Raw genomic sequence first — 57,671 nt, forward strand, 5'->3', positions numbered from 1 at the left:
CACCGGCGTTCGTCGTCAGGCTCGTCAGCGCGGTGTTGCCGCCCACCACGCCGCCGAATGTCGTCGCGCCGGTCGTGTTCACCGTCAGATCAAAAGCGCCGTTGACCGTGCTGGCCAGCGTGATGGCTACATTGCCTGTACTGGCGAGAATGATATTCGCCGCAAGCGTCACCGCGTCGTTGTAGGTTTGCGCGCCGGTCGTCGTGACATTGCCGGCCAGGCTCGTCGTGCCGCCAGCGTTCGTCGTCAGGCTCGTCAAGGCGCTCGTGCCGCCCACCACGCCGCCGAACGTCGTCGCGCCGGTCGTGTTCACCGTCAGATCGAAAGCGCCGTTCACCGTACTCGCGAGCGTGATGGCCGCGTTGCCCGTGCTCGCGAGGATCGCGTTACCCGTCAGAGTGACCGCGTCGTTGTAGGTTTGCGCGCCGGTGGTCGTCACATTGCCGGCCAGGCTTGTCGTGCCACCGGCGTTCGTCGTCAGGCTCGTCAAGGCGCTCGTGCCGCCTACCACGCCTCCAAAGGCTGTCGTGCCCGTCGTGTTGACCGTCAAACCGAAAGCGCCATTCACCGTGCTGGCCAGCGTAATGGCCGCGTTGCCCGTGCTCGCCAACACTGTGTTGCCCGCCAGCGTCACGGCGTCGTTGTACGTTTGCGCGCCAGTCGTTGTGACGTTGCCGGCGAGACTCGTCGTGCCACCGGCGCTGGTCGCCAGGCTTGTCAGCGCGGTACCGCCGCCCACCACGCCGCCGAATGTCGTCGCGCCGGTCGTGTTCACCGTCAAACCGAAGGCGCCGTTGACCGTGCTGGCAAAGTCGATCGTGGCATTGCCGGTGCTTGTCAGGATCGCGTTACCCGTCAGCGTCACGGCGTCGTTGTACGTTTGCGCGCCGGACGTCGTGACGTTGCCGGCCAGGCTCGTCGTGCCACCGGCGTTCGTCGTCAGGCTCGCTAGTGCGCTCGTACCACCTACCACGCCGCCGAACGTCGTCGCGCCGGTCGCATTGACGGTCAGCGACCGCGCCGTAGCGTCCGAGTTGACAGCAAGGTTAAAGCTCGCGGCCGCGGCAGAAACCACCGTATCGGCCTTCAATTGCACCGCGGCGTCGTACGTCTGATTGCCTGTGGTCGCCAGCGCCGGACCCAGCAAGATCAGGTCGCCGGCGTCGAGGCCGGCATTCACGCCCAGCGTGGTCAGCGCTGTAAACGAGGCAGGCGCGACCCCGGTGAGGTCGATTTGATTCGCGAAGCCGAGTGCGAAACCGCCAAACTGGATCGCGGTGAGTGTGTTGGCAGCCGCGACACCGCTGAGAGGATCGGCACCGTTGATCTTCACGTTGCCCGCCGCCACGGTCACGGCGATGTTGTCGGCGGCATCGCTGGAGATCGAAAGCAGGCCGGCCGCAACCTGCGCCGTCACGGCCAGCAGGTCGCGCCGCTCGAGCGCATCGAGATGCAGCCGCGTGAACCGCTCCGGGCCGCTCCCGAGGATTCCGTTGCGCTCGCGCGGCCCGAACCTGCGGTGCGCGCTACGACGGCGCGCGGCGTTCCGACCCGATTGAAAATGCGGTAACCATCTCGAAGCGATCGAGCACACGGCACGGGCCCTCAGGCGACATCCGAGGGCTGCGCCGTCAGGGCAGAGACCCGGCGTGCCGACAGGAATTTCAACGGCGCAACGTGGGACGGGCCGGGGAGTTCCGTCTGGCCACCGTGCTCGAATACGGTCCACTCGCGGCAAGCGCCAGGCTAAATAGAGGTCTGCCAGCGGTCAAGAAAGTGGGCAATTTGCGCGCATTTTTCCGGCTAATCCGGCCTTAAGGCCCTTCGATTCGGCAGGAACCATCGTCCCACGAAGCCCAACCCAAAACCCGATCGGTTCGATGGTCGACAAGGTGCATTTGCGAGCTAGCTTTTCGAGAGACGCCCCCCGCCAGACTGACGCGCACCAGTGACGTAGAGTTTCGATGAATTTACCGCGAATGTTGTTTGCAGTGGCTCCTGCCATGAACGTCGCAATCTTGGTCATGCTCGCCCTGATCGGGGTGGCTGAGTTCGCGCTAGGCGTGCTTGCCGGCCGGCTATGGGCGGCCAGCCGCGGCCCACTCGAACCCACCCCTGCTCCGCTGCCGCCGGCGACACTGCCGGCGGTGCGTCCCGAGCGTGCGCCGGTCGCGGCCGTCGCCGCGGCCCCTGCCGCATCCAGCCCCGAGCTGACGGTGCAGGTGGCACAGCATATCCAGGACATCGGCAGCTTGATGCAGTCGGACATCACCCGGCACGCGGAAAGCGTCCAGGAGTTCAGCAACCGTTTGGAACAAAGCTCGCGCGGCAGTGCGGCCGATTCGCACGACCCGGCCTTGATCGAGGCGGTAAAAGAAATGGTCGCGGCCAACTCTGCGCTTCAGCAGCGGCTGCGCGACGCCGAGGAAAAGCTCTCAAAGCAGGCCGAACAACTCAAAGTCAACGAGACGGCTGCACGGACCGATGGTCTGACGGCAATTGCCAACCGCCGCGCGTTCGAAGAACACCTGGCCAAGTGCCGTCTGCGCTGGACGGAACGCAGCATCCCGACGACCTTGATGATGATCGACGTCGATCACTTCAAGAAGTTCAACGATACGCACGGCCATCTCGCCGGCGATGCCGTGCTCAAACAAGTGGCCAAGACCCTGGCCGGCAGCGTCCGCGATGGCGACTTCGCGGCCCGCTATGGCGGCGAGGAGTTCGCGGTTCTGTTCGGCGCGACGGAGATGATCGACATCGGCATGGCGGCCGATCGGATTCGTCAAGCCATCGAGGCCATGGAGATCGAGTTCGCGGAGAAGCGACTCAAGGTGACGATCAGTTGCGGGCTGGCCGAGACCGCCGGCGATGAATCGACTCAGAACCTGATTTCGCGGGCCGACAAGGCGTTGTACGCTGCCAAACAGAACGGCCGCAATCGCGTCTACTGCGAGCATCGCGACACGACGTATGCCCTGGTCATGCAGACACCGAAAGAAGCGCACTCGGGCGAAGAGGACCCCTCGGAACTCGACCGCCGGCGGATTCAGCGGCGGCTCCGGATCGGGCCCTTGACCGACGGCAATTTGCCGGCTTCGAACGAGTTCTTCCCGGTGATGTGCCGCGATATCACGCCAACGGGGCTGTGTTTCTACCTGGAGCAAGAGCCCCTGTTCACGTCGCTGGTCATCGAGATGAACGAGGGCGAGGAACTGGTGCCCGTGCTGGCCGACCTGGTGGACGTGCGAGCGGCCGACACCTACGGCGGCGGCTACCAGTGCAAGTGCCGCTTCCATCAGCCCACGGCGTGTGCCGACGAAGCCGCCCTGGCGACCGTCTGAGCGGGGCCTGTCGCGGGGGTAGTCGTTTCAACCCCTATCATCGCTACCCGCGGCGCGACTCTTGTCGCACTGCACTCCGCTCGACCAATTGTTCGCCGGGCGTGCGAGCTACGTTTGAGGGTCCGCAGGCGATCCGTCGCGCGCTAGGCGTTGGCGATGTTGCGCCGGACATCCACCAATCCCCGCCTCGCTGGTCATGCACCGTCGCTCGATCAAAACCAAGCTGATTCTCCTGGCAACGATCTCAGGCATCGCCGCGGTGGCCGTAGCGTCGACCAGCTTCGTGCTCAATGACCTCGTCCAGTTGCGCGAAAGCAAATGGGCGCAACTCCGCGCCACGGCCGCCATCCTCGCCGCCAACGCGGCACCGGCGCTCGAAGCTCAAGACACGCAGGCCGCGCATCAATTGCTGCGGTCCCTGGCTTCCCAGCCCTGCATCGAATCCGCGGCGCTGTACGACGAACAACACCGTCTGTGGGTGTCGCTTCCCTTCAACGGCCAGGCGGCGACCGAGTCGGAGCCAACGCTCGACAACGAATCGCTCGGCGAGCGCACGACCAGCACCGGCGATTACGTCATTCACTATCCTGTAGCCGTTCGCGGCGCGCGGCTCGGCACCCTCGGCATTCGCGCCAATTCCCGAGACGTCGCCAAGCATCTGGCCGAATACCTGACCCTGGCGATGATCGTGGCGATTTGTTCGGCGTTGTTGTCGGTGCACCTGGCGATCATCCTGCAGCGCCGGCTGGCCGAGCCGATCGTCCGCCTCGCGGCGTTTGCCCACCAGATCGCCTGCCGGGGCGATTACTCGGTCCGCATCGAGTACGCCGGCAACGACGAGATCGGCGATCTGTATGGAGCCTTCGACAGCCTGCTCGAAAAAGTCGAGGCCTCGGAAACGGCGTTGCTCTTGGCGCAGTCCCAGTTGGCTGATCGCGTCGGCGAGCGCACCAACCAGTTGCTCGAAGAGATGGATCAGCGGCGGCGCGTGCAGACCGAGCTGGTCGCGGCCCAGAACGAAACCGAGGTCGCGCAACGCGTCAAGCAGAACTTTCTGGCCGAAAAGAGCTTTGAAATCCGCACCCCGCTCAACGCCCTGGTCGGCTTCAGCGACTTGCTGAGCCGCGGCGAGGTGCGCGACGAACACGAACGGCAAAACTATACCGACATCGTGGCCACAAGTGCCCGAAACCTGGCCACGCTGTTGAACGACTTGCTCGACTTGTCGGAGGTCGCCGGGGGGCAGCTCCGGGTCGAAAGGCAACCCTGTTCGCCGGCCGAAGTGATCGCCGAGGTCGTTTCGCTGTTGCAACCTGCAGCCCTGGAAGCAGGACTGACGCTCGACTCCGTCTGGCAGGAACACCTGCCCGAATCGATCGTCACCGATCGGGCACGGCTGCGCCAGGCATTGCTGAGCGTGGTGGGCTATTGCCTGCGGCACGCACGGCGCGGGCGCGTCCAGTTGGTGGCCCGTGCGGGCGACATCGAAGGACACTCGCGCCTGCAGGTGCGGCTGACGGCCCCGCTGGAACATCGCTCGGTGGCGCACGATACGGCGGCGCCGCCGGCCCGCGGAACGAAGGGTTCGCAGGCCGTCGACTTGCGTTACAGCTGCGACCTGGGAATGGCGACGGCCTGTCGCATTGCCCGGGCCCTCGGCGGCGACCTGGTCTGCGACGATTCGGGGGGGAACAACCGCGCGTTCGTGCTGACCGTCGACGCCGGAACGATCTCTTCACGGATCGCGCTCGAGTCACCGTCGGGCGACATCGTCGCGGCCGCCCCGCAACCGCCCACGCGCCCAAACCTGCAGGGTGCCCGGATTCTGGTGGCCGACGACGGCGACGCTAACCGGCGTTTGATCCAGGTCTTGCTCACGCGCGCGGGGGCCAAGGTCGCGGTGGCGGCCGATGGGCAACAGGCCGTCGAGCTGGCACTGGCTGAGGCGCACGACCTGATCCTGATGGACATGCAGATGCCCGTGCTCGACGGCTACGATGCGACCGCCAAGCTTCGTCAGGCGGGCATCGCCACGCCGATCGTGGCGCTGACCGCGCATGCCTTGCAAAGCGACGAGGCCAAGTGCCGCGCGGCGGGCTGCTCCGACTATCTCACCAAGCCGATCGAACCCCAGCGGCTGCTGGAACAAGTCGACCGACTGCTTAGCCGGAGTCCCGAGCCCGCGGCTTCTGCACCGCAGGCTTTGCCGACGTGCAGCGTCGAGCTGCCGGCCATGTCGGCCGCCGGGCCGTTGCGGTCGAGCTTGCCGCAAGATGACCAGGAATTCCGGGAGATCGTCGGCGAGTTTGTCGACCGTTTCAACCAACGGCTCGGCGAGATGCGCGATGTGCTGGGGACCGGCGATCTTCATCGACTCGGCGAATTGGCGCATTGGTTGAAGGGCTGCGGAGGCACGGCGGGGTTTGCACAGCTCAGCGACGTGGCGAGCGAATTGCTGTCTGCCTCGCGCGACAGCAACGCCTCGCAAGCCGATCGCGTTTTGAACGAACTGGAAGTCCTGGCAACGCGGATCGAATCGCCGCAAGTGGCGCCGCCGATTGCCGACGCTTCTGACACTCGCGGGGGGGGCACCCTGCCATGAATCGCGACACATCCATTCTTGGACTCAGCCATCAAGAGGTGGCTTCGCGCGCCGAGGATCGCCTGGAAGGGACGATCCGCGCGATCTCGCAGGCTCTGCTGGCCGACCAGGAAGAAAGCGGGAACATCGCGCACGACTGGGCGCCGGCGAGCATGCAGCTGCTGATCATCGATGACGAACCGCTGAATATTCGCGTCCTGCAGCGCTACTTGCAGGAGCTGAGCTACACCAACGTGCGCGGCCTGACCGATTCGACCCAAGCGCTCGATTCCATCCGCGAGCATCGGCCCGACGTCGTGCTCCTCGACCTGCACATGCCCAAGGTCACCGGCGACGAGATCCTGGCCGAGCTCCGGTGCGACGCGGCGTTTCAGTACCTGCCGGTGATCGTGATCACTGCGGCAATCGACCGGCAAACGCGGCTGAAGATTCTTGAACTGGGCGCCACCGACTTCCTGCACAAGCCAATCGACTCGAGCGAACTGGCGCTGCGGGTCCGCAATGCCGGCATGGTCAAGCGCTACCACGACGGCATTCGCGGCTACGCCGAGCGGCTCGAATCGGGGCTGCGGCTTCGCGCGGCCGAACTCGAGGCCTCGCGCCGGGAAATCATCTGCTGCCTGGCCCGGGCCGGCGAATTCCGCGACAACGACACGGGTAACCACGTCCTGCGAGTGGGCCGCTACGCGGGCCTCGTGGCGTCGGCCATGCGGCAGGGTCCGCGGTTCGTCGAGATGATCGAACTCGCGGCCCAATTGCACGACATCGGCAAGATCGGCATTCCCGACGAGATCCTGCGCAGGCCCGGCGCGCTGAGCCCCGATGAAATCGAAACCATGCGGCAACACGTGATCTACGGTCAGAAGATCATCAATCCTTACGAACGCGCGCACAAGGAAGCGTCCGAGACGTCCGAGCCGTCGTTCGAGCGTCAGCTGGCCAACCCGGGACGATCGGAACTGATCCAGATGGCGTCGCGGATTGCGATGACCCACCACGAGAAATGGGACGGAACCGGCTATCCGATGGGGCTGTCCGGCGAGCAAATTCCCCTCGAAGGCCGGATTACGGCCGTGGCCGACGTCTTCGATGCCCTGAGCAGCCGGCGGCCCTACAAACCGCCCATCCCCTTCGAACGCTGCCTGGAAATCATCGCCAGCGAGAGCGGCAAGCACTTCGATCCGCGCGTGGCCGAGGCGTTTCTCTCGCAGCGCGAAGCCGTGCGGGCCATTCAAACCCAGTACTCCGACGGCGACTGACGCGTCCCAGCCCAGTTGGGCCGCGCTGGACTTGGGCCAAATCGGGACGCTAATCTAAGGGCGTTTCCGGCGGCGAGGCGCGGCGGCCTACCGATGTGTCGGTGCCCCCGCTTTGCCGCGCCGCCTCTTTCGTGCCTGGGCAAGCTGGCCATGCTGCGGATTACCGGCACCCCGTCGACGCTCTGCGATCGCGTCTCGCGACGTGAACTGTTGCGCGTCGGCGCCTTGGGCACGCTCGGGGTGTCGCTGGCCGACCTGTTGCGCCAACCCCAGCTCGCGCAGGCAACCAACACCGCCGCACCACGCGCCCGGTCGTGCATCGTGCTGTTCTTGATGGGCGGCCCGCCGCAGCATTCGACCTGGGACCCCAAGCCGCAGGCACCGGCCGAAGTCCGTGGCGAATTCGCACCGATCGCGACCACCGTACCCGGCATGTCGATCGGCGAGCTGCTGCCGCAGACCGCCAAGGTCGCCGAGCGGTTGTGCCTGCTGCGCGCCGTGCGGACCGGCGACAACGCTCATTCGTCGAGCGGCTATTACATGATGACGGGCGTGCCGCATCAGCCGAAGAATTTCGAGAACGCCAATCCGGGCGCACCGAACAACTGGCCCCATCTGGCGGCCATCGTCCGGCGGCTGTCGCCCGCCGACTCGGCCTTTCCGGCCACCGTGCGGCTGCCGCATCACATCTTCAATACCGACGGCTCGGTCTGGCCCGGCCAGGACGCCGGATTCCTGGGCCGGACGCACGACCCCTGGCTGCTGCGCTGCCAGCCGGCCGATGCCGATTTTCGCGTGCCCGAAGTTTCGTTGCCTGCCGAGCTGTCGCTGGCGCGGATGTCCGGGCGCCGGGCCTTGCTCGCGCAGATCGAACAGCTCGACCGTGCGGCGCAAGGCGCGACGTCGCTGCTGCCGACCTACGATGCCGCCACGCGGCAGGCGTTGGATCTGGTCACCTCGCCCGAGTGCCGTGGCGCGTTCCGCCTCGAGGACGAGCCCGCCGAGCGGCGCGAGCGTTACGGTCGCACACAATTCGGGCAGAGCGTGCTGCTGGCCCGGCGGCTGATCGACGCCGGCACGCGGCTCGTGCAAGTCAATTGGTTCCGCAGCCCCGACGAACCGGCCGATGCCCCTTGTTGGGATTCGCACGTCGGCGAGGCCAGACGGCTGCGCACGGCGCTGCTGCCGCCGTTCGATCAGACGTTCTCCGCGCTAATCGAAGACTTGCAGGACACGGGCAAGCTCGACGAGACGCTGATCGTCGTGGCCTCGGAATTCGGCCGCAGCCCCCGGATCAACGCCCAGGGCGGCCGCGATCACTGGGGCAGCGTGTTTTCCGTCGCGCTGGCCGGCGGCGGTATCCGGGGTGGCACGATCTACGGGGCCTCGGACGCCCTCGGCGGCGAGCCGCACACTGGCCTGGTGCGGCCCGAGGACCTGCTCGCGACCATCTTCCATTGCCTGGGGCTCGAACCGGAAACGATTCTGCACGACCCGCTTAACCGGCCGTTTCCGATTGCCCGTGGACAGATCCTGCACGACGTGCTGATCTGAGCACCGGCCGCGCTGCATCGCCCGCGCGGCCGCTACTCGTCCATCGTCTTGGCCGTCGTGTCCGGGGCCCAGGCGATTGCCAGCAACCCCAGCGCGTAAACGAACGAACCCGCCGCACCGACGCGGCCATAGTCGCCGCCCAGCAGGCCGAACAAGCTGCCGGCCGCGAGCACGCCCAGGGCCGTGGCAAACCGGCCCAAGTTCATCGCCAGACCGCTCCCCGCGGCGCGTACCCGAAGCGGAAACAACTCGGGCAAATACAACGGCAGCCAGCCGAAGAACAACGTCGCGACGAAGCCCTGTGCGCAGACGACGTAGAGAAACAGCGGACGCAAAGGCGCCGTCCATTGGAACATCGCCCAAGTCAACGTGGCCGCGCCGACGCTGATCAAGCAATAGGCCTTTCGGCGACCGAACCGCGCCGCCAGCGGTGCGCCGACAAAGCTGCCCACCACGGCTCCCACGGCCCACCAGCCCTGGGTCGTCGACTTGTAATCGGGTCGCTGGGCAGCCTCGCCTACCACATCGGCCCAGGGCATGATCCATTTGCTCGCTGCCCACGCGCCCACCAGGGGAATCGAGGCCAGCACGATGCCGACGATTGTCGCGCGGCGCAACTCGGGGCGGAACAACTCGCTTGCGCGCCCCGTGGCCGGCGTGGCCGAAGCTTGCGCCGCGAGCCACAGCGGCGACTCGGGCAGGGCCACGAGTACCAACAGGCCGAGCATGGCCGGTACGGCCGCCAGGTAAAAGATCCAATGCCAACTTTCGGGAGTCAGCGGCCAGACGCGTGTCAGTTGAGACAACAGCAGCACGCCGATATTGATCCCGGCGCCCAGCACGCCCGATACGAACGGTCGCGAGGCGTTCGACCAACATTCGGCCACCAAGGCCACGCCGTTGGGCCACATCCCGCCGACGCCCAACCCGACAAGAAACCGCAAGGCGAGCATCTCCATCGGTGTGCGCACCCAGGCGCCCAGCCCCGCGAAGAGCGAATAGCAAAGAATGCTCACGCCCATGGCGCGCGTACGGCCGATGCGATCGCCGAGACTGCCCAAGGCAATGCCCCCCACCGCCGCGCCGAGCATCAATGCGGCCGTATACCAGGCAAACCAGAGACCGCCGAGCTGCTCGGTAAATCCGTCGCCCAAGAGCGACCGGGTCACGCTCAACGAGGCCACGGGCATGAGCCCCAGTTCGACGCCATCGAACACCAGGCCTGCAAAGGCCGCCGCCAAGACCGCCAGGCGGGCACCGGCCGACAACGGCATGCTGACCGACGAAGTGCTCACGCCTGCTCCTCGCCCGTCACGGCGTCCTGGAGCAAGACCTCGTAGACCTGCGCGTGACCGCTGACGTCGGACGTAAAGACGACGCGCGACCCGTCCGGCGAAAAGTTCGGGTGGGGGTGCGTGTGTTGCGGCGCATAGACGGCCACGGGCCCGTCGTCGTAGGGGCAGTGGTCCGTATGCCAATGCTCGCCGGCGTTGCTCGCACGGGTCAAACACAACGGGCGGGACTGGCCGCCTCCGGCGCGCGGGTCGAACAACTGCAGCCCCCGGTCGGGCCAATTCGTATCGCACACCATCCACCGCCCGTCGCGCGACACGGCCGCATGCCAGGCGTTGAAGGTGCAGACCGTGCGCACCGCGCCGTGAAGCACGTCGATGCCCAACATGCCGTGCGGCCAATCGACCGTCAGCAGCTCGAGTGCCAGCGGGTTCCACACCTCGTGGACAATCCATTGCTTGTGCGCCGCGTCGCGCTCGTAAATCAGGCGATGATCGGTGCCATCGCGGCGTACGACCCACAGCCGGTTCGTGTACGGACCTGCATAGCGCAGCCAGGTATTGTCGCGCGGGTGAAACTCGGGATGCCCGATCGAATCGCGTTCGACGAGCGTCGTGGCATGGCCCGTCGAGGTGTCGAGCACGAACAGCCGCGCCGTGGCGCCGACCTTGACCGGAATCGCCCAGTAGCGGTCGTCGTGGCTGAGCGAGGTCGTGCCCATCGCGTCGCCGACCATGCCCGGCGGCACCATCGGCACGTCGCCGAAACGGGCGAGGCACTCTTCGCGCTGGTCGTCGCAGCGCACGCGCCAGGCGCCGCAACCGGCCGTGAAGTAGACGTATTGCCCGTCGTGCGCCGGGTGAATCGACCACTCGTTCAGATCGGCGCGGTCGGTCAATTGGACCAGGCGGCCCGTCGCGCGTTCTTCGACGAAGATCTGCGGAGTGCCGGTCCGATGCGAGACGAACACGAGCCATCGCAGCGCGTCGTCGTAGGCGGGCAGATAATAGAACGGATGGTGATGGATGGCCGGAAAGCTCGTGACCCGGCGCACGCGGGCACCGGTCGCAGGATCGCGCTCGAGGCCGCCTTCGGCGGGGTACACGCGCCCCTTGCTCATGCCGACGACCCGTAGCTGGCGGAAGGTGTTCGCACGCCTCACAGCTCCCGGCAGGCAAATCCCAGACGCACCAGTTCGGTACGCAGCGCGGCCACCCCGGCGGGCGACAAGGGGCGCACCGGCCGCCGAAAGTGCGGGCTGGGAAACCGATTCATCAGCCAGCGGGCCACCTTCATGCGCTGATGCGCGCCGCAGCCCGGCTCGCCGAAGTTGTAGATCAGCCGCGCCAGCGGCGCAACGAGCGCTTGCGCCTCTTTGGCTGCGGTCAGGTTGCCGTCGAGCGCCGCGTGGACAATCCGGATCATCAGCTCAGGCGCAAAACCGGCGAAGCCGATCAGGGCCCCGTCACAGCCCTCGATCAGGCTGGGCAGCAAGAACTCGTCGTGGCAGGTGATGATCGACACGTGGGGCGCCGCGGCCTTGAGTTGTTCGTAGTCGTAGAGCCACCGCGCCATGTCGCGGGTGCCCATCTTGATCACCTTCAATTGCGGCAACTTGACCATCTCGCGCATCTCGGCGAGCGAATAGCCGGCCTTGGTCCAGGCCGGGTACTGGTGCAGCACGATGTCGATGCCGGCGCCCACGGCCACGTCGGTGACGAATCCGACGGCCGTCTCCAGGCTACGGCCAAAGCGGAGCCAGTGATGCGGCGGCATCAGCAAGATCGCATCGGCGCCGGCCTCCTTGGCGGCCCGGGCATGGTCGATCGCCTCGAGACTGCCTTCGGCCGAGACCCCGGAGATCACCTGGCAGCGCCGGCCCGTCCGGCGGTTGGCGGCGGCCACGGCATCGGCGCAGATCTGCGTGACCCGCGCGCGCTCGGCCGTGCGCAGCGACATGATCTCGCCGGTGTGGCCGTTGCAAGTCAGGCCTTCGACGCCTGGGACCAGGGCCAGCTCGGTGAAGTAGTCCTTCAGGCCCTGTTCGTCGATCGACTCGTCGGCGTGAAACGCGCACAGCGTTGCCGGAAACACACCCGTCCAGGGCCGCTCGCGCCACGTGCTCATGGATGCCGCACCTTTGCCTAGGGATGACCTTATGCCGCGTCGAGACCGAACAAGCGCCGGGCATTGCCGGCAAGGATCTTCGCCTCGTCGGCCGCCGGCAAGCCCAAGCTCCGCAGACCGTCGAGAATCAGCCGCGGCTCGACCCACGGATGATCGCTGGCAAACAGCAGCCGGTCCGGTCCCGAGAAATCGTAAGCGAACCGCATCGCCAACGGCAGCGGCGAGACGACGTCGAGCCAGACTTGCTTCAGGTATTCGCTGGGCGCCTTGGTCAGGTACTTTGGACCGCGCTTCAGCACCTGCGTTTGATGGTCGAGCCGCCCGATGATGTAGGGCAACGTGCCGCCCAGGTGCGGACAGACGAGCTTCAAGCCGGGAAACTCGTCGAGAATGCCCGCCATGATGATCCGCGTCAGCGCGATCGTGTTGTCGAACATATTGCCCAGCGAACTGGTCATCTCGTAGCCCTTGACCACGTCGGTTGTCAACGGCTTGGCCGGGTGCAACAGGATCGGTAAATCGAGTTCGACGGCCCGGGCAAACAACGGGCGAAACTCCGCCTCGTCGACAAACCGTCCGGCGAGATTCGTGTAGAGCAGGATTCCGCGCAGGCCGAGGTCCTCGCGGCAGCGCCGCAACTCGACGAGCGCCGCGTCCATCGTCAACAACGGCAGCACGCATAGCCCGATGAAGCGCCGCGGATGCCGCCGCACCACGCCTGCGGTGAAGTCATTGAGCAGCCGCGCCACTGCGGGGGCTTCGTCGCCGAACCACTCGGGCCCGGGATCGTTGGGGCTCAACGCGGTCAGTTCGATGCCGGCGGCATCCATGGCCGCGAGCTTGAGGTCGACGTCGAGATACGCCGGCGGAATCTTGCGCAGCCAATCGCCCATCCGCAGATAGCGCACGCCGTCGCGCGTGAAAACCACCGGATCGGCCTGGCGCCGCTCCATCCGCGCCACGAGCTCGGCGCAGAACAAATGGCTTTGACAATCGACGATGCCCGACGGCGGCCGGGCCGCGTCGGCCGGCTCGGCCTGTGGCTCGGCTGCGCTGGCGATGCCCGGCAGCGCCGCCAGCGCCGAAGTGGCCGCCAGAAAATCGCGGCGCGAGGCCCGCGCCGCCAGTTCTTCGAAAGGTCTCATCGCAGGGCAACTTCCCACTTCGGGTGCGACCGTTTGTTGCTCGAGTCTGCCGCCTGTGCTTGTACCGCCGACGGCGAGCAAAGACAATGTTTTGGAAGAGAACTCTGTGCACCTGGGCCGGACGTGTCATGACCTTGCGCTGTTGCTGGATGCTGCTCGTGTTGTTGCTAGCGCGTCAGGCGCCGGCTGCGGCGCCCGACGAGGTGCAGTTCAACCGCGACATCCGGCCGCTGCTGTCGAAAAACTGTTTCGCCTGCCACGGCCCCGACGAACATGCGCGCGAGGCCGAGTTGCGGCTCGATCGCCGCGAGGGACTCTTCGGCCAGGACGGCACAGGCGCGGCGATCGTCGCGGCGGGCGACCCCGCGGCCAGCATCCTGTACCAACGCATCACCGCGACCGACGACGCCGAGCGGATGCCGCCGTCGGGCAAGCACCACCCCCTCGACGCCGATCAGATCGACCGCGTCCGGCGCTGGATCGAACAAGGCGCCGCGTGGCAATCGCACTGGTCGTTCGAGCCGCCGACGCGGCCGCAATTGCCCGAGGTGAGCGACGCCCCGTGGTGCCGCACGCCGATCGATCGCTTCGTCCTGGCGCGCTTGGAGCGCGAGTCGTTGCGACCCTCGCCGCCGACCGACCCGGTGACGCTGCTGCGGCGCTTGTCCTTCGATCTGACCGGGCTGCCCCCGACCCGTGCCGAGGTCGAACAGTTTGTCGCGGCCACGGCGACCGACGGCGAGGCCGCGTATCAAGCCGCCGTCGAGCGGTTGTTGGCCTCGCCGCATTACGGCGAACGCATGGCCGTCGCCTGGCTCGACCTGGTGCGCTATGCCGACTCGTGCGGCTACCACAGCGACGTGCCCGTGCCGATCTCGCCCTATCGCGATTATGTGATCGGTGCCTTCAATGACAATCTGCCCTTCGATCGCTTCACGCGCGAGCAACTGGCCGGCGACCTGGTGCCCGAGCCGACGCTCGCCACGCGCGTCGCGTCGGGCTACAACCGGCTGGCCAAGACGACCGAGGAAGGCGGCGCGCAGGCCGGCGAATACCTGGCCAAGGGCGTGGCCGATCGCGTGCGAACCACGGCCGGCGTGTGGCTCGGGCTGACGTTCGGCTGCGCCGAGTGTCACGACCACAAGTACGATCCCGTAACCACTCGCGACTTCTACAGCCTCGGCGCCTTCTTCGCCGACATCAAAGAGCAAGGCGTCTACAGCGCCGGCGGGCGCGATCCCGAGATGCCGGTGCCCACGCCCGAGCAGGCCGACCGGCTCGCGTCGATCGACGCGCAGCTCGGCGAGCTCGAACAGCAGCTTGCGGCCATTCCGTCCGACGACGACACGCGTCAGGCAGAGCGTAACGAGCTTCAGTCGAAAATCGAACAGACACAAAAAGACCGCAAGCAGCTCGACCGGCAGATCGAGCGCACGATGGTCACCGTCGCGCAGGTGCCGCGCGAGATGCGCATCTTGCCGCGCGGCAATTGGCTCGATTCGAGCGGTCCGGTCGTCGAACCTGCCTTGCCGGCGTTTCTGGCGTCGCAGGCGCACGAGTCGCGGCTGACGCGTCTCGACCTGGCCCAATGGCTCACCGGCTCCGAGAATCCGCTGACGGCCCGCGTGCACGTCAATCGCTTGTGGAAGATGTTCTTCGGCGCCGGCCTGGCGCGCACGCTCGACGACGTCGGCGCCCAGGGCGAAACGCCGTCCCATCCCGAGCTGCTCGATTGGCTGGCGATCGAGTTCCACGAGAGCGGCTGGGACACCAAGCGGCTGGTGCGGTTGCTGGTCACGTCGAGCGTCTATCGCCAGTCGTCGGCCGCTTCGGCCGAGCTGCTGGCGCGCGATCCGCAGAACCGCCTGTTGGCGCGGCAATCGAGCTGGCGGCTCGAGGCCGAGTTCGTGCGCGATCAGGCCCTGCAGACCAGCGGCCTGCTGGTCGATCGGATCGGCGGCCCCAGCGTCAAACCTTACCAGCCCCAGGGCTATTGGGACTTTCTCAACTTCCCGCCGCGCAAATGGCGCGCCGACGAAGGCGAGGGCCAATACCGCCGCGGCCTGTACACCCACTGGCAACGGACTTTCTTGCACCCCAGCCTGCTCGCGTTCGACGCGCCCAGCCGCGAAGAGTGCACCGCGCAGCGCGCCCCGTCGAACACGCCCAAAGCCGCGCTGGCTCTGTTGAACGATCCGACGTTCGTCGAATGCGCACGCGCGTTCGCCGCGCGGGCACTGCGCGAGACGCAGGCCGGCGACGGCGAGCGCATCGCCTGGGCCTGGCGCGAGGCGCTATCGCGCCCGCCGCTGGCCGAAGAAGCCGCCGTGCTCGGCGAGCTGCTCGCGGCCGAGCGCCTGCGTTACGCCGGCGACGAGACTGCCGCGCGTCAATTGCTGGCCGTGGGACAGGCGCCCTTGCCCGACGACCTGCCCCCGGTCGAGCTGGCCGCATGGACCGAAGTGGCCCGGGCCATCTTGAATCTGCACGAAAGCGTGTCGAGGAACTGACGATGGCGCAGCACAAACTTGCTCCGTTCACCGCACTGCAGCGCCGCGCGTTTCTGGGCCGGGCTTCGCTGGGATTGGGCGGACTGGCGCTGGCCGGGCTTTGCGGCGAGTTGCGCGCCGCCGGCGCGGAGCCGCTCGGCGTGCAACCGGCCGTCGCCGGGCTGCCGCACTTTCCGCCGCGCATCAAGCGGGTAATCTTCTTGTGCATGGCCGGCGGGCCGTCGCAACTCGAGTCGTTCGATCCGAAGCCCAAGCTGGCGGCGATGCACGGCCAGGCCATGCCCGAGTCGTTCACCGCCGGCCAGCCGATTGCGCAACTGCAAGGTCAGAAGCTCGTCTGCCAGGCGCCGATGTTCGGCTTCGAGCGGTATGGCGAGTCGGGTCTGGAGATTTCGGCCGAATTGCCCCATATCGGGAGCATTGCCGACCAGATCTGCGTGATCCGCTCGATGCACACCGATCAGATCAATCACGACCCGGCCCATACCGTGATGAACACGGGCACCTCGATCTCGGGCCGGCCCAGTATGGGCGCGTGGATCCAATATGGTCTGGGCAGTCCCGCGGCCGACCTGCCCGGCTTTGTCGTGCTGACGAGCATCAGCAAAGACGGCCGCAACCCGCAGCCGATCGCCACGCGGCAATGGCACAGCGGTTTTCTGCCCAGCCGTTACCAGGGCGTGGCCTTCTCGTCACAAGGCGACGCGGTGCATTACCTCGGCAATCCACCGGGCGTGACGCACGAGCAACAGGGGCGACTGATCGGCGCGGTCAACCGGCTCGACGCGCTGCGCAATGCGGCCGCGCCGAACCCGGAGGTCGATACGCGGATTGCCCAATACGAGCTGGCTTTCCGCATGCAGACCAGCGTCCCGGAGCTGATGGACATCGCCGACGAGCCGCAGCACGTGCTCGACTTGTACGGCGCCTCGGGCGCCGACGGGTCGTTCGCCTACAACTGCCTGTTGGCGCGCCGGTTGGCCGAACGCGGCGTGCGATTCATTCAGCTCTACCACCGCGATTGGGACCACCACAACGACCTCGTGCGGTTCTTCAAGGTCTGCAGCCGCGACTGCGATCGCGGCACGGCCGCACTGGTCCAAGACCTGCAGGCGCGGGGCATGCTCGACGAAACGCTGATCGTCTGGGGAGGCGAATTCGGCCGCACGCCGATGGCCCAATCGAACAAGGGCGACGTCGGCCGCGACCATCACATGCGGGCCTTCAGCATGTTCCTCTGCGGCGGCGGCGTGCGCGGCGGCCTGGCCTACGGCGGTACCGACGAGCTGGGGTACAGCGCCGTTGAGAACCCCGTCCACGTGCATGACCTGCACGCGACGATGCTCCACCTGCTGGGCATCGACCACCTGCGGCTGACCTATTTCTATCAGGGCCGCGATTTCCGCCTGACCGACGTGGCTGGCGAAGTCATTCGACCGATTCTGGCGTAACCGGGCGGCTCGAACCGTACAGCCAGCGCCCGTTCGCGTATCGCCCGGCGAATGGGTACGCTGGGAAGCCGGTTGCCTTCTCGGTCGTTTCGCTTCTCGTGCCGGTTGCTTCATGTCCGCCGCCGCTGATCGACGTTTCAAGATGAAATGGTGGGGTTGGGGCGACGAGCACCATCGGTTCGATCTCTCGCACGCCGCCGCAGGGCTCGAGTACCTCGGCGACCGCCTGGGCATCCGCGAACTCGCGCCCGCCTTTGCGGCCCGGATGGAAGACGTCGCCTTGCCCGACAGCCAGGCCAGTGCCGCACTGTTGGCGGCGCTGGCCGAGATCGTCGGTCCGGAAAACTGCCGGACCGACCATCGCGAGCGGCTGTTGCACTCGGCCGGCAAGGGCTACCACGACCTCGTGCAACTGCGCCGGCTGCGTTTGCCCGAGGCGGTCGATGCCGTCGTCTATCCGCGCAGCGAGGCCGACGTGATGGCCGTGCTCGCGCTGGCCCAGCAACAGCAGGTTGCCGTCGTACCGTTTGGCGGGGGGACCAGCGTGGTCAGCGGACTGGCGCCGCTGCGCGGCGCGCAACGGGCCGTGATCTCGCTCGACCTGGCGCTGTTGAATCGCGTGCTCGACGTCGATCTCGTGTCGCAGACGGCCACGGTCGAGGCGGGCATCTTTGGCCCCGACCTCGAGGCGCAGCTCCGCGCCCGGGGCTTGATGCTGGGGCATTATCCGCAGTCGTTCGAGTACTCGACGCTGGGCGGCTGGCTGGCGACGCGCTCCAGCGGGCAGAACTGCCTGCGCTACGGCGGGATCGAAAAGCTCGTCGAGTGCCTGCGGGCGGTCACGCCGGCCGGTACGGTCGAAACCCTGCGCGTGCCGCGCCGCGGCGACGGGCCCGACGTCACGCAAATGCTCGTCGGCTCCGAAGGCACCTTGGGCGTCATCACGCAGGCCACCGTGCGGCTGCGGCTCGTGCCGGACGAGCGGGACTATTTCATGTTCGCCTTCAAGCGCTTCGATGCGGCGCTCGAAGCGAGCCGCACGCTGCTGCAGTCGGGCATCAGCCCGGCGCTGCTGCGCATCTCCGACGAAGAAGAGACGGCCGGAACGCTGGCCCTGGGCCAATCGACCGCCACGGGCATCAAGGCCTTGCAGCGCCGCCTGGCGAAACAGTACTTGCAGGCAGCCGGATTTTTTCCGCCTAACCTGGCCGTGCTGCTGGTGGGCCTCGAAGGCACGCGCGCTCAAAACCGGGCCGCGGCCAAGCAAGTCAAGCGGCACCTCAAGACGTGCGAGTGCCGCTCGTTGGGGCGCGCACCGGGGCGGCGCTGGCTGCAGACGCGTTTCGAGCTGCCTTATCTGCGCGACGAGCTGCTGGACAATCACCTGTTGATCGACACGCTCGAAACGGCCACCACCTGGTCGCGCGTCGACGGCCTGTACCGCGCCGTGCGCGACGCACTGCAGCGTGCCGCCGACACGGAGGGCGAGCCGCTGGTCGTGTTTTGCCACGCCTCGCACTTGTATGCCGACGGTGCCTCGCTCTACTTCACCCTGTTGGGTCGGCAGAAGGCCGCCGACCCGATCGCCCAATGGCGCAATATCAAGCGCGCCGCCAACGAGGCGATTCGCGCCCAGGGCGCCGTGATCAGCCATCACCACGGGGTCGGCATCGAGCATCGCGACTACACCGGTTGGGGCGAGACCGAGCGGCTGATGCTCCGCCAATTGAAAACGGCCCTCGATCCCGAGGGGATCATGAACCCGGAGAAGCTGCTGTGACGCCCCGGCGCGAGGCGATTTACGGCCGTTTCGCCACTCAATCCTACGACGTGCTCGTCATTGGCGGCGGCATCACCGGCGCGGGCATCGTGCGCGACGCGACGCTGCGCGGCCTGAGCTGCGCCTTGATCGACAAGGGCGACTTTGCCTCGGGCACCAGCTCGAAATCGGGCAAGCTGATTCACGGCGGCCTGCGCTACCTGAAGCATCTGCACGTGCGGCTGGTGTTCGAAGCCTGCCGCGAGCGCTGGTGGCTGCTGACGCGCGTCGCCCCGCACCTGGTGCGGCCCGTGCGGTTCGTGGTGCCGTTCAACAAGCGCAGCCGCACGAAGCGCTGGCAGATGGCGCTGGGCCTGGTGTTGTACGACCTGTTGGCCATGTTTCGCCGTAGCGAGCCGTTTCGTTTCTTGTCGGCAGCCGAATTGGCCGCGACCGAACCGGCGTTGCAATTGGCCGATTGCACCGGCGGCTTGTCGTATTTCGACTGCCAGGCGCTCGACACCCGGCTCGTGATCGACACGCTCAAATCGGCCGCCGCGTCCGGCGCCGACGTCCTCAATTATGCCGAGCTCGTGAGCGTCGAGCACCGCGACGGCCTGTGGCGCGCGACGCTCCGCGACGCGCTCGACGGCCGGGTCCGGACCGTCGCCGCCCGCACCGTGGTCAATGCCTCGGGACCCTGGGCCGATGAAGTCCAGGCTCGGCTCGCATCCGGCGAGCGGTTCAATCTCAAGATCACCTCCGGCGTGCATCTGGTCATTGCCCGTGAGCGCTTGCCGGTGCGCAACACACTGGCGCTGGAGGTCGAGCGCGACGGGCGCATGATCTACGTCGTGCCCTGGGGCGACTATGTCCTGGTCGGCACGACCGACGTTTACTATCCCGGCCCCCAAGACGCGGCGACCGTCGGCCAGGCTGCCGTCGCATACCTGCTCGAGACGCTCCAACGGCATTTCCCCGCGCGGCAGCTCACCCGGGCCGACGTCGCCCACGCGTTCGTCGGGCTCCGCCCCTTGATCGGTAGTGACCAGGGCCAGCGCGAAGAAGATCTGCCACGGGACGATTGCGCGCTGGTCGACGAACAAGGACGTGTCTCGATCACCGGTGGCAAGCTGACGACCTATCGCGCCATGAGCGAGCGCGTGGTCGATCTACTGGTCTGCCGGTTCTTTCGCGACCGCGCCCTGGGCCCTTGCCGGACGCTCGAACCGATCTCGGGCGGCGCCCCGCGCTGTCCCGGTACTGCCTCGCCGCGGTTGCGCGAGCTGTGGTCACGCTGGGGGAGCAATGCCGCGACGATCGAGCACCTGATCGCCACCACACCTGAGTTGGGCAAACGTATCGACCCCTGCGCGCCGTACCTGTGGGCCGAGGCGGAATACGCTCTGCAGCACGAGTTCGTTGAACGACTCGACGACCTGGTCGACCGGCGGTTCGGCGCGTTCGTGCTCGCCCCCGAAGCGCGGCTTCGCGAGGCGATCGGAGCCCGCTTCAACCTCGGGACGTGCGAGCAACAGACCGACGCGCCGGCGGAGGCGACGCCATGAAGCGCGTGTTCATGCTCAATCCGCAGGCCGGTGGCGGCGCTGCGCAGCGGCGGCTGGCAGAGCTCGAAGCCTGGTTCCGCCAGCGCACCGGTACGTTCGATGCCGAATTGTGCCTCGGGCGGGACGATACGATTCGCCGGACGCGCGAGGCCCTCCGGGCCGGGGCCGACCAGATCATCGCCGTCGGCGGCGACGGAACGGTGAATGCCGTGGCCAATGGTTTCTTCGCCGACGGGCAAGCGATCCGGCCCGAGGCCGTGCTGGCCGTGGCCCGCGTGGGTACCGGCAGTGATTTCTTTCGCACGATTTCCGGTACCCGGCCGATCGACTGGCGCGAGATCGTCCTCGAGGGGCTGCCACGGGCAGTCGACATCGGGCTCTCGCGCCGGCTCGACCCGGCGGCCCCCTGCCCCCGCTATTTCGTCAACATCGCCAGCTTCGGCATGAGCGCCGAGATCGTGGCCGACAAAGAGCGCTTGCCGCGGTGGCTGCCGCGTTCGCTCTGCTACCTGGTACCGACGATTACCAACTGCTTCAAAGGTCACACGTGGAACGTGCGGCTCGAACTCGACGGCAAGTTGCTCGAGCGCCGTACGGTGACCCTGATGGCCGGCAAGGGCGTGTATGCCGGCGGCGGGATGCGCTTTGGGGGCCTGGTCGCGCCCGACGACGGCTGGTTCGAGGTGACCGTCTTTGGCCCGATGCCGGTGGCCCGCATGCTGCTCAAGACACCCAAGCTCTACCGGGGCGACTTCGAGGGCGAACCGGCGATCGAGAAGCTGCGCGCGCGGCGCGTCGTGTTGCGCGCCGAGCCGCAATTGCCTTCGGAATGCGACGGCGAGCTGTTCGGCACGGCCGATTGGGAACTTGAGCTGTTGCCCCGGGCGCTGCGCGTCAGTTGGCCGTCGTAGCGCGGCCGCGCCGCACGTTGCAGACTATTTGCCGCCCATCCATTCGACGGTCACGCTCCACTTTTCGGTCGACTGCTCATCGAAGCGAATTTCGACTTGACCGTGCTTCGGAGTTCGCCCCGGAAGTCGAAGTAGCGCAACTTCGTCCATCGCTGTGGTGCGAAACAGCGTCAAGAAGTAATCGAAGCCCGGCACGTCGGGAAATTCAAACGCACCGTCGGCATTGGTTTGCGTCGTCGCCAGAATGCTCGACGCGGGCGGCAAATGTGAACCGGTCAGCGATAAGCGGCGCTGCGCCAGCGGTTTGCCTGCGGCGTCGAGCAATCGCCCGCGCAGCGTGTGTGCCCGCAGAAGGACGAAATCGACCTCGGCCTCCTCGCCCGGCAGCACGACCGTGGCCTGCCAGATCTTCGGCACGTTGCTCGGATCGCTGGCCATGCCCAGGTCGCCGTGGCGGCACAGGTTCTGTTCGTAATATCCGGGTGCGTGCACGCTGACGACCGCGGCGAGATGCCAATGGTCCGAAAAGATCCGCATGCCCGGCGCAAACTTGATCCGATAACGCCCCTCGGCGTCGGTCTGGGCTGAGCCGGTCGTGAACAAGGTGCCGAGTCCCGATTGCACGACCACCGTGGCGCCCTCGAACGGCCGGCCATCGGCGTGCGTCACACGGCCGGCAACCGCCCAGGGCCCCGTAACGCTCGGCGGAGCTTCAGCCCGCAGCAGGACGGTCGACGTGGCCAGGGTGATCGTCGCGGCGCAAGCCGCGAGCCGTCGTTGCGTCAGCATATCCCTGCTCCGCAAAGTGGTTGGTGTGCGCAGAATCTCTGGGGGTCGGCCCCCTGCCCCGTGTTCGACGCGCGGCTGCGGAAAAAAGTTCCCCAAGCACCGCCGCCTGGGTGTTGGTGATAGCACGGCCGAACCCGAAACATCAATGTCGGCCGGGGCCGACCTTGACCCCGCGGCTGCGGTTTCGGTACCGTTCGCCGCCCTTCCCCCCGGGAAGCGTTGCTGCCGTTCGGCAGCGCGATTCCCGCCCCGAGTTGCCGGCCGCTCATTCGAGCCTTTGCGCGGAGATTTCCATGTTGCACCTCTCGCCGCACACCGCCCACCTGCAGACCCCCGCCCACGCCGACCTGGTTGCCACGGGCGTACCCTTTTTCGACATCGGCCGCCAACATGCGGCCCTCCGCGGCGAAATCCTGGCGGCCCTCACGCGCGTTTACGATTCCAGCCAGTTCGTCCTGGGGCCGGACATCGCCCGGCTCGAAACCGCACTGGCTGGCTATTGTCACGCGCGGCATGCCATTGCCTGCGCCTCGGGCAGCGACGCGTTGTTGTTGGCCCTGATGCACTACCAGGTTGGCCCGGGCGACGAGGTGTTGCTCCCGAGCTTCACATTCTTCGCCACGGCGGGCGCCGTGTCGCGGCTCGGCGCGCGGCCGATCTTCGTCGACATCGAACCCACGGGATTCAACCTCGACCCGGCCCAACTCGAAGCCAGCATCTCGCCGCGCACCAAGGCGATCATCCCCGTGCACCTGTACGGTCAATGCGCCGACATGTCCGCGATCCTGGCGATTGCCGGGCGTCACGGCGTGCCGGTGATCGAAGATGCCTGCCAGGCCATCGGCGCCGAGATTGGCAGCCGCCGGGCCGGTTCGCTCGGCGCGATCAACTGCTTCAGTTTCTACCCTTCGAAGAACCTCGGTGGCCTGGGCGACGGCGGTTTCATGACCACCGACGACGACGAAATTGCCGCGCGGCTGCGGATGCTCCGCGTGCACGGCGAAAAGGTCCGGTATCACCATTCTCTGGTGGGCATCAACAGCCGGCTCGACACGTTCCAGGCCGCCGCGCTGGAAGTCAAATTGCCGCACCTCGATCGTTGGATCGAAGCCCGTCGCGAGAACGCCCGTCGCTATCAGGCGCTGTTCGCAGACTGCGGACTCGATGCGAAACTGGGACTGCCCGTCGAGTTGCCTGGCCACCGGCACACCTGGAACCAATACGTCGTCCGCGTGCCGCAAGGCCGGCGCGACGCCCTGCGTGAACATCTCGCGAAAGCCAAGATTGGTACACAGATCTACTACCCGGTGCCGCTCGATCAGCAGGAGTGCTTCTGCGAGCTGGGATACCTGGCCGGCGCCCTGCCCGAGACCGCCCGAGCCGCACAAGAAACCCTGGCGTTGCCGATCTTTCCCGAGCTGCGCGTCGACGAGCAGGAATTCGTCGTGCAGCAGATTGCCGCCTTCTACGGCATTGAGCTACGCACGGGCCGGGCGGCCCTGCGCGGGCCGAAGTTTCTCAAACTGCCGCAGACCGACGACGGCGTTCGCCGCGCCTCGTAACGCGTAGGCTGCGCCCACCGCCGCGCCAAAACGCGCGGCGCGTCTAGCCCTGCTTGGTCTGTTTGATGGCGTCGGCGCGCCGTGCGGGACGGCACACGGCCATCAGTCCCAGGGCCACGAACAACAGGATGACCGTGTATTGCGCGACGAAACTGCGTGGGCTTGCTTCGCCACCCGCGGCCTCGTCTTGAGCCCAGGCTGCCGAAGTGGCCAGCAGGCACACGGCCAACGTCGCGGCAAACACACACCCCTGTCGAATACGGTTCATTGGTTGCATCACCCTCGCACGGGAATCGGGCCCGCCTGGTCGCTGGCCGGTTTGCTCGTGATTTGATTGTAACCGGTCGCTGGACCGCTTGCCGCAATCGCCGACGGGTTGCGACGACCGCTCGGGGGGGACTATCATCTTCGCTTCGCTCGGGCCCGGTGCCCCCGGATTGTTCACTCCCCGAGCCGAGGAGCCGCTGCTCGCATGGCCACCCCTGCGCTGTTCGCACTGGGCGTCGTATGCGCCGTGTTCTTGCTGCTGGCGTTCACCCGGCTGTCGCCCGATGTGGTGATGATCGGCGGCGTGCTCGCGCTGGTCGTGGCGCGCATCCTGTCGATCGACGAGGCCCTGGCCGGCCTGGCCAACGAGGGGATCGCAACCATCGCGGCGTTGTACATCGTCGTCACAGGTGTGCGCGAGACGGGCGCCATCTCCTGGGTGGCCGCCGTGCTGTTTGGGCGTCCCCGTTCGGCGCGCGAGGCCATTGCCCGGATGAGTGTGCCCGTGGCCGCGATCAGCGCGTTCATGAACAACACTCCGCTCGTGGCGATGATGATTCCGGCGGTCAACGACTGGGCCAAGCAATGCCGGTTCTCGCCCTCGAAGGTGATGATCCCGTTGAGCTATGCCACGATTCTCGGCGGCACCTGCACGCTGATCGGCACCAGCACCAACCTGGTTGTCAGCGGCATGGTCAAAGAAACCGTGAGCGTGGCCACCAAGGCCGGCACGAGTCTGCCCGAGGGTTTGCGCGTCTTGCAGATGTTTGACGTCGCCTGGATCGGCGTACCCGCCGCGATCGCCGGGGTGACCTACCTGGTGGTGTTTGGCCCCTGGCTGTTGCCCGACCGCCGCGGGGCACGGGGCGAGTTTGCCAATCCGCGCGAATACACCGTCGAAATGCTCGTACCTCCGGATAGCCCCTTGGTGGGCCGGTCGATCGAACAAGCGGGGCTGCGCCACTTGCCGGGCACGTTTCTGATCGAGATCGACCGCGAAGGCGACCTGTTGCCGGCCGTCGAGCCGCAAACGCGGCTCCGGGCCAACGACCGGCTGGTCTTTGCCGGCGTGGTCGAGTCGGTGATTGATTTGCAGCGCGTCCGCGGCCTCACGCCGGCCACGAACCAGTTGTTCAAGCTCGACGCGCCGCGTGCCGAACGCTGCCTGGTCGAGGCCGTGGTGTCGAACACCTGTCCCAACATCGGCCAGACGATTCGCGACGGCAAATTCCGCTCGAATTACAAGGCGGTCGTCGTGGCCGTGGCCCGCAGCGGTGAGCGGATCAACAAGAAGATCGGCGACATCGTGCTCGAGCCCGGCGACACCCTGTTGCTGGAAACCTCGGCGACCTGGGTCGACGATCACCGGAACAACCGCGACTTTTTCCTCGTCAGCCGGCTGGAAGACTCGTCGCCACCCCGGCACGAACGGGCCATCGTGTCGATCGTGATCTTGGTGGCCATGATCTTGATGACGATGGTCTTCAAGGTTCCGATGTTCCTGGCCGCGTTGTTGGCGGCCGCGGCGATGCTGGTCACGCGCTGTTGCGCGCTGGGCGCGGCCCGGCGTTCGATCGACTGGGAAGTGCTGCTGGCGATTGCCGCCTCATTCGCGCTGAGCAAGGGTCTCGAAAAGACCGGCGCGGCCAAGCTCGTGGCCGAATCGATGATCGACCTGGCTCAGGGGAATGCCTGGGCGACCCTGGCGGTGGTCTACCTGGTGACGTTAGTCGTCACCGAAATCATCACCAACAACGCCGCAGCGGCGCTGATGTTTCCGCTGGCCATGGCGGTCGCCGTCGAGCTGCAGGTCAATTCGCTGTCGTTCGTGTTCGCCGTGATGATGGCCGCCTCGGCCGGGTTTGCCACGCCGATCGGCTATCAAACGAACCTGATGGTCTACGGCCCGGGCGGCTACCGGTTTAGCGACTACGCCAAGATCGGCGTCCCGCTCGATATCTTGATCGGCGTGGTCACCGTGGCCTTGGCCCCGTTCATTTGGCCCTTCTAGCACCCTCCGCGAAAGCCACCCAGTGATGAATGCCGCCGATGCCCAGCCGGTCCGTCTGACCACCGTTCATTGGCTGATCTTGATCATCGCCTCGATCGGTTTCGCGTTCGACATCTACGAATTGCTGATGCTGCCGCTGATCGCCAGCTCGGCCTTGAGCGAACTGCTCGGCGTGCCGCTGGGCGACAAGTCCATCACCACCTGGATTGGCAACCTGGCCTGGGGCAGCGCCATGGTCGGCGGTGCCATCGGTCTCGTCGGCGGTTGGCTGACCGATCGCCTGGGCCGCCGCCGCGTGCTCACCTGGAGCATCTTGATCTATGCCACGAGCGCCTTCGCCTCGGGCTTCGCGCAATCGGTCGAGTCCTTGTTCGTCTTGCGGTGCCTCACGTTTGCTGGGGTGTGCGTCGAGTTCGTCGCGGCAATCGCCTGGCTGGCCGAGCTGTTCCCCAATCCCCGGCAGCGCGAAACGATCCTGGGTTTTACCCAGGCCTTTTCGTCGCTCGGCGGACTGCTGGCGGCGGGTATCTACGGGTTGATCGTCGTCAACTCCGATCGGTTACCGGCCATCTATGGTGCGCATGCTCCATGGCGCTACATGTTGATGTCGGGCCTGCTGCCGGCGCTGCCGCTGATCGTCATCCGCCCCTTCCTGCCCGAATCGCCGGCCTGGCAGGCGAAGCGCGCCGCCGGTCAGTTGCGGCGGCCGAGTTTTGCGGAGCTGTTCGCGCCCGGGCTGCGCCGCACGACGATCGTCACGACGATTCTCTTCGCCTGCTGCTATGGCGCGGCCTTCGGCGCCATCCAGTTGGGTCCCACCCAGATCCTGCCGGGCCTGCCCGAGATGACGGCGGCGCGCACCGCGCAGGACGAGGCGAAAAAACAAGTCGCCGGCATGCAGGCGATGATCGATCAGGCGTCCGCGGACGACCCGGCCGGCAAGGCACAGATGGTCGACGCGCTCAAGCAGCTGCGCAAGCAAGTCGGCGCCAAGGGCAAACCGATCGAAGCGGCGCGTAGCCGGCTGCAAACCTTTCAGGAAATGGGCGGGCTCGTCGGGCGATTCGTGCTCGCCGTGGCTGCGCTCATCATCGTCAGCCGGCGCAGCCTGTTGCAGTTGTTCCTCGTGCCAGGCCTGATTTTGCTCCCCTTGGTGTTCGTGTATCCGGCCACGCGCAGTTTGCCTCAATTCGAATGGGGCCTGGCCGCAGTCGCGCTCTGCACGGTCGCGCAGTTCAGCTTCTGGGGCAACTATCTGCCGCGCGTATTTCCGCTCCATCTGCGCGGCACCGGCGAAAGCTTCGCGGCCAACGTCGGCGGGCGGATGATCGGTACCTCGGCCTCGCTCATCACGACCCGCCTGGCCCAGGTCATGCCGGGCGACAGCCAGTTCACCAAAGTGGCCTACGCCGCCGCGGCCGTGGGGACGTTTGTGTACGCCTTGGCCCTGGTCGTGAGCTTTTTCCTGCCCGAGCCGCACGAAAAAGACCTGGCCGACTAGCGTCGAGGCCCCAATTCGAGTGGTTTGGCCGGGGCAGCAGGGAACTCTATCGCCCCGCCGTAGGTCGCTTTCTTGACGCGGCAATCGCCGCGGGAGTAGGTTCGAGGGGCGTGGGACCACGGCCAGGACCAGAGGGCTGCGCGCGATGAAGTCGCTCGAATCCAGTCGCCGCCCGGCGGAACGTGCCCCGGGCGCGATTCGACGTCGCGTTGGCGCCGAGCCTGTCGCTACGGCCGAAGCGCCCGCTCGCGCCTTGCCGCGCTACGTGCCAAGTTGGTCGGTGAGTCTGGTACTGCACGGCGCGGCCATCCTGACGCTGGGGCTCGTCGTCCTCCCCACCCCGCACGCGGACAGTGTCGTGCGGTGGATTGCGCTGGCCACGGGTCGTCCCGAGTCGTCGCCGGTCGAATCGTTGATCGAGTTGCCGCCGGCTTCTGGAAAGCAGGGCGCGCCGCCCGCCTCGTCAGACACGGTGCAAGCGCTGACTGCGCCGGCCGACGGCACGCGGGTCGAAGTCGCATTGGCCGAACACGCGGCGATGAACCTGCCGCCCGACGCGCTGCCCGCAGCGGCGAACCTGGCTCAACCGCTGCCCAAGCGCGCTGCGGCGGCCGCGCGTCAAGCGGGCACCGCGGCGCGTCCCGTGTCGGTGCCGGCCCAGTCCCCGGCGGGCCAGTCCGGCGGACCGCAACCGGCCGAAGTGCGCCAGTTCTACGACGCCATCGTCGATCGCTTCATTCAATATGATCTGGGCGAACTGAACGGCCAGGCCGGCATGCAGGCCCGGGCCGCGTTTCATGCCCTGGGTCCTGACGCGGTGCCTTCGCTGATCTCGGGGCTCAACTACTCGGCCTCGATCCAAGCTAGTTGCCCGGTGGTGGTGTTGCGCAGCAAGTTGCGCTCGCTGTTGGCGGCAACGATGGATAGCGAGCAGATCGACCGGGCAATCCAAGAATTGTGTAAGGGCGTATCGCCCGCTGCGCCGCATGCGGCGCTGGTCGCCGAGCTGCGCGAAGAGCTGCTCCGGTTCCGGCAATCGGAACTGGCGGCGCAGGCCATGACGACCGTTCAACGGCTGGCCCGCGAAAACCGCAAGACCGTCCAAGCGGCCCTGACAGATCCCGAGCCGATGGTTCGCTGGGCGGCCACGCGCGTGGTCGCCGAGCGCGGGCTGCGGCTGATCGACGAGCTACTGACGCTGCTGGACGACGTGCATCCCGACGTGCAGCAAGAAGCCCGCGGCGCACTGGTGCGTTTGGCCCGGGGGAAGGATTTCGGGCCCGCGCCGAAGGCAACCGACGAACAACATGCCGCGGCGGTGGCGCAATGGCGCGAGTGGGCGGCAAAGTTCCACCCCGAGAGCCACGACGAGGAAGACGACCACCTGCCCGACGATCCGGCCCAGGCGGCCGAGCAGCGAGCGGCCTCGCAACTGTCGCTGGCCGAGCGGCTCGAAGAGCGCGGTCTCAAGGCCCAGGCCAAGCGCCGCTACACGGAGCTGGTCGCCAACTATCCCGATACGCAGGCCGCCGCCGAGGGTCGCCGCCGCCTGGCGGAGAATTGAATGCTTGTGAGCGCAGCTTCGTGAGCACTGGGTCGTGAGCACTGGGCAACTCGAGCCTCATTCCCGCTGGTCGTGCGGGATGGCCGTCGCCGGGCTCATCTTCGCGGCCGCCATCGTCTTGGCGCTGCTCGCGCCGCGGAGCCCCGCTAAGGTTGCCGTCGTTCGCGGCAGCGTCACCGGCCAGGCCGGCCCCATCGCCGGGGCGCGCGTGCGCTTTGCCGGTGACGGGCATCTGGTGCTGACCGATGCGGCCGGGCAGTTTTCGCTGCCCCGGGTCGACGCGCGGCAGATGGTGACCGCCGCCTTGCCCGGTTACGTCATCGCCGGCGCGATCGTCTCCGCGCAGCCTTCAACGGCGCAATCGGTCCTCGGCCCCCTGGTCGTTCGGCCGGTGCCCGACCTCGATCACGCCGATTACGCGTGGGTCGATCCGCGGCCCTCGGCAGAGCAGCAGCAGAATTGCGGCAACTGCCATCGCGGCATTTACGACGACTGGTCGAAGAGTGGACACGCCCGCGCCGCGACGAACCATCACTTCAAGAACGTGTACGACGGCACCGACGCGACCGGCCAAGCGAACCGGGGCTGGAACCTGCTGGCCGAGCATCCCGAGGGGGCGGGCGTGTGCACGGCGTGCCACGCGCCGGGGGTGGCCGCCGGCACGACGGCCTACGACGATCTGCGTGCGGCGCGAAGCGTCGATGCCTTGGGCGTGCATTGCGACTTTTGCCACAAGGTAGCCGCCGCGCCCGAGGTCCCGCTCGGCCGTACGCACGGAAGATACGGACTTGAACTGCGCCGGCCGGCCGAGGGGCAACTCTTCTTTGGCCCCTGGGACGATGTCGCACGCGGCGAAGATGTTTACACGCCGCTGTTCACAGAGAGTCGTTACTGCGCCAGCTGCCATGAGGGCGTCGTGTTCGGCACGCAGGTCTACGGCACGTACAGCGAGTACCTGGACAGCCCCGCTGCGCGAGCCGGCAAGCAATGCCAGGACTGCCACATGGCGCCGACCGGCCAGGTCACGAACATCGCGCCGGGTAAAGGGGGACTCGCGCGCGATCCGCGCACGATCTCGGATCACCGATTCCCGGCAGCTACCGCAGCGCGATTACGAGCGGCGCTGGGCGTCGAAATCGCCTGGCAGGTCGGCGAAACGCGCGCACAGCTCGAGATCACGCTCGCGGCTCGCGACGTCGGCCACTCGGTGCCGACCGGGTTCATCGATCGCAACCTGGTGCTCGTCGTCGCAGCGCTCGACGAGCACGGCCAGCCGCTCGATCGTGAACAGGGAGCCGAGTTGCCCGAGTTGGCAGGGGCTGAGATTCAAGGTCGATGCGGCGTCGTCTTGGCCAAACAACTCCGCGGCCCGCAGGGCGAACAACCAGTCCCCTTCTGGCAGCCGCAAGAACTCGTCGCCGACACGCGGCTGCACCCCGCACAGCCACAGACCCACCGCTGGTCGTTCACGGGCGTCGCGGCACGACTCCATGTGCAGCTCGTCTATCGCCGCTTCTGGCCGGCGACGGCCGCCGAAAAGGCGTGGAACGACAATGAAGAACTCGTATTCGACGAGTCGTTTGTCATCGCCGCCACCGGCCGCCGGACGTTAGGCACAACGCTCGAGGCACCGGCCCCTTAGTCGTGCAGCGAGAAATACTCGGCCGAGCCGACCAGCGCCAGGCCTAGCTCGTCGATCTTCTTCTGCCCGGTCTTCAGCATGCTGGTCCAGTAGGTCGCCCCCAGAACATCGACGTGCCGGTCGAGCAGATCGCTGTACAACAGGTCGACGACCCGAGTCCAGGCTTCATCGGTGCCCTGGAAGGTGCTGATCGCCGCGCTGCGCGACAGGCCGCCATTGAGTGCAGCGACCCAGGCGTTCTTGCCGAACGGATCGGCCGCCCGGCCCAAGACGTCGAGATACAAGGCATCGACGAAGTCGCTGTTCGACACATAGGCCGTGCTGTATTCGGTCGAATTGAGCAGGCTATTGGCCAGGTTGACCGTTGAACCGCCTGCGGCCAGTTGCGTCACGGCCGCCGACAACTCGTTGGCGTTGGGCAAGCGATTGAGCAGGTCCTGGTAGACGGCCTTGGCCTGCACGGTGCGGTGTTCGCCCGAAGTCCAGAAGGCGTTGATGACCGTCGTCATCGACATGCCCTGCGCTAGCTGTCCGAGCCAGGCATTGATCTCGGTCTGGCTGCCGGCGCGGTTGAGCAACTCGGTGTACAACGACGCGATCACCGAGGCATTGCTTTGCTGCGCGGCCAGGGCCGTCATATAGCGCGGCTGCGCCTTGCTCCAATACTCGTCCGAGCTAAGCAGGGCCACGTTGAAGCTGTTGACTGATGCCTGTCCCTTCTGAATCTGGCTCACCCACGAGTTGCGCTCGGCGGTCGTCGCGGCACGGCCGAGGTATTCGCGATACGAGGTGTCGACCGTCTTCGCCAGATACTCGGTCGAGTTGTACAGCGCCTGGACCATGGCGGCCCGGGTTGTGCCGGCGTTCAGCGCCGCGACCCAGTTGTTCATCCCCTGGGCATCGGCCGACCGGCCGAGCACCACGGGATAGATTTTTTGCACGGCGGCCGCGTTGCTCGGGTACAGACCGTTGAACTCGGCCGAGGAGGCCAATTCACCGACGAGCTGCGCATAGGGCGTACCGGCGAGCATGGCTTGCGTCCAGGTGTTCACCTCGGTCGTCGTCGGTTGACGATTGACGAGGCCGGTGAACGCTTGCACGGTCAGGTTGTAGAGCCGCTCGGCCGCGAGGTACAACGCGTTGGCCAGCCCCTCGCGCGGCAGCGTGGTCTCGACGAGATTCGTCAAGTAGACCGTCTCGGCCGGCAACGGATAGCGATGCAGGATGTTGTCGAACATCGCCTGCACGGCCACCGGCGCGACCATCTTGCTCTGGTACTCGGGCGAGCTGAGGATCGCCTTGGCCACGTCGTCGAGCTTCGCCCCGCCGACCTGCACGGCGCTGAGCCAATAAGAGGCCGCAAACCCGTCGAGCGGACGATTCAGGAACGTCTGGTAGAAGCCGCCGAGCGTCAACTGGATGCGCTCGCCCGAGTTGGCGACAAACGTCGCCATCGCCGTGCGCGTCATGCCGCCGTTGAGCAGATTGACCCAGGCCTGCACTTCGGCCGGCGCGGCCACGCGGTGCAGGATGGTCTGATAGACGCCAGCGACGTATTGGTTGTTCTGCGGCTTGTCGAACGACCAGTATTCCGGATCGCCGACCAGCGAGGCCACGAGCGCCGCGGTGCTGCCGGTGCTGTTGATGCTGTTGATTCCCGCGGTCAGCTCGCCCGCATTGGGCAACCGGCCGTAGACCTCGTTGTACGCGTCGCGCACCAAGAGCCCCCGGGCCTCGGCCGAACCCCAGATCGTGCTGACCACGGCCGAGCGCGGCTGGCCGGACACCAGGCTGTTGACGTGCTGATTCAACTCCACGGCCGAGGCCTTGCGCCGCAACAGGTCTTCATACAGGCCGGCGACGAAGTAGCTCGGCGACAGCCGGTCACCCGTCAGTTCGGCGTAGTTAACCGTCAACGTCGTGTCGCTCGACGGCGTGACCAGCGTATGGGCCTGCAGTCCGCCGTCGGACCAGCTTTGGAACATGTACGTCTTGTTGCCGCTCACCTGGAGCAACTGGCCCGCGATCGTCCGCTGCAGCCCGGCCACGCCGGTGAACGTGTAGGGACCGGCGTGCGGCGAGCCGTCGAGCTCGAGGTTCAGGCCCGGCACGTTCGTGTTCAGCGTGACGGTGACCACTTGCGGGTGGATGTCCTGGTAGGTCTCGTGCTTCAAGCCGGCCGTGTCGGTCACCGTCAGCTTGATGCGATACCAGACCTGCGACGACGATTCGCCGGTCACGGGAATCGTGAACGAGCCGTCGGCCACGCCGTTGATCGGTCCGAGATACGGATGCACGTGGTCGAGGTGATGGAACGAGACGCTCCAGCTATAGGCCGAAGCCGGCAGCGCGCCGTCTTCGATGTCGAACGCGCTGGCCGAGAACTGCACCGTATCGCCGGCGTGATACAGAGCGTGCGGCATCACCAGGTTGATCGTCGCCGTCGGCGGATGCTCGCCCACGGCCACGAGCACACCGTCTGAAGTGTCCTCGCCGCCGTTGCCGTCGTAGGCCGTGACACGGGCCTGGTAGATGCCGCGCGAGCTGTACAAGTGGCCGGGCGTCGCACCGTAGCCCGGTGCCGAGCCGTCGCCGAAATCCCAGACGTAGGTCAGGCTGTCCTGGTCGGGGTCGCTGCTGCCCGTCGCATCGAACTGGACCCAGAGCGGCGTGTCGCCGTAGGCCGGCGTGGCCGTGGCCACGGCCACGGGACTGCGATTGGCGCCGCCCACGTAGCTGATCTTGTTCACCTGCCCGCCGAAAATGTTGATGTAGTACAGGCTGCCGTCGGGGCCCATGTCGAGGTCGATCGCGCTGGGCATGCCGGTGGCAAAGTCTTCGATCAGGACATGCTCGTGATCCGCGTGGCCGTCTTCCTCGAACTTCAGCGTCCGGATCGACTGGAAGATGAAATCAGTGAAGAAGTAGACGTTCTGGAACTCGGTCGGGTACTGGTTGCCCGTGTAGAACGTGCCTCCGGTGATCGCGCCGGCGCCAGTCTGGTCGTGGGCATAGGTGAACACGGGATCGATGTAGGCCGGGTTGTTGCCGGCGCCTTCGATGCCCGGCCAACCGTAATTGCCGCCCGCCACGACGTGGTTGATTTCTTCCCAGTAGACGCTGCCCACGTCGTTCAACAGGATCGTGCCGTCTTCCGGGCTGATCGCGAAGGTGAACGGGTTGCGGAAGCCGAGTGCGTAGATCTCGCCGCGAGCGCCGGGCACGCCGACGAACGGGTTATCTTGCGGGACGATGTTCGGATAGGCCGACGGATCGATCCGCAGCAGCTTGCCGGCCAACGAGCTGAGCTGCTGCACCTCGTTCGTCGCACCACGATCGCCGACGCTGACGTAGAGCATGCCGTCGGGCCCGTAGTGCATGGTGCCCGTGCTGTGCAGGCCGGTCGGCAAGATGATGTTGTCGAGGATCACGACCTCGCTGTTCGGGTCGGCCAGGTCGGCGTTCGAGTTGCTGACCTTGAAGCGGCTGATTCGGTTGGCGTTGTTGCCATCGGTGCGCGTGTAGGTGTAGTGGAGGTAGACAAAGCCGTTCTCGTTGAAGTCCTTGTCGAAGACGATGCCGTTCAGGCCGTTCTCTGCCTCGGTGTTGACGGCCAAGGTCAAGAACGGCGTCGGCAGCAGCGTGCCGTCGCGCACCACGCGGACGTTGCCGTTCTTTTCCAACACGAACAACCGGCCGTCGGGCGAAAACTCCATCGCCGTCGTCAGGTCGAGGCCCGTCACGTACGACGTCTCTTCGAAGCCCGGCAACAGGTCCGTCGCCATGAGATCGCGGACTTCCAACCGCTCGGCACTGTGCAGCCGGCGGCATTCATGGTGAGTCCCAAGCTTGGTGAAGGCCGTGCGACGAGAATGCGACCGACGCCGGGGCAGCGAGGAAAACATGGCGGGAATCCGGAAGAGGAGTTGCGAGGCGGGACGCGTTTCAGTCGCCTGCCGTGGCGAGAGCCGGCAGTGGTGACGAGACCGGCTTTCTTCCTAGATTTCCCAAACTATTTACTCGACCTATCTTCGTCAAACTAAAAGACTTACGACAACGGAACAAAATGATTGTGCAAGCTTTCACAACCGCACCGGTCGCGCAAACGCGAGCGCAACGCTGGTGGTCCAGGGCGCCTGCAAACCCTCACGCCGCAAAGAGATGCCGCTCGGCGCACGCCGATTGCGAACGTCGCGAGAGTGTTGCGTTAACGCAACAAAGCGACGGCTTGAGGACGTTCGCTCGGTGCGGGAGGTGGGGCGTCCGGTCGCGCGGTTCGACGCTGCGCGACTGAATCAAAGAGGTCCAAATAGGCTCGGGCCATCGATTCGCCGGTCCCAAACCCAGCGACGTGTTGTCGGCCGCGCTCGATCATGCTCATCACCTGAGCGGGATTCTGCTCGAGCCGGCGCATGGCCGCGGCGATCTCGGCCGGCTCGCGCGGATCGAAGAGCAAGGCCGCGCCGCCGGCGATCTCCGGCAGGCTGGTGGTGTTGCTGCACAACACCGGCTTGCCATAGGCCAAGGCCTCGGCCACGGGCATGCCAAAGCCCTCGTAGAGCGACGGGAACACCAGCGCCCGGCACCCGACATAGAGCGACGCCAACTCTTCGTTCGACACGAATCCGGTCAGCACCACACGCCCGGTGAGACCGAGTTTATCGATCCAGTGTCGGAGCCGATCGTGGCGTCCCGTGTCGGCGCCGGTGCAAACCAGCTTGCTTGCCGCATGCCCGCCTTCGGCCAAGTAGCGGGCATAGGCCTCGAACAGCCGGCGATGGTTCTTATGAGGCCAGGAGTTGGCCGGGTAAAGGAAGTATTCCTCGGCCGCCAATTGCCAGCGATCCAGACAGCTCTGCACCTCGGCGGGCGCCGGTTGCGCCAGCCGATCGGCCAGCCCGATGTAGATGGTCGACACGCGTTCCGGGTGAAGTGGCGCGCGGCGCAGCACGGTCTTACGGGCATATTTCGAGATGCAGACCACGTGGTCGGCCGACTGCACGCAGTCGCGGAAATACTTGTCGCGAAAATACCGGTCTTCAAAGGTGAAGAATTCGGGAAACGTCAGGTGCTGCAGGTCGTACACCACCGCGACACTCGGCACGCCGGGCTCGAAGAACAGCGGCGCCGTCAACGGCAGAAACAGCACGTCGATCGATTCGTCGGCCAAGAGCCGCAAGCGCCGGGGCCGGCGAAACAGCCGACCATAGATCCAGCGCAAGAGGCTGAACTGAGGGCGCCGCAACTGGGTCAGACACCAGGCGCGCCACCCCCCCGCCCGCGTCGCAGGACCGGTCGTCAGCGGCTGCCGCGTGACGCACACGCGGCGCACGTTCGGGCCATCGAGCGCGCCCAGCTCGTCGTGGCTGGCCGCCGAGGTCAACAACAAGAACTGCCAGGCTGGCGCGAGTCGTGCCATGCGCGCGACGAGCTCGAGCGTCATCAGCTTAGCGCCGCCGTTGACTCCGCCGGGCTGCAACCGGCTCAAGTCGATCGCCACGCGCCGGATCGTTGCCGCGGCGTCGAGCAGGCCCGCGGCATGTGGCGGCGCCGGGCCGTCGTGCGGCTCGTGCACGGCGGCGGCAGCACGCCACGCGGATTTCCGTTCCTGGGGTTCCATGCCTGATGCGGCGTCCAAGGGTGCGTCGCGCAGATCTCGCTGGCCCTGCGTCAGGCGCGGCACAGGCCCCAACCTAATCGCCTGGCGCGGCTTGCGGCCAGACCAATCGGCCGTGCTAGCACCCAGGGCAGGCAGCCAACTGGTCTTACTCGTTGCGGCCTGCGCGCAGTAGGCTTTCGCCCCGGGGCCGTTCGCCAGCGAGTAACACACATGGGATGCCTGTACTCCCGACGGATCGTCGTGACCGGTGGCGCCGGTTTCCTGGGCCAGCACGTCTGCCAGGCTCTGGAGCGCTTCGATCCGGCCGAAATCGTCGTCCCGCGCAAGCGCGATTTCGATCTGCGCGACAAGGCCGACATCGAGCGGCTGCTGGCCCGGTCTCGACCCGAGGTGATCATCCACCTGGCCGGCACCGTTGGCGGTATCGGGGCCAATCGCCGCAACCCCGGCACTTACTTCTACGACAACGCCATCATGGGCATTCAGCTCATGGAGTCGGCCCGCCGCGCGCAGGTCGAGAAGTTCGTCACCATCGGCACGATCTGCTCGTATCCCAAGCACACGCCGGTGCCGTTCCACGAGGACGATCTCTGGAACGGCTACCCCGAGGAGACGAACGCGCCGTACGGCCTGGCCAAGAAGATGCTGCTGGTCCAAGGACAGGCCTATCGCCAGCAATATGGCTTCAATGCCATCACGTTGCTGCCCGTGAACCTTTACGGCCCGCACGATAATTTCGACCCGGACTCGAGCCATGTGATTCCCGCGCTGATCCGCAAGGTGCTCGAGGCCCAACAGCAGGGACGCACGGAAATCAGCGTCTGGGGCTCGGGCAGCGCCTCGCGCGAATTCCTGTTCGTGCGCGACGCCGCCGAGGCGATCACGCTGGCCGCCGATCGCTACGACGCGCCCGAACCGGTGAATATCGGCGCGGGCGCCGAGATCTCGATTCGCGCGCTCGCCGAATTGATCTGCGAGCTGAGCCGCTTCGAAGGTCGGCTCGTTTGGGACACCTCGCAGCCCGACGGGCAACCTCGCCGGTCGCTCGACACGACTCGGGCGCGCGCGCTGTTTGGCTTTCGCGCGACGACCGATCTCCGTAGCGGACTGCGGCAAACGATCGATTGGTACCGCAGCTGGCGGCACGAGCAGAAACTGCGCCGCGCGGCGTAGAGCCCTGGCCGCAGGCCGCGAACGGGGACATCGATCCCGGCAGGCAGTCGGCCCGAAGCGAGGAGCTGGCAACCAGATGGCCACGGTCGGTACGGTGACCAACGCGGGCGGGCGCCGGCTGTCAGGTACGGCGCACCCGCGCCCGCGCGTCTCGATCATCACGGCCACGTTCAATGCCCGGGGCATGCTGCCGGCGACCTTGGCCAGCGTCGCGGCGCAAACGCTCGAGGCCAAGGAATACTTGGTTCTCGACGGCGGCTCGCGCGACGGAACGCTCGAGGTGCTCGCCGCGCAGTCCGCAAAAATTGACCTTTGGCAATGCGAGCCTGACCGGGGCATCTACGACGCGCTGAACAAAGGTGTCGCGGCGGCGCGTGGCGAATGGCTGCTGTTTCTCGGCGCGGGCGACACGCTCGCGGCACCCGACGTGCTGGAACGTGCCCTGGAAGCCGCGCCGCCTGGCAGCAAGCTGATCTATGGCGACGTCTTGATCGGCGCGGCACGGCGCCTCTACGGCGGTCGTTTTTCCCGGCTGCGAATCGCACGGCAAAACATCTGCCATCAGGCCATCCTCTACCATCGCGAGTTGTTCGCGCGCTGGGGCGGATACGACCTGCAGTATCGCGTGTGGGCCGATTGGGCGTTCAACTTGAGGGCCTTTGCCGCGGACGACGTCCGGCCGCATTACCTGGGCCTGACCGTGGCCTGCTACGACGACGGCGGGTTCAGCAGCAGCCGGCAAGACGCGCAGTTCCTGGCCGATGCGCCGGCGTTAATCCGCCCCTTGGGACGCGCGAGCCTGGCCGTGTACGGCGCCAAGCAAATCGCCCGGCGGCTCTTGGGCCGAAGCTAGCGGATCGCCACACCGCGGCCTGGCTGCTAGCAAGTCGCGGCCCCCCGCGCGACACGCGATTGGACATTGCGTCAATCGCGCGAGAGCCTACAATACGCCGCCCCTGGCGTGCCGATGGATCCGGCGCGCCGTGGTTCGCGACTGCACCGGTCGTCAAGGAAGATCGCCGCGATGCCCTCGCCTTGGACGCGCTTTCTCGTAGCCTTTCTCTGCGCTTTGGTGCTGACGCCGGTTGCCCGGGCCCTCGCTCAACGCCTGGGGGCCATCGATCAGCCCGACGGTAAGCGCAAGATTCATGAGCGACCCGTACCGCTGTTCGGCGGTGTGGCCGTATACCTGTCGTTGGTCGTCGGCCTGTGGGTCACCACGGGAGGCATCTTTGCCGCCGGCGACGAGCTCACACGGCTCTCCAGCGTGATCGTCGTCGTGGCCGGGATGGTCTGCCTGATCGGCTGCATCGACGATCTCTGGGACCTGCCCGCACGCTTCAAGTTGCTGCTGCAAATCGCCGCGTCATCGATCGTCGTCCTGGCCGGCTATTGGGTCGATCGCGTCGTGGTGTTCGGCTACCCGATCGAATTGGGCTACCTGGGCATTCCGCTCACGATTGCCTGGCTGGTCGGATGCATCAACGCGCTCAACCTGCTCGACGGCATGGACGGCCTGGCGAGCGTCGTCGGGCTGACCACGGCCATCATGATGGCCCTGGTCGCGACGATCAGCGGATACCCGCACGTGGCGATGATCGCCTTGGTCCTGGCCGGCGCCCTGGCTGGCTTTCTCGTCTTCAATCTGCCGCCGGCCAGCATCTATCTCGGCGACTCGGGCAGCATGGTCATCGGCCTCGTGGCCGGGATCCTGGGCGTACAGGCCTCGCTGAAGACCACGGCCACGCTCTCGATCACTGCGCCGGCCGTGATCATGAGCATCCCGATGCTCGATATCGTGCTCGCTGTCGTTCGGCGCAAGCTTTCGGGCCAGCGGTTCGATACGGCCGATCGCGGACACATTCATCACCGTCTGCTCGACCGTGGCCTGAGCAACTGGCAAGCGCTCTGTCTGATCGGAGCACTATGCCTGCTGATGGGCACCGCGGCCACGGCCTCGACGATTTTTCACAGCGATGCGCTTGCCTGGATCACGGCGCTTACGCTCGTGGCCTTGATGTTCATCACGCGGCTGTTCGGCCATCACGAGCTGTCGCTGGTCAAACTGACCGTGGCGCAGATGCTCGCCGCGCGGGTCGGCCGCTGGGCCGCGGCGCACCGTTCTTCGGGCGTGGTCACCCGGCGCTCGAGCCTGGCCAGCGAGCCGTTTGAACGCGTCTGGTCGCAATTGGTCGACGAGCTGCGGCACTTCCGCGTCGAGCGCATCGAGTTGCGGCTCGATCAGCCGCATGCACCCAGTATCCTCCGGCACATCTGGCGCACCGGGACCAGCGGCGAAAACACCGCCATCACGACCTCGCCGCCGACCGAGTTGCAAGGCCGCATCGCCGGCGAAGCGGTCCGTGCCGAAACGGCCCGCGCGATGCGCCAGTGGAACCTGGCCATGGGCTTTGCCACCGAGGCGGGAGGCCGCTGCCAGATCGCCGTCAGCGGGCCCGAGTCGACGCAGCCCGAGCCGGTTGACATGTTGCTGCTTTCGAGCCAGTTGAAGCTCTACGGGCAGCATTGGGCGCTGCAACCCGACGACATTCCCTGGCCCGGCGCGCCGGTCGGTGTGCGTCCGGCCCAGGTTCCCGGCTCGAAGGCCGCCTAGAGCGCGGCGCTCACTGGCTCGCCGCGTCGCCTGCGCCGCTGGCCGGCGAACCGCCGGGCTGCCCCACGCCGAGCATCCGCTGGCCCGAGCGCACCTGGCGCAGCCGTTCCTGATAGCGTGCATAAAGCTGAGTGTGTTTGCTCGTCGGCGCCAGGGGCTTGCCGCCGATGAACAACCACTTGACGTCCGTGCCGGGCTGCAACGGGTTGCCGTCGGTGATGATCAGGTTGGCCAGCTTGCCCACCTCGAGCGAGCCGAGCTTGTCGGCCGCACCGAGAATCTGGGCCGGGTACAGCGTCACCGCCTTCAAGCCTTCGGCCTCGGGCAGGCCGTAGGCCACGGCCATCGCCGCCTGGTAGGGCAAGTTGCGGGCCGCTGTGCCCGAGCCTGGCCCGTTCTCGACGGCCTTAATGCAGAAGGGAATACCCGCCTCGTGCAACCGCGCGGCGTTGGCGTACGGCGCGTCGTAAGGATCGAATTCGCCGCCGGGCAATTGCATGCTCGGCCCCAGGATCACGGGCACTCCGGCGGCCTTGATCGCCGCCGCACATTTCCAGGCCTCCTGCGCATCGGCCAGGATCCACTTCAACTTCAAACCCTGCGCGAACTCGATCGCGGCGAGGATGTCGCCGTGTAGATCGGCGTGAATCACGACGGGCCGCTCGCCGTGGGCGTATGGAATCAGCGCGGCCAGCGGCGGATCGGGCACCGGCGGCAACTGGCCCGCGGCCGCGGCCTGCTTGACCAACTCGTCGTATTGCAAGGAGCGCGTGAATTGCTCGCGCAACGCCTCGATCTGCTTCGACGCTTCTTGCTGCTCGTCGGACTTCTGCCCGACGCTCCCGGGCTTGTACAAGCCCGACGGGAAATTGACGTGCAGCGCCAACGGATCGACGACGGCCATCTCCGGCGGAATCCACCCGGCCAGGTTCATCAGCACGCTCTGCCCGCTGATGCGGCCGCCAGTCGGCTGTGTGAGCACCGTCAGAACGCCATTGGCGCGCGTGACGGGAATCAGCTCGCTGTCGGGGTGCACGGCGATCGACGCCCGCAGGTCGGCGTTGAATTCGCCGCCCTCGGCATAGTCGTGGGTCTCTTCGATCGAGCCGATTTCGACCAACCCCAACGCGCCGCCTGCATTGATCATGCCCGGGTAGATCGACAGGCCGGCCAGGTCGATTTCGACGGCGTCGCTGGGTGCTTGATATTCAGCGCCGGCGATGGCCTCGATCTTGCCGCCGGCCACGACCAGGGTGCCATGCTCGACCGGTTCGCCGACCACGGGCACGATCGTCGCATTGCGCAGCACGTAACGGCCCGAACCGCTTTCGGCGATCTGCACCTGGCGCTTGCGCAGCTCGTCGGCGGCCACGGGCAACGGCCGGCTGCCATCGGCCCGGGGCGCGCGGCGTTCGAAATACACCTCGCCGTCGACGAGCGTCATTTCGCATCGCGAAAAAGCATTGAGCGGATGCCCGTTGAAGATTGCCAGATCGGCATCCTTGCCCACCTCGATCGAGCCGATGCGTTGTTCGATCCCCAGTTGCTTGGCCACGTTGATCGTGATCAAGGCCAGGCACTGCTGCTCGCTCATCTGTCCATACTTGAGCATCTTGGCCGCGTCTTGATACATGTGGCGACCCAGCTCGTTGTCGTCGCTCTTCAAGGTCACGGCGTTGACGCCGGCCTCTTCGAGCAAGGCGGCGCAATAGGGAATCGCGTCGTAGGCCTCGATCTTGTAGGCCCACCAGTCGGCGAAGGCCGAGCAACTCGCGCCATGCGCGGCGATTTCGGGGGCCACCTTGTATCCTTCGAGCACGTGCTGCAGCGATTGCACGCGCACGCCATAACTCTCGGTCAGCCGCAACAGCATCAGGATCTCGTCGGCCCGATAACAGTGGCAATGGATCCGCAACTTGCCGTCGAGAATATCGGCCAACGCTTCGAGCCGCAGGTCGCGCCGCGGTTCGGCGACTTGCTCGCCGCGGCTACGGGCCATGGCATATTGCTCCCAGACGCGGCGATACATCCGCCCCTCGTCAAACGAACGGCGGATCGTCGATTCGACGCCCAGCCGCGTGTCGGGATAGCGCGTCGCCCCGCGTTTGGGGTTTTCGCCCAGGGCAAACTTCACGCCCCGGGGAGCGTCGCGGACGATCAGCTCGCGGCCCGGCCGTCCCCAGCGGAGCTTGATCACGGCGTGCTGCCCACCGATCGCGTTGGCCGAACCGTGGAGCACGCGCACGCACGTCACGCCGCCGGCCAGCTCGCGATAAATCTGCAAGTCGTCCCCGTTGATCACGTCGGCAATCGAAACCTCGGGCGTGACCGACAGCGTCATCTCGTTGATGCCGCGGGTAATCGCAAAATGCACGTGCGGGTCGAGAATGCCCGGCATCACATACAGCCCCGTGCCGTCGACGACGTGCAGCCCCTCGGGCACCGCAACATCCGGCCCGACGGCCTCGATGCGGCCGTTGCGCACGACGATCGTCGCCTTGGGCAAGGTGCCGTTGGTGACCGTCAAGACCGTGGCGTCGCGAATCACGACGTTGCCGCCGGTCGCGAACGACGGCTTCCGATCGGCCTCGATTTCCGTGGCATAGGGTTCCTCCTCGGCCGGCTTGGCGGCGGTGTCTTGCGCTGCGGCCGGCTGGTCCTCGGCGGGCTTGTCCGGCGCAGACTTGTCGTCGGGCCTCTGCTCGGCGGCGGGCTCGGCCGGCTTGTCGCCTGCCGGCGGCGATTCGGCTTTGTCTTTCTCCGCCGCGGCCGGCGGCGCGTTGTATTCGAAGCGTTCGGAGTCGACGAACACGTAACGCAGTTTGGTCTTCTCAGCCTCGAGCGGTCCGTCGAAGGCCACTGCATGGGCCGCGTAACCCGGCGCGAGCTTGCCCAATCGCTGCTCGACGCCCAACACCTCGGCCGAGGCCGTCGTCAACGCGGCGAGCGCCGCGTCGGGCGCCAGGCCCTGTTCGATGGCCGCGCGCAGGTGCGTCGTAAACGCACCGGGCTTCTTGTGGCCGGCCGAGCTGAAGCAGAATTTCACGCCGGCCTTGGACAGGGCGGCCGCGCAGCCGACGGCTTCGCGCCACAGCCGCTGACGTTCGGTCAGCACGCGGGGCGACTCGGGCACCTTGGGTTTGTCCCCATCTTTGCCCGCCTTCGGCTTGGCCGGCTGGTCCGGCTCTTCTTTCAACTCCTTGAGACGAGCCTCGATGCGGCGCTTGATCGCCGGCGGCAGGTCGGGGCGTTTGAGCCCTTCTTCGAGCTGCTCGACCGTGTAGTCGGCGAACATCGCGTCGGCGGCCGGCTTACCGCTGCCTTGCCGCGGCTCCTCGGGAAAATCGATCTGCAGCACGACGGGTATCTTGGCTGCCGCCAACCGATCGGCCGAGCGCCACGCCTCTCGGCCGCCGACGATGACGGGCCGCACGCCGAATTCGTTCGCCAGGTCGAGCGCCCGATCGATTTCGTCCCGGGTGTCGGCTTGCCAGAATACGGGCAGCTCATGTCGCTGCGCCGCGCGCAAGGCGGCCAGCGTCGGGTCGAGCGGCGGCCGTCGTCCGCCGCGCTCCTCGAAGTAGCGCCAGGCGTCGTCATATTGTTGCGCGTCGATCATTGCCTGCCGCAGATGCGCGACGCAGCCCATCAGCGTCGAGGGATAACTGCGCCCGCCGCCCGGCACGGTCAGGTTGATGTGCAGGGCGACCGGCGATTCGAGCACGATCTCGCGCCGCGGCAGTCCGCTGGTGCTCACCAGAGCGCTTTGCCCCGTGGCGATACCCCCTTGGGGCGCGGCGACGACGGCCGTGAACCCAGCCTCGCGAAAGCCGCCCGCGGCGGCTTCATCCAGCGTCAAAGCCTCGGTCGCGAGAAACTCCGGCGTCAGCCCATTGCGGTTGTCGGGCGGCGTCGCGGCCATTGCAAAGCTGGTGTAGTCGATCGGCCGGCCCGCACCCGTGTGCGAGCGGTTGGCCCCCTGGTCGATGCCCGCATAAGTGAGTCCATCGAGAAAACCGGGATAGACGATCAAACCCTCGCCGGCGATCCGCTCGGCATCGGCCGGCACCTGCACATCGGCCTGCGGCCCGAGGCGCTCGATGATGCCATCGCGCAAGACGATCGTGCCCCCTTCGATCTTCTGGCCAGGCTCGGGCACCAATGTCGCGCCAACGATGGCAAACACGCTGGGACGAAATCCCGGGGTCCGGGTCGCCGGGGCAGCGGCATGGAGACTGGGGCCAAGTGTTCCGCCGATGGGCAGTAGAATCGAAGCCCCCGTGACAGCCAGCAAATACCAACGCGGATTGAGCATCGCGAATCGACCCCATGCGAGTACGGAAACCCGAGGTTGCGTCTCGGCAACCCGGTGAATTTCAGGCAAAATCATCGTAGCACACCGGCCCACGGTCCACCGGAAGCCCCTGCAGGATGCCTCGCATTGCCGCTTTGCGGCCGCCCGTTCCTCGACTTGCCACGGCCCTGGCCGATCTGGTCGCCCAGGTGCCCGCCGGCCGTGTCACGACCTTTGGTGCGCTGGCCCGGGCATTGGGCGATCGTGCAGCCACGGTTTGGGTGGCGTCGCATGCGGCCCCGCTGCGGCGCAGCCTGACGGCCCCCTGGCACCGCATCGTCAAAGCCGGCGGCCTGCTCCCTGACCAGGATCCCAAGCTGCGCGATGCGCACGCGCAGATCTTGCGCGCCGAGGGGACGCAACCGATCGACCAGCAGGTCGATCTGGCGCGGTACGAGTTTGCGGCCTTCCGCTCGCCGCAGCCGCTCTTGCAATTGCGGAAAGCTCAAGAGCAGCTTCGCGCCCGGCAAGCGTTGGATACCTGGTGCGGGCAGCCCCGACAGGTCGGCGGAGTCGACGTTTCTTACCGCGGCAATCTTGCCGTGGCGGCGTACACCCTGGTCGATGTCCGCTCGGACGAGCTGCTCTGGTCGACCGTCGCCCGCCGCCCGGTCGAGTTCCCCTACATCCCGGGCTACCTGTCGTTTCGCGAACTGCCCGTGCTGCTCGAACTGTTGCGCGAAGTGCAGCGCGCCGGCCGGCTCGCCGAGGTCCTGCTGGTCGATGGTGCGGGCATTCTGCACCCGCGGCGGATGGGAATCGCCGCGCATCTGGGCACGCTCCTCGACTGGCCGACGATCGGCGTGGCCAAGAGCCTGCTGCATGGGCGGCTCCACGGCGCGCCGGCCGGCGGGCGGCTGGTGCCAGGCCGTTACTACGCCGTAACGATCGACGACGAACCGCTCGGTTGGGCCGTCGCGCCGCGCGCTGGCGACCGGCAACCGCTCTACTTGTCGCCTGGACAATACGTTGGGCTCGACACCGCGCGGCGCATTGTCGCGCCGCTGTTGACTGGACGCAGGCTGCCGGAACCGCTTTACTGGGCCGATCGGCTCAGCCGTCAGGCGGCCCGCGACGGCGCCGACGCAGAGCACGGTTCCCCACGCCAGCGGAGCCCGCGATGAATTTTCTCTCACGGATGTTGCAGAACTGGTTGTTCGGCGAAAACCCGACCGAGAACTGGGCTGTCGATCCGCGGCTCGTGCCGGCCGTCGATCTCGACCGCCTGTCACTGAACAACGTCAAGGTCAACGAATCGGCCGCAGCACTCGCCGGACTGGGCCCGGCCGAGTGTTTTGAGTTCAACGACTGGTTCAACGTGAGCTATCCTTCGCGCGGCCTGCAATTGCGGCTGCGCAACGGTCTGCTCGATGAGTTCCAAGTCGTCTGGGACGGCGAAACCGCGTCGGTCGCGCGGCTGGAAAATTTCGTTCCCTATTCCGGCGCCATCCTGGCCCACGGCATGCCGGCCCCGATCAACGGCCAACTCGATGTGGACAACTGGCTGAGGATCTACCCCAATCCGGACGACGACTCGGCGGCCGACGTGCACGACAATCCGGCGGATCAAGGCGGCCTGGAACGCATGCTCGAATACTATTTCGAGCGAAAGGCATTCGGCTGGGAAGTGCTATTCAACTCGCAGGGCAAACTGGCCGCGATCTCCGTGGCTTATTACGGCGAACACGGTGAATAGCTCGGAGCCCCATCGCCACCGGGGCCCATGGCGCGCCTAGGCCGCGGCGCGTTGGTCCTCGCCCGCGGGCGAGCACAGACTCCCCTCCGGCAGCTCGCGATACGGCAACAGCGCCGCGACCCGTTCGGCCAGATCGCTGTGCCCGTGAGCGAGTTCCCGTTCGACGATCAGCAGCAGCCGTTCGCCGTGGCTGCCGGATTGAATCTCCGGACGTACCGGTTCGGCCGTCGTTTGCGCGCACTCGATCGCGGCGGCAACCGCCGGCAGATGCGCGATCAAGGCTCTGAGACCGAGTGGGGTGTAATGCCGGATGCGCTGCACGTGGTCGACGAGGTTTTCCGTCTCGGCCGAGGGTACCGAAAGCACCAGCCGCCCGCCGGGCCGCAGACCGTGCCAGAGCTGCGCGACCAGGCGTCGATCGTCGGCCGCGTACTCGCACACGCCGTGAGCGACGATCAAGTCGAATTGCCCGCTCGGCATCTCCCAGGTGCCGGCCGACGCGCAAACGTAGTCGATCCGCCCGTCGGACCAAGTGCGGCGGGCCTCGTCAATGGCCAAGGTCGCCGGATCGACGGCCGTGACTTCGACATCGGCCAGCTGCGCTAGGAGGTAGCTGCCGAAGCCCGTCCCGCAGCCGAAATCGAGCACGCGCCGTCTCGGCTCGGCGAGCTGCGCGGCGAAGGCGTACCGCTGCGTGAACTCCGGCGCGATTTCGCCGATCCGCTGGCCGACCCAGCGCTCGCTGGCGCGCACCGGGTCGGCTTCGACCGCCGACGCCGTGTCCGCCGGCAACTCGCCGTCGAGCGCCAACCGGGCCACGGCTTCCTGGTGCGAATAGTTCTGAAAGGCCAGTTGGTTATAGCGCCGTTGCAAAGCCACGTAGCGTTCGGCCACCTCGGGCAGGAGTTCGGTAAAGGGCGCCCAGGGGCCCTCCGGCGTGCGCGCGGCGCAGGTCGCCTGTTGCAGGCGGTCAACCAGCGCCGCCGTATCGCCCGGCGCGATCAGGTAATGAAACGCGATGTAGTGCAGCAGTCGATCGCGCAGCATCTGATCGACGCGAAAGGCCGGTGCAGCATCGAGCAGGCCCGTCCATTGGCGCGGCTCGTTCAGGTCGAGCGTCAAGCCACGTCCGGCATAATAGGGGCGGCCGCACGCGATCACCGGCCGATCGAGCAACAGCGCTTCGAGCCCGACATTCGAAGAGTGTACGCACACCGCGTCCGCGCGCTCGAGCAGACGGTGAATACCCACGTTGCGCACGACGTGAAAGTTGGGTCGCTCGAGCTCGGCATCGCCCGCGACGCTGGCATAAGGGTGTGATTTGAACACCACCTGCCAGTCGTCAGGCAACTGGTCGCGCACCCAATGAACCAGATCGGAATAGCTGGCAAAACCGCCGAGCCCGTTGAACACATTGGCGTCCGAGGGCACCTGGCCGGGGAAGAACAGCAGCTTCTTGCCCGGTTGCAGCCGCGCCTGCAGACGCTCCCATTCGTCGGGATTGGTGGGTTGTGGGTATTTCGAGACGCCCCCCTTGATCAGCCGGGCTCGAAAGCGGTCGAGGCGATGTTGTTCCGCTGCGGTGAGCGGCGTCGCGGCCACGCGCGGCCAGTCGCGCTCGAGCAGATTCTGGCGCCAGTAGAAGTGCATGCCTACCGGGTCCAGCAGGATGTTACCCGGGAAGAAGGCGCTTTCGCTGACCAGCGTCGGCACGCCCTGCAACCGGCATTTGGCATAGACCAGTTTGGAAAGCGGCTCGCTCGTGTGCGGCACAATCGCGAAATCCGGCCGCAGCGCCGCCAACAGTTGCTCGGCGCGCCACGCAAACCCGCGATAGCGCTGATAATGGAACGAATCAAGAAACAGCCAGTTGCGATCGACGGGCAAACCCGCGACGAATGACTCGTGAATCGTCAGGCGGCCGAAGTCGAGATCGTCGCCGCAGAGCTGGCGATATTGTTCCCGCGTCAGCCGCGGAATGCTCTGTGTGCCCTGGTCGCTGAGCGTGAGCACGGCGACGTCCGCGTCGCTGATTTCCTCGAGCGGGAACACCGCCTGAAACGAAAAGAAAACCACGGTCACACGGCAACCGGCGCGGTGCAGCGTGTAGATCAGCGGCCGCGCCTGCCCGAGCAATCCCGGGTAGCTCATCAAGAATACGACGACGTGTTTGCCGGCGAGCGGCGTATGCGCATCGCGCGCAGCGGCTACCGGCTCGCGGCCTTGTACCATGAGCACGCACCTTCAACGGCCAAGAGGCAGCCCTCAAGCGGCCTGGGCCTGCCGCGGCCGGGGCTCGCGCCCCGCCGACTCGCGCCCGGCCTCGTCCCGTTGCCCCATGTGCTGGTCGAGTGTTTCGACGATCAGGTCGACGCGCCGCTGCAGCCGGATCAACTCGCGCAACACGCTATCGAGCACGACCTCGTTTTCGTACGGGTCGCGCTCGCGAATGAATTCCAGCCGGCGGCCCAAGGTGCCAATGTGGTGCAATAGTTCTTCGCGCACGTTGCTCAGATGCGCCAGTTCGTAGACGCACGATTCGGTGTTCACCTCGCGGATCACGCCCGCCATCACGCCGGCCAGGTGCGCGTCGACGCGGCGGACCAGCGGTCGCAGCAGCCTGCGCAGCAATTGCTTCAGGTGACTGAGAATCGCATTCATGTTGCCGTCCCCTCGTTGGCAATTCAGGCCGCGGCTTGCAGCCGCATCGATACTCCCGACATCAACCGCGCCGGCGTGCGGGCCGTCGTGCCGATTGTCCGGTCGATCAACTCCTGGAACTTTCCGCTGACGTACTGCCAATGGTGAAACCGCGCGACGTGCGCACGGGCCGCTTGGACCAGCGCCGCTCGCCGCTGCGCATCGCCGGCCAGGTCGACCACCGCATCGCGAAAATTCTTGGCGAACAAAGCGTCGAACCGGACCTTGCAGACGACGCCCTCGGGCAGGCTGGCAAAGCCCTCGACGTCGTTCACGATCGTGGGGATGCCTGCGCCCAACAGCCACAACAACGTGGTCATGGCTTCGCCCTCGATCGGTGGGCGCTGGACGTGCAAAGCCAGGTCGGCCAGGTCGATCAACTCGCGCCACGTGGCCGCCGCCGGCGAGGCGATCTGATGGACACGATCTTCCAGGCCCAGCCCGGCAAACTTGCGGCGCACGGCCGGGTTCTCGCCCGCATGCCCCATGAGGAACAGCACGCTGCGCGGATTATGTGCCACCAAGGCGGCAAAGGCCTCGGCCCGTTCGTTGGTCAGGCACGCCTCGCTTCGATCGCTGAATGCCAACACGACAAACGCATCGGCCGCCAGAGCATAGCGCGCCCGCAGCTCGCCACGCCTTGCGGCATTGCTCGCCGGAGGTTCGTAGCCGCTGGGAATGACCGCCATCCGATCGGCCAGATGGGGATAGGCACCCTGTGCGCGGGCCAGTTGCCAGGCGTCGGGCAGCACTACCTTGTCGGCCTGGTCGAACACGGGCCGATTGAAGAACCATCCCTGTTCGCTGCTGGCAAGTCGCAAGGCGCTATGCCGGTTGCGCGCGTCGCCCTTAGGCAGCGAGGCCGCGAGCGACTGCTGCTGCGCCAGGTGGGGAAACAAGCCCTTGCTGAGCGCGCCGAGCCGGTCGGCCGTGCCCGCCGCCGATCCCGCCAGATTGAAGTCGTGCAACACGGCGATACCGCCGTAGCGCAGCAGGCTTTCGTAGGCGAATTCGTGCAGGCCGTCGTCGGCCAGGTGATGAATCACAGCATCGTAGTTGGCCAGGGAAGCCAGCCGACGGAACAAGCGATAGTCGTGGCAAGCAAACTCGCCGCAGGCCAGGCTGAGCATCGGCAAGCAGTCCGAGTCGTGAAACACGTCGATGGCATAATGCTCGGCCAAGGCCATCAGCCAATCAGCCGCATACACCGCTGCGGGCGAATTTTGCGGTGGCAGCGCCGCGAACACGGCGACTCTGCGCTTGGAGCGGTGCGAGAAAGCATGCGCGGCGCGACGCCGAGACTCGTGGGCCCGAAAGGCGTCAATCGCCAGATCCGCGGTGCGCTCCCAGGTGAACTGGCGGGCAAAGGCCGGGCCCTGCTGACGCAGCCGCTGCTGAAGTGAGCGATCATCGAGCACCATCGTCACTTTGGCGGCGATGTCGGCGGCGTCCCAGGTATCGCACAACAGGCCGGCGTCGCCCACGACTTCGACTTGCGAAGAGTTGTTGCCGGCGACCACCGCGGCGCCGCACAGCATCGCCTCGACGATCGGAAACCCGAAGCCTTCGTAATGCGACGGAAACACGAAGGCCTCGCTCCGCTGGTAGAGCGTGCGAATCACCTCGTCCGGCTGGAAATTGGTCAAGACCAGTTGCCGATCTACGCCGCGTTGTGCCGCGTAGGCTCGGGTCGAGGCGACGTCTTCGGCGCGCATGTGCATGGTCAGCACGAGTTGATGCCGCTCGCGCAGCCGCGCCGGCAGCAAGCCGAAGGCATCGATCAGTCCATGCAGGTTTTTCCGCCAATCGACGCCGCTGAGGTTGAAAATGTACGGCCGATCGATCCCCAGGCTCGCCAGCAGGGCGCGCTGCTCCTCGGGCATCGGGTGATGGCGATCCGGTTGCCAGAAGCGGTGGTCGCAACCGGCGTCGATGGCGACCGCGCGCCGCGGATCGATGTCGAGCACCGCCTCACAGTCGAGCTTGGTGGTCGTCGAATTGGTCAGCACGAGATCGTACTGGCGCAGTCGATTCATCGCGTGGTGAAACACCGCGCGGGCATCGGCATGCGGCAGATACTTGTCCGGAAACAGCCCCGGGATCAGGTCGTGGCACAGCACGCCCAGCGACAGCGAATTGACCGGCCGCTGCGGCAGCTTCCAGCCGCGATAGCTCTCCATCGGGCTGAGCACGAGAAACAAATCGAGCTGCTGCGGGTTGGCGTCCACAACGCGCTGGGGCACGACGCACAGCGAGCCGCCGCCCGGATCACTGTCAAGCGTGACGATCCGTGCCCGATCTGCCTGTTCGAGTTCCGTGTGTTCGAAGCCGTCGTAATAGTAGAGCACGTACTCGTTTTGCCGGTCGCGTCGCAGCAGCGCGGAGACGAAGTTCAGCACATAGCGCCCGATGCCGCGCTTGCGCGACGATGGGGACTGTTCGCCGAACATGTCGATGCCGATGCGCATGTTGCCGCTCGCTCTCCGCGCTTAGACTCGCTTGCGGATGATCCGTCCCCTCGACGTGCACCCTTCGCCGGCCATCCGGAGCTGCCCAGGGACCTTGCTCGTGTGCAGCGGCCTATCGACCAGGTGATTGGCGCGGCCACGGGCCGATTCAACCTCGAGCGGCTCGACCCGGAGCTCCTGCGCGCAGTGTGAGCCCTCGGTCAGCGGGCCGGCCAGGCGACTGCGGATATCCGGTTGGAACTGCAACATCGGACGCACGTGCACCGGGTCAAGTTGGTGGAAGCGGCGCCGCCTTCGAGTGCGGCACGGGCAGCCTGCTTACGCGGCCAGTCGACGCACTGCCTGCTCGCCGTGCTGGAACACGATCAGGGCCGGCGCCGGCACCGCGCCTACGTGGCGATTGCTCAGCAGGAACAGTCCCATGTCCGGCGAGAGATCAGTGTTGTTCACCAGCTCGAACATGCCGTCCAGACGGCGCACGCACTCTTCGCTGAACCTACGATAGGTGCTGTGGCGCTCGCCGACGATATAGCGCACGCGGCTGAGCACCTCCAAGGGTGCCTTGCCGAGAATGTCGAACTCGTAACCCTCGCAATCGAGCTTAAGGATGTCGACCACGCTCAGGTGATGTTGCGCCATCACTTGTTCGAGCGTCAGGAACTCGGGCGTCCAATCGTCGATCACGACGTCGATGCCGCGCGCGCGCCAATGTTCGACGACTCGCGCCGCCTCGCTGCGCGGGATCAACGTGTTGCCGCCCGAATTGTTCAGCACGCGCGTGAACACCAGGTCGGCCGGCGTATATCCACAGGCTGCGTTATGGACGAAGGCGTTCGGCAACGTGCCGACGTTCAATCGGGTGATGGCCGCATTCAGCGGATGCGCCTCGATCGACACGATTTGCAGTTGCGGCTGGCGGTGCTGGAGGAAGCACGAGAACGAGCCGATGTGTGAGCCCACGTCGACCAGCGTCCGCGCCGCCGGCAATTCGAGCTGGTCGAGAAAATACTCGTGTTGCACGGTACGGGCGATGTTGTCGTCGTTGCCCGTGTAGCGCACGACCAGGTGAACGCCGTTGCAGTCGAAATGCCGCAACGGTTCGGCGCTGGAGACCAGCACTCCCTCGCGCAGCAGCGTGCGAATGCGATGCCGGGCCATGGTGCTCAAGCCGTAGCAACGCGGCCGCAGCAACTCGACGGCCTCGGCGATCGAACGGCTGGCTTCGGCCAGCGGGGCCACGAGCGCGGCCGTAGCCGGGTCGAGCCGGCGATGTCCTCGGTGAACCGCCGGCGAAACAATGACGTGATGGGCTTCGTTCATGGCCACGGTCGGGGTCTCCTTGGAAACGCTCGTGTCGCCACCGGCCGACCGACGGCGGTCCGGCGCGGCATTCCTCTGGGCCGGCTGCTGGCAGCACGGAAATGTCGACAACGACTCGGGCCTAGGTATCGGCCGTACGACGTCGAGCACTCGACAGAATCGTCAAAATCGGAAAAGTTTGACGCGCCGAGCAACCAGCGCTAGCAACGCTGGCAGAGAGAGTAGGCGCCGCGAAGGTAGAGGGTGCGCCGCTCGCGAAGAAGGGCGCGGCGCTCGCTAGCTGTGTACGGTGAGCAACTCGCCCGTGGCCCCCGCGGCGACGCGGGCCAGATCGGCCTGGACCATTTCGACCACCAGCTCGCGGAAGCTGATGCGCGGCTCCCAGCCCAGTTCGCGGCGGATCTTGGCCGGGTCGGCCCGGAGCACGGCCACCTCCGCCGGACGGTAGAACCGTGGGTCGACCACGACGTGATTGCGCCAGTCGAGATCGGCTGCCTCGAAGGCGATCTGCACGAACTCCTCGACGCTGTGCGTTTCGCCCGAGCCGATCACGAATTCGTCGGCCACGTCGTGCTGCAGCATCAGCCACATCGCGCGAACATAGTCGGCCGCATGGCCCCAATCGCGCTGTGCTTCGAGATTTCCGAGCCGCAGCTCGGTCTCGAGCCCGTGCTTGATCCGGGCCACTCCCTGGGTGATCTTGCGGGTCACGAACTCGTGTCCGCGACGGGGCGATTCGTGATTGAACAGAATGCCCGAGCAGGCGAAGAGGTGAAAGCTCTCGCGGTAGTTGATCGTCAGGTAATGGGCATAGGCCTTGGCCGCGCCGTCGGGGCTGCGCGGATACAGCGGCGTCGTTTCGCGCTGCGGCGTGCCCAGCACGCGGCCATACATGTCGCTCGATCCGGCCAGGAAGAACCGCGCCGCCGGCTCGACCAGCCGCACGGCCTCGAGCAGCCGCGCGGTCCCCATCGCCGTTACTTCGCCGGTCACGAGCGGCTGTTGCCAACTGACCGGCACAAAGCTCTGGGCGGCCAGGTGATAGATCTCGTGTGGCCGCACGCGTTCGATCACGCTCACCAGCGAGGCCAGGTCGAGCAGATCGCCCGGCTCGAGCGTCACGCGGTCGAGAAGATGTGCGATCCGCTCGTGCCGCGGAGTACTCGAGCGGCGTACCAGGCCATGTACCTCGTAGCCTTGTTCGAGCAACCACTCGGACAGGTAGGAGCCGTCTTGACCTGTGATCCCGGTGATGAGCGCCGTGCGGGCCATCGGGTGCCTCTTGCAAAAGATGTGCGGCGGTGAGGCGGGCGGTTATACGAGCGTCGTCGGAAACGCGTCAACCCGAGGACGCGCCGCGACACCGTTCGCGCGGCTCGTGGTCCGAGAAATGCGGTGATCGACCGCTAAGCGACCCGCGGGAGCAGCGCTGGCGATGCTGTCTCTGCTTGAGTCGCAGCTGCGCGCAGCAGCAGCGAATTCCAAAGCTGCGCGGCAAACGACGGTGGCACCACCGCTCGCTCCTGTGCTGGTGCGCGGCGCCGCGTGGCGGGCGATTGCATCAGGTGCTCCAGCTCGCTGACCAGGCGCCCCAGCGCGGCCGCATTCGGTTGCGCATCGGGTTGTGCGCACAACTCGACCACCACCTGGTCGGCGTGTACGCCGTCGGCGAGGCGATAGGCGTCCGCCGACGAGCCGTCCGCGTCGATTGTCGGCAAGGGCAGAAACACCACGTCGCACAGCCGCAGCAACGTGCGATATTCGACTTCGCTGAGCTGGCCGGTGACGATGGTCGCTGCCTGAGCGCCGGTCGCCGCCGGATCGCTCGGCGCGGTACCGCCGAGCAAGAGTTGCACGGGATAACCACGCTCGCTCAACGTGGCCGCGACGGCGCGTACCACGGCGGTTGCCTGCGGAGTGTCATAGTTGCCGAACGCGGCGAACAAATACGACGAGATCGGCAATTGAAACCGCCGGCGCAACTCGGCCGAGAGATCGACTTCGGGCAAGCCGGTCTCGGGGGGCGCAATCCGCACGACGCGCGGGCAGCCGTGCAAGAAAGCCTGCGTGCGATGATCGCCCACGACGGTCGCCAGGCTGCGCTGGGCGAGCGCCGCGGCGAGAGCGCCGCAACCCGGCGGCGGAACGGCGCCCCCCTCGCACAAAGCCGCGGGCAGTTCGTCGCCCGGCAGCTCGCCAGGCCAGCCGCCGACCAGCGGCGATTCCTCGGAAGGCACGACCAGGATGCCCGGCCGCTGCCAGGCCCAGGCGGCGATCCGGCGGACGTCGCTCCAGGCGCCGTCGAGATAGTAGACCGGCAATGCGCCTTGGCCCACTTCGGCACGGTAGCGCGACAGGGGCAGCCAGGTCCCCTCGTCGCTACGGCCGCGCGGGCGGTCGCCATACCAGGTTACCGAGACGGCCGCGGGCAGGTGGCTCAAGGGTGCGACCAGCGCGGGCAAGACCTCGGCCCTGCGCCCTTGCCGAGGCATCAGACATTCGACGTCCAACGCGAACTCCTCTTACGGCGTGCGAACCGCGTCCGCCATCAGGCGGCGCGGCGGTACCGCTCGCCGGCATCCACCGTGAGCGCTGCCAGGTCCGCCTCGACCATCCGCACGACCAGTTCCTCGAAGCCGACCTGCGGCTGCCAGCCCAGACGCTGCCGGGCCTTCGTCGGGTCGGACAAGAGCAGGTCGACTTCCGCGGGCCGGTAGAACCGCGGATCGACCACCACGTATTGTCGCCAATCGAGCCCAAGGTGATCGAACGCGATCTCGACGAATTCCTCGACGCTGTGCGTTTCACCGGTGCCGATGACAAAGTCTTCCGGCTCCGACTGCTGCAACATCAGCCACATCGCGCGCACGTAGTCACCCGCATAACCCCAGTCGCGGCGGGCCTGCAGATTGCCCAGCCGCAGTTCGCTGTCGAGCCCGAGCTTGATCCGCGCCACGGCGTGCGAAATCTTCCGCGTGACGAACTCCAGCCCGCGCCGCGGCGATTCGTGGTTGAACAAAATGCCCGAGCAGGCATACAGGTTGTAGCTTTCGCGGTAATTGATCGTGAGATAGTGTCCGAAGACCTTCGAGACGCCGTACGGGCTGCGCGGATAGAGCGGGGTCATCTCGCGCTGGGGCGACTCGACCACCTTGCCGAACATCTCGCTCGAGCTGGCCTGGTAGAAGCGGATGCCCGGATCGACGATGCGAATGGCTTCGAGCATCCGGGCCACGCCCAGCGCCGTGCATTCGGCCGTCAGCAGCGGCTCTTGCCAGCTCGTCGGCACGAAGCTTTGCGCCGCGAGGTTATAGACCTCGCTGGGCCGCACGTCGCGCAGCAAGCGGATCAACGAAGAGAGATCGAGCAGGTCGGCCGGGTGCAGCAGCAACCGCTCTTGCAGGTGCGCGATGCGTTCCAGCGAGCAGGTGCTCGTGCGTCGCACGGCCCCGTGCACGCGGTAACCGTGATCGAGCAGAAACTCGGCCAGGTATGAGCCGTCCTGCCCGGTAATACCCGTGATAAGTGCGGTGCGCGGCGTCATCGGAGATTGCTAGCTTCCGTGCTGGTGCCCCGTGGTTGCTCCGGGCCGAAACCGATCGACCGGCGGCTCGGGGCGGCGAAGTATAGGTGGGTCGGCGCACAAGGGTCAACGTCGGCTGCGGACCGCCACGGCGACCGGGCGCGGCGCAGCTCACGCGGCCTGCCGCGTGGGCCCGAGGCTGGCGCTTTCCGGATGTTGCATGCACTCGCGGTAGGCGGCCACGACCTCGGCGGCGGGGCCGCTCATGCGAATCCGTCCGTGATCCAGCCAGATGATCCGGTCGCAAAGCTGCAGCAGCGACTGCAAGTCGTGGCTCACCAGGACCAGGATGCGGGCCTTGGCCACGATCTCGCGAATCCGGGTCCTGACCTTCGTCTGAAACCCCAGGTCGCCGGCGCCCAGCGCCTCGTCGACCAGCAGAATCTCGGGATCGATCGCCGTGGCGATCGAAAACGCCAGCCGCACGAACATGCCGCTCGAGTAATAGCGGACCGGCATGTCGAGAAACGGCCCCAACTCGCTGAACTCGGCGATCGATTGCAGCTTGGGCTTGATCGTGCGGGGCGTCTCGCCCTGCAAGTAGCCACGAAAGGCGATGTTCTGCCAGCCGTTGGCGTCCAGCTCGAACCCCAGCGACATGTCGAACAGCGAGCTGATCCGTCCTTGGACGGCGCGCCGGCCCTGGGTCGGTTGATAGATGCCAGCCAGCACCTTCAGCAGCGTGCTCTTGCCGGCGCCGTTGTGGCCGACGATGCCCAACCGGTCGCCGTCGCGCAGTTGCAGCGAGATGTCGTGGAGCGCGTTGACCTCGACGACCGGGCTCGTGGCCCGGCGCAGCAGCCGCGCCAGCAGCACTTCCTTCAGCGGGATTCGGCCGCCGTAGCGCACGCGAAACGTGAGGCCGACGTCGTGCAGGTCAATGCTTGCCATATTGCGTTGCCCGCCCGACCATCGCCGGGCGAGGTCGGGGAAGGCTCGTTACAGGTGAAAAATCAGGCGCTTTTCCAGTCGGGCGAGGGCCCAGCCCGCCAGCACCACCAGCACCAGTGCAAAGCCCCCCGCCGTCAGGTAGGCCGACAGCGGCGGCACCTGGGCCTCGAGCACCGGCATCCGTACCAGGTTGACGAACGACGCCAGCGGGTTGACCTTCAGCAGCCACGCGGCGCCGCTGTTCTCGAGCGTCTTGGGGGGATACACGATCGGTGTGGCGTAGAACATCATCTGCAGCACCACTTCGAGCAGATGCTGCGTGTCGTGAAAATAGACGTTGGCCAGGCCCAGGAGCGTCGCCACGGCCCAGCCCAGCGCGATGATCAGCACGAT

General features: G+C 66.5%; 39 protein-coding genes (1 of these 39 running past the window's edge). 19 read left to right on the plus strand and 20 right to left on the minus strand.

The window, feature by feature from the left end; translation table 11 throughout:
* On the minus strand, window positions 1–1,594 hold a 1,594-nt coding region (locus K1X74_00005), incomplete at its 3' end, for a hypothetical protein (GenBank protein ID MBX7164700.1).
* Between the two features lie 409 nt (window positions 1,595–2,003).
* Between K1X74_00005 and K1X74_00010 the strand changes: the two genes are divergently transcribed.
* The 4 genes from K1X74_00010 to K1X74_00025 all read left to right on the plus strand — a co-directional run bounded on the left by K1X74_00010 (window position 2,004) and on the right by K1X74_00025 (window position 8,759).
* Window positions 2,004–3,344 carry a GGDEF domain-containing protein gene (locus tag K1X74_00010; protein ID MBX7164701.1) on the plus strand — a complete coding sequence of 447 codons (1,341 nt, stop codon included), beginning with the start codon at window positions 2,004–2,006 and terminating at the stop codon, window positions 3,342–3,344.
* A 196-nt stretch (window positions 3,345–3,540) separates the two neighbouring features.
* Window positions 3,541–5,946, plus strand: a complete 2,406-nt coding sequence (locus K1X74_00015) for a response regulator (protein MBX7164702.1) — start codon at window positions 3,541–3,543, stop codon at window positions 5,944–5,946.
* Window positions 5,943–7,205, plus strand: coding sequence for a response regulator (locus K1X74_00020; GenBank protein ID MBX7164703.1), 1,263 nt, complete (start codon window positions 5,943–5,945; stop codon window positions 7,203–7,205). Before K1X74_00015 ends, K1X74_00020 begins: the two co-directional genes overlap by 4 nt.
* A gap of 93 nt (window positions 7,206–7,298) precedes the next feature.
* On the plus strand, window positions 7,299–8,759 hold the full coding sequence (locus K1X74_00025; GenBank protein MBX7164704.1) for a DUF1501 domain-containing protein: 1,461 nt from the start codon (window positions 7,299–7,301) through the stop codon (window positions 8,757–8,759).
* Between the two features lie 32 nt (window positions 8,760–8,791).
* Here the strand turns inward: K1X74_00025 and K1X74_00030 are convergent, their stop codons facing one another.
* The 4 genes from K1X74_00030 to K1X74_00045 are packed head-to-tail and all read right to left on the minus strand — an operon-like array spanning window position 8,792 to window position 13,324.
* On the minus strand, window positions 8,792–10,054 hold the full coding sequence (locus K1X74_00030) for an MFS transporter (GenBank protein MBX7164705.1): 1,263 nt from the start codon (window positions 10,052–10,054) through the stop codon (window positions 8,792–8,794).
* Window positions 10,051–11,172 carry an oligogalacturonate lyase family protein gene (locus K1X74_00035; GenBank protein ID MBX7164706.1) on the minus strand — a complete coding sequence of 374 codons (1,122 nt, stop codon included), beginning with the start codon at window positions 11,170–11,172 and terminating at the stop codon, window positions 10,051–10,053. Before K1X74_00035 ends, K1X74_00030 begins: the two co-directional genes overlap by 4 nt.
* A gap of 38 nt (window positions 11,173–11,210) precedes the next feature.
* Window positions 11,211–12,179 carry a dihydrodipicolinate synthase family protein gene (locus K1X74_00040; GenBank protein MBX7164707.1) on the minus strand — a complete coding sequence of 323 codons (969 nt, stop codon included), beginning with the start codon at window positions 12,177–12,179 and terminating at the stop codon, window positions 11,211–11,213.
* 29 nt (window positions 12,180–12,208) lie between these two features.
* Window positions 12,209–13,324, minus strand: a complete 1,116-nt coding sequence (locus K1X74_00045) for an amidohydrolase family protein (GenBank protein ID MBX7164708.1) — start codon at window positions 13,322–13,324, stop codon at window positions 12,209–12,211.
* Window positions 13,325–13,452: 128 nt separating this feature from the next.
* On the opposite strand from K1X74_00045, the gene K1X74_00050 reads away from it, so the two are divergent.
* From K1X74_00050 to K1X74_00070, 5 genes are all read left to right on the plus strand, one after another.
* On the plus strand, window positions 13,453–15,834 hold the full coding sequence (locus K1X74_00050; GenBank protein MBX7164709.1) for a DUF1553 domain-containing protein: 2,382 nt from the start codon (window positions 13,453–13,455) through the stop codon (window positions 15,832–15,834).
* A 2-nt stretch (window positions 15,835–15,836) separates the two neighbouring features.
* Window positions 15,837–17,285 carry a DUF1501 domain-containing protein gene (locus K1X74_00055; GenBank protein MBX7164710.1) on the plus strand — a complete coding sequence of 483 codons (1,449 nt, stop codon included), beginning with the start codon at window positions 15,837–15,839 and terminating at the stop codon, window positions 17,283–17,285.
* A gap of 112 nt (window positions 17,286–17,397) precedes the next feature.
* The gene (locus tag K1X74_00060) at window positions 17,398–19,065 is read left to right on the plus strand and encodes an FAD-binding oxidoreductase (protein ID MBX7164711.1); all 1,668 of its coding nucleotides are present in this window, start codon (window positions 17,398–17,400) and stop codon (window positions 19,063–19,065) included.
* The gene (locus K1X74_00065) at window positions 19,062–20,612 is read left to right on the plus strand and encodes a glycerol-3-phosphate dehydrogenase/oxidase (protein MBX7164712.1); all 1,551 of its coding nucleotides are present in this window, start codon (window positions 19,062–19,064) and stop codon (window positions 20,610–20,612) included. Before K1X74_00060 ends, K1X74_00065 begins: the two co-directional genes overlap by 4 nt.
* On the plus strand, window positions 20,609–21,523 hold the full coding sequence (locus tag K1X74_00070) for a hypothetical protein (protein MBX7164713.1): 915 nt from the start codon (window positions 20,609–20,611) through the stop codon (window positions 21,521–21,523). The genes K1X74_00065 and K1X74_00070 overlap by 4 nt, the downstream gene beginning before the upstream one ends.
* A gap of 24 nt (window positions 21,524–21,547) precedes the next feature.
* On the opposite strand, the gene K1X74_00075 is transcribed toward K1X74_00070, so the two are convergent.
* Window positions 21,548–22,312 carry a carboxypeptidase-like regulatory domain-containing protein gene (locus tag K1X74_00075; GenBank protein ID MBX7164714.1) on the minus strand — a complete coding sequence of 255 codons (765 nt, stop codon included), beginning with the start codon at window positions 22,310–22,312 and terminating at the stop codon, window positions 21,548–21,550.
* A 293-nt stretch (window positions 22,313–22,605) separates the two neighbouring features.
* On the opposite strand from K1X74_00075, the gene K1X74_00080 reads away from it, so the two are divergent.
* Window positions 22,606–23,874, plus strand: coding sequence for a DegT/DnrJ/EryC1/StrS family aminotransferase (locus tag K1X74_00080; protein ID MBX7164715.1), 1,269 nt, complete (start codon window positions 22,606–22,608; stop codon window positions 23,872–23,874).
* Window positions 23,875–23,917: 43 nt separating this feature from the next.
* Here the strand turns inward: K1X74_00080 and K1X74_00085 are convergent, their stop codons facing one another.
* The gene (locus K1X74_00085; protein ID MBX7164716.1) at window positions 23,918–24,142 is read right to left on the minus strand and encodes a hypothetical protein; all 225 of its coding nucleotides are present in this window, start codon (window positions 24,140–24,142) and stop codon (window positions 23,918–23,920) included.
* A 204-nt stretch (window positions 24,143–24,346) separates the two neighbouring features.
* On the opposite strand from K1X74_00085, the gene K1X74_00090 reads away from it, so the two are divergent.
* The 4 genes from K1X74_00090 to K1X74_00105 all read left to right on the plus strand — a co-directional run bounded on the left by K1X74_00090 (window position 24,347) and on the right by K1X74_00105 (window position 30,859).
* On the plus strand, window positions 24,347–26,152 hold the full coding sequence (locus K1X74_00090) for an SLC13 family permease (protein ID MBX7164717.1): 1,806 nt from the start codon (window positions 24,347–24,349) through the stop codon (window positions 26,150–26,152).
* A 25-nt stretch (window positions 26,153–26,177) separates the two neighbouring features.
* A complete protein-coding gene (locus K1X74_00095) occupies window positions 26,178–27,653 on the plus strand; it encodes an MFS transporter (GenBank protein ID MBX7164718.1) in 1,476 nt (491 codons plus the stop codon).
* Window positions 27,654–27,933: 280 nt separating this feature from the next.
* A complete protein-coding gene (locus tag K1X74_00100) occupies window positions 27,934–29,217 on the plus strand; it encodes a hypothetical protein (protein ID MBX7164719.1) in 1,284 nt (427 codons plus the stop codon).
* 34 nt (window positions 29,218–29,251) lie between these two features.
* Window positions 29,252–30,859 carry a hypothetical protein gene (locus tag K1X74_00105; protein MBX7164720.1) on the plus strand — a complete coding sequence of 536 codons (1,608 nt, stop codon included), beginning with the start codon at window positions 29,252–29,254 and terminating at the stop codon, window positions 30,857–30,859.
* On the opposite strand, the gene K1X74_00110 is transcribed toward K1X74_00105, so the two are convergent.
* Together K1X74_00110 and K1X74_00115 are read right to left on the minus strand one after the other, a co-directional pair.
* Complete coding sequence (locus tag K1X74_00110) at window positions 30,856–34,644, minus strand: DUF4214 domain-containing protein (GenBank protein MBX7164721.1); 3,789 nt, start codon at window positions 34,642–34,644, stop codon at window positions 30,856–30,858. The two genes, K1X74_00105 and K1X74_00110, sit on opposite strands and share 4 nt — an antisense overlap.
* A gap of 422 nt (window positions 34,645–35,066) precedes the next feature.
* Window positions 35,067–35,861 carry a glycosyltransferase family 4 protein gene (locus K1X74_00115; protein MBX7164722.1) on the minus strand — a complete coding sequence of 265 codons (795 nt, stop codon included), beginning with the start codon at window positions 35,859–35,861 and terminating at the stop codon, window positions 35,067–35,069.
* A gap of 828 nt (window positions 35,862–36,689) precedes the next feature.
* Here K1X74_00115 and K1X74_00120 point away from each other — a divergent pair.
* The 3 genes from K1X74_00120 (at window position 36,690) to K1X74_00130 (ending at window position 40,266) form a co-directional block, all read left to right on the plus strand.
* Window positions 36,690–37,652, plus strand: coding sequence for a GDP-L-fucose synthase (locus K1X74_00120; protein ID MBX7164723.1), 963 nt, complete (start codon window positions 36,690–36,692; stop codon window positions 37,650–37,652).
* 76 nt (window positions 37,653–37,728) lie between these two features.
* Window positions 37,729–38,505 carry a glycosyltransferase gene (locus K1X74_00125; GenBank protein MBX7164724.1) on the plus strand — a complete coding sequence of 259 codons (777 nt, stop codon included), beginning with the start codon at window positions 37,729–37,731 and terminating at the stop codon, window positions 38,503–38,505.
* Window positions 38,506–38,676: 171 nt separating this feature from the next.
* Complete coding sequence (locus tag K1X74_00130; protein ID MBX7164725.1) at window positions 38,677–40,266, plus strand: undecaprenyl/decaprenyl-phosphate alpha-N-acetylglucosaminyl 1-phosphate transferase; 1,590 nt, start codon at window positions 38,677–38,679, stop codon at window positions 40,264–40,266.
* Window positions 40,267–40,276: 10 nt separating this feature from the next.
* Here the strand turns inward: K1X74_00130 and K1X74_00135 are convergent, their stop codons facing one another.
* Complete coding sequence (locus tag K1X74_00135) at window positions 40,277–44,452, minus strand: amidohydrolase family protein (GenBank protein ID MBX7164726.1); 4,176 nt, start codon at window positions 44,450–44,452, stop codon at window positions 40,277–40,279.
* Between the two features lie 245 nt (window positions 44,453–44,697).
* On the opposite strand from K1X74_00135, the gene K1X74_00140 reads away from it, so the two are divergent.
* Window positions 44,698–45,744 carry an endonuclease V gene (locus K1X74_00140; GenBank protein MBX7164727.1) on the plus strand — a complete coding sequence of 349 codons (1,047 nt, stop codon included), beginning with the start codon at window positions 44,698–44,700 and terminating at the stop codon, window positions 45,742–45,744.
* On the plus strand, window positions 45,741–46,316 hold the full coding sequence (locus K1X74_00145; protein MBX7164728.1) for a hypothetical protein: 576 nt from the start codon (window positions 45,741–45,743) through the stop codon (window positions 46,314–46,316). The genes K1X74_00140 and K1X74_00145 overlap by 4 nt, the downstream gene beginning before the upstream one ends.
* 36 nt (window positions 46,317–46,352) lie before the next feature.
* Here K1X74_00145 and K1X74_00150 read toward each other — a convergent pair whose 3' ends face one another.
* From K1X74_00150 to K1X74_00195, 10 genes are all read right to left on the minus strand, one after another.
* Entirely contained in the window at window positions 46,353–48,548 is a 2,196-nt protein-coding gene (locus K1X74_00150; GenBank protein ID MBX7164729.1) for a methyltransferase domain-containing protein, read from the minus strand.
* 33 nt (window positions 48,549–48,581) lie between these two features.
* Window positions 48,582–48,977, minus strand: coding sequence for a hypothetical protein (locus K1X74_00155; protein MBX7164730.1), 396 nt, complete (start codon window positions 48,975–48,977; stop codon window positions 48,582–48,584).
* A gap of 23 nt (window positions 48,978–49,000) precedes the next feature.
* A complete protein-coding gene (locus K1X74_00160) occupies window positions 49,001–51,484 on the minus strand; it encodes a glycosyltransferase (protein ID MBX7164731.1) in 2,484 nt (827 codons plus the stop codon).
* A 21-nt stretch (window positions 51,485–51,505) separates the two neighbouring features.
* Window positions 51,506–51,733 carry a hypothetical protein gene (locus K1X74_00165; GenBank protein MBX7164732.1) on the minus strand — a complete coding sequence of 76 codons (228 nt, stop codon included), beginning with the start codon at window positions 51,731–51,733 and terminating at the stop codon, window positions 51,506–51,508.
* A gap of 69 nt (window positions 51,734–51,802) precedes the next feature.
* Window positions 51,803–52,810, minus strand: a complete 1,008-nt coding sequence (locus tag K1X74_00170) for an FkbM family methyltransferase (GenBank protein MBX7164733.1) — start codon at window positions 52,808–52,810, stop codon at window positions 51,803–51,805.
* Window positions 52,811–53,080: 270 nt separating this feature from the next.
* Window positions 53,081–54,076 (minus strand): GDP-mannose 4,6-dehydratase, encoded by a 996-nt coding sequence (locus K1X74_00175; protein MBX7164734.1) that lies wholly within the window; start codon window positions 54,074–54,076, stop codon window positions 53,081–53,083.
* Window positions 54,077–54,210: 134 nt separating this feature from the next.
* On the minus strand, window positions 54,211–55,314 hold the full coding sequence (locus tag K1X74_00180; protein ID MBX7164735.1) for a hypothetical protein: 1,104 nt from the start codon (window positions 55,312–55,314) through the stop codon (window positions 54,211–54,213).
* A 38-nt stretch (window positions 55,315–55,352) separates the two neighbouring features.
* Window positions 55,353–56,348: a GDP-mannose 4,6-dehydratase gene (gene gmd, locus K1X74_00185; protein ID MBX7164736.1), complete on the minus strand. Its 996-nt coding sequence runs from the start codon at window positions 56,346–56,348 to the stop codon at window positions 55,353–55,355.
* 150 nt (window positions 56,349–56,498) lie between these two features.
* On the minus strand, window positions 56,499–57,278 hold the full coding sequence (locus tag K1X74_00190; GenBank protein ID MBX7164737.1) for an ABC transporter ATP-binding protein: 780 nt from the start codon (window positions 57,276–57,278) through the stop codon (window positions 56,499–56,501).
* Window positions 57,279–57,326: 48 nt separating this feature from the next.
* Window positions 57,327–57,671: the 3' end of an ABC transporter permease gene (locus K1X74_00195; protein ID MBX7164738.1), read on the minus strand. It continues 489 nt past the right edge of the window; the window shows 345 of its 834 coding nt (coding positions 490–834); its start codon lies off the right edge, out of view — the gene reads right to left on this strand; it ends in the stop codon at window positions 57,327–57,329.

This window comes from Pirellulales bacterium (assembly GCA_019694435.1).
In the GTDB taxonomy this organism is placed as follows: domain Bacteria; phylum Planctomycetota; class Planctomycetia; order Pirellulales; family JAEUIK01; genus JAIBBZ01.

What these genes read in the sequence shown, in the direction of transcription:
- K1X74_00010 (MBX7164701.1), top strand. Translation starts at nt 2,004, where the DNA reads ATGAACGTCGCAATCTTGGTCATGCTCGCCCTGATCGGGGTGGCTGAG.
- K1X74_00015 (MBX7164702.1), top strand. Translation starts at nt 3,541, where the DNA reads ATGCACCGTCGCTCGATCAAAACCAAGCTGATTCTCCTGGCAACGATC.
- K1X74_00020 (MBX7164703.1), top strand. Translation starts at nt 5,943, where the DNA reads ATGAATCGCGACACATCCATTCTTGGACTCAGCCATCAAGAGGTGGCT.
- K1X74_00025 (MBX7164704.1), top strand. Translation starts at nt 7,299, where the DNA reads ATGTGTCGGTGCCCCCGCTTTGCCGCGCCGCCTCTTTCGTGCCTGGGC.
- K1X74_00035 (MBX7164706.1), bottom strand. Translation starts at nt 11,172, where the DNA reads ATGAGCAAGGGGCGCGTGTACCCCGCCGAAGGCGGCCTCGAGCGCGAT.
- K1X74_00040 (MBX7164707.1), bottom strand. Translation starts at nt 12,179, where the DNA reads ATGAGCACGTGGCGCGAGCGGCCCTGGACGGGTGTGTTTCCGGCAACG.
- K1X74_00045 (MBX7164708.1), bottom strand. Translation starts at nt 13,324, where the DNA reads ATGAGACCTTTCGAAGAACTGGCGGCGCGGGCCTCGCGCCGCGATTTT.
- K1X74_00050 (MBX7164709.1), top strand. Translation starts at nt 13,453, where the DNA reads ATGACCTTGCGCTGTTGCTGGATGCTGCTCGTGTTGTTGCTAGCGCGT.
- K1X74_00055 (MBX7164710.1), top strand. Translation starts at nt 15,837, where the DNA reads ATGGCGCAGCACAAACTTGCTCCGTTCACCGCACTGCAGCGCCGCGCG.
- K1X74_00060 (MBX7164711.1), top strand. Translation starts at nt 17,398, where the DNA reads ATGTCCGCCGCCGCTGATCGACGTTTCAAGATGAAATGGTGGGGTTGG.
- K1X74_00070 (MBX7164713.1), top strand. Translation starts at nt 20,609, where the DNA reads ATGAAGCGCGTGTTCATGCTCAATCCGCAGGCCGGTGGCGGCGCTGCG.
- K1X74_00075 (MBX7164714.1), bottom strand. Translation starts at nt 22,312, where the DNA reads ATGCTGACGCAACGACGGCTCGCGGCTTGCGCCGCGACGATCACCCTG.
- K1X74_00080 (MBX7164715.1), top strand. Translation starts at nt 22,606, where the DNA reads ATGTTGCACCTCTCGCCGCACACCGCCCACCTGCAGACCCCCGCCCAC.
- K1X74_00085 (MBX7164716.1), bottom strand. Translation starts at nt 24,142, where the DNA reads ATGAACCGTATTCGACAGGGGTGTGTGTTTGCCGCGACGTTGGCCGTG.
- K1X74_00090 (MBX7164717.1), top strand. Translation starts at nt 24,347, where the DNA reads ATGGCCACCCCTGCGCTGTTCGCACTGGGCGTCGTATGCGCCGTGTTC.
- K1X74_00095 (MBX7164718.1), top strand. Translation starts at nt 26,178, where the DNA reads ATGAATGCCGCCGATGCCCAGCCGGTCCGTCTGACCACCGTTCATTGG.
- K1X74_00110 (MBX7164721.1), bottom strand. Translation starts at nt 34,644, where the DNA reads ATGGCGACGGACCTGTTGCCGGGCTTCGAAGAGACGTCGTACGTGACG.
- K1X74_00120 (MBX7164723.1), top strand. Translation starts at nt 36,690, where the DNA reads ATGGGATGCCTGTACTCCCGACGGATCGTCGTGACCGGTGGCGCCGGT.
- K1X74_00125 (MBX7164724.1), top strand. Translation starts at nt 37,729, where the DNA reads ATGGCCACGGTCGGTACGGTGACCAACGCGGGCGGGCGCCGGCTGTCA.
- K1X74_00130 (MBX7164725.1), top strand. Translation starts at nt 38,677, where the DNA reads ATGCCCTCGCCTTGGACGCGCTTTCTCGTAGCCTTTCTCTGCGCTTTG.
- K1X74_00140 (MBX7164727.1), top strand. Translation starts at nt 44,698, where the DNA reads ATGCCTCGCATTGCCGCTTTGCGGCCGCCCGTTCCTCGACTTGCCACG.
- K1X74_00145 (MBX7164728.1), top strand. Translation starts at nt 45,741, where the DNA reads ATGAATTTTCTCTCACGGATGTTGCAGAACTGGTTGTTCGGCGAAAAC.
- K1X74_00150 (MBX7164729.1), bottom strand. Translation starts at nt 48,548, where the DNA reads ATGGTACAAGGCCGCGAGCCGGTAGCCGCTGCGCGCGATGCGCATACG.
- K1X74_00155 (MBX7164730.1), bottom strand. Translation starts at nt 48,977, where the DNA reads ATGAATGCGATTCTCAGTCACCTGAAGCAATTGCTGCGCAGGCTGCTG.
- K1X74_00160 (MBX7164731.1), bottom strand. Translation starts at nt 51,484, where the DNA reads ATGCGCATCGGCATCGACATGTTCGGCGAACAGTCCCCATCGTCGCGC.
- K1X74_00165 (MBX7164732.1), bottom strand. Translation starts at nt 51,733, where the DNA reads ATGTTGCAGTTCCAACCGGATATCCGCAGTCGCCTGGCCGGCCCGCTG.
- K1X74_00175 (MBX7164734.1), bottom strand. Translation starts at nt 54,076, where the DNA reads ATGGCCCGCACGGCGCTCATCACCGGGATCACAGGTCAAGACGGCTCC.
- gmd (MBX7164736.1), bottom strand. Translation starts at nt 56,348, where the DNA reads ATGACGCCGCGCACCGCACTTATCACGGGTATTACCGGGCAGGACGGC.
- K1X74_00190 (MBX7164737.1), bottom strand. Translation starts at nt 57,278, where the DNA reads ATGGCAAGCATTGACCTGCACGACGTCGGCCTCACGTTTCGCGTGCGC.